This is a genomic window from Jeotgalibacillus proteolyticus, from assembly GCF_050107735.1.
GTDB classification, from domain to species: Bacteria; Bacillota; Bacilli; order Bacillales; family Jeotgalibacillaceae; genus Jeotgalibacillus; species Jeotgalibacillus proteolyticus_A.
The window spans coordinates 1-57,671 of sequence record NZ_JBNILO010000008.1 but is presented as its reverse complement, the minus strand read 5'-3'; the positions used below and the strand labels follow the sequence as shown (position 1 = coordinate 57,671).

Below are 57,671 nucleotides of genomic sequence, written 5' to 3'. Positions count from 1 at the left end.
TCCTGAAGTCATCAGCGATGGAGTGAACGGATTTATTTGTGAAGTAGGCGATATAGAGAATATTGTAGCAAAAGCAGAAGAATTACTCGGGGATAAGGAAAAATATCGAAAATTCTCGATTTCCTGTATGGATACAGTAAATGAGCGATTTCACTCTACGAAAATTGTGAAGGAGTACGAAGAAGTATATGCAAAAGTTCTAAAGGAAAAGGTGACACTATGAGTCATCCAGATCCTTTCAAAGAAGCTATTCCGGTATTGGAGAAAATCCAAAGAGGAGGGTATGAAGCTTATTTTGTAGGGGGATGTGTCAGGGACTATTTGCTGAAAAGGCCGGTTGCGGATGTTGATATCGCTACCTCTGCCACACCGCAAGAAATAAAATCTCTTTTCAGGAATACGGTAGACGTCGGCATTGAACATGGCACCGTCATGATCATTGACCGCGGTAAAGGATACGAGGTTACGACGTACCGCTCAGAAACCGCGTATTCGGATTTCAGGAGACCGGATGGGGTGCAGTTTGTCCGCTCTTTAAGAGAAGACTTGCAGAGAAGGGATTTTACAATAAACGCCATGGCCATGACGGCAGATTTTAAAGTAACGGATTTATACGGCGGTGTGCAAGATCTTGAAAATGGAATAATAAGGACCGTAGGAGCATCTGAAGAGCGTTTTAGCGAAGACGCTTTAAGGATGCTTAGAGGAGCGCGTTTTGCAGCTCAATTATCATTTGATATTGAAGAAAAGACACTGTATTCAATGACTGAACTTTCTTCACTGCTGCAGCATATAGCAGTCGAACGAAAGAGAATGGAAATGGATAAGCTTCTCATGGGGAGGAACTGGACAAAAGGACTCGAATATGCGGAGAAGGCTCAATTTCTTCCTTATTTGCCGCTTTTTCCAGTAACGGAAGACCGTATAAAAGACTTTGAACAAATGAGTGTACAGCATTTGTCTAAAGATCAGAGATGGGCATTAATTATGATGAAGCTCGATCAAAGCGAACGAGAAACAGCATTGAAAAACTGGCGGCTTTCAAAAAAAAGGATGAACGATATAAAAGACATGATTGAGCTCTATTACCAGAGAACGGATCATTTTTGGTCTTTCATGGAGGTTTATGCCTGGGGAAAAGAACGTGTCATTCAGGCTGATGAACTTTACGCAGCTGTAAATCAATTGCAAAGTGATGAAAAGAAGATTCACGAGCTTTGGAAAGCCTTGCCCATTCACAGCCAAAAGGATCTGGCAGTTAACGGTAAAGAGCTGATTGCCTGGTCAGACCATCCTGCAGGACCATGGATTGGCAAGCTGTTTTCAGACCTGGAAAAAGCAGTTTTGAGAGGCCGTCTGGAAAACAGCAAGTCTGAAATTAAAAAGTGGGTGAAATCATGGCATCAAAAATAAGAGAAGCGCTGCTTGCTTCTTTGTCAGCTCATCAGGACGTATATCTTTCGGGAGAAAGGCTAGCTAAAGAAGCCGGATGCTCGAGAACAGCCATATGGAAGCATATAGAAGAATTAAGAAAAGAAGGGATCACCATTGATTCTAAAAGAAAAAAGGGCTATAAATTGATTGAGTCAAATCAACAGGATACTGTCACTGAAACCGATATTCTGCTCGGTCTCCAAACGAAGAGACTAGGGAGAAGCATCCATTATTACGAATCGGTTGACTCTACTCAAAAAATAGCCCATAAACTTGCACAGGAACAGGCGCCAGAAGGTACACTTGTGATTGCTGAAGAGCAGACCTCGGGTAGAGGAAGAATGTCACGCTCCTGGCACTCCCCAAAAGGAACCGGGATTTGGATGAGTCTGTTAGTAAGGCCTTTGCTGCCTCCTCAGAAAGCTCCACAATTCACGCTGCTGACCGCTGTAGCCGTTGTACAGGCAATTGAAGATGTGTGTGATGTCAGTGTCGAAATTAAATGGCCTAATGATCTTTTAGTCAATGACCGCAAGATTACAGGAATATTGACAGAACTGCAGGCAGACAGTGAGCAGATTCATTCTTTGATTATCGGAATCGGAATGAATATCAATCAGCAGCAGGAAGACTTTCCGAAAGAATTACATGAATTGGCTACCTCCCTGGCTATTGAAACAGGCAGCAAGGTTTCAAGGTCAGCAATTGTTCAGCGGATTATGTACCATTTTGAAAAATATTATCTGTTATATATGGATAAAGGATTTGCTCCGATTAAACTTTTATGGGAAAGCTATGCTATATCAATCGGAAGACATATTACAGCGAGAACACTTAACGGCGAACTGTCCGGAATTGCCTGCGGAATTACAGAAGAGGGCATTCTTTTGCTTGAGGATGATCAGGGAGTTACACATTCTATTTATTCCGCTGACATTGAGATAAACGCTAAAAATCGCTAAAATGAGTGAAAATCTGCTATACTGAAGATGGGCAGTATCTGATGAACTGCACCTTTACTTGCAATTTAAAATCCAATAATAATTCTGCCTTGATCCATTAGCGACAGGGACAGAGGATCGAAACCATGAATTGTGCTTACATCCTTCTGTCTATTCAGAAGGATTTTTTTAGTACGTTATTCATGTTTCTGTACCTCTGAATAAGAGGAGGAACGAAAATGAAAACCACGACTGATTTTATGAAAATGAAAGAAAAGAACGAAAAGGTGACGATGGTCACAGCCTATGATTTTCCTGCAGCTAAAGCAGCTGAACAGGCAGGAATTGACATGATTCTGGTTGGCGACTCCCTGGGAATGGTTGTTTTGGGATATGATTCTACAGTTCCGGTGACGCTTGAGGACATGATTCATCACACAAAAGCAGTTAAAAGAGGAGCGCCCAACACCTTTATTGTAGTGGACATGCCTTTTATGACCTACCATTTATCTACCCAGGAGACATTAAAGAATGCGGCCCGCCTGCTTCAGGAAACCGGAGCTGATGCTGTGAAAGTAGAAGGCGCAAATAATGTGATTCCAATGATTCGCTCATTAACTGAAGCGGGAGTGCCGGTAATGGCGCATCTCGGCTTAACGCCTCAAAGCGCCGGGGTACTGGGAGGATTTAAAGTTCAAGCCAAAACGGCAGAACAGGGACTAAAATTAACCCAGGATGCAATTGAGTGCGAGCAGGCAGGTGCTTTTGCTGTTGTACTTGAATGCATCCCTCAGCAAATAACAGAGCAGGCTGCTTCCCGGCTTTCCATCCCGACGATCGGCATTGGAGCAGGAGTGCAGGCGGATGGACAGGTACTTGTATACCATGATTTAATTGGGTATGGAGATTATAAATTAGCCAAGTTTGTAAAACAATATACGAATGTGTACGCTTCAATAGGAGAAGCGTTGAGCCAATATATTAACGAAGTGAAAAGCGGAGAATTTCCTGCGCAGAACCATTCATTTAATATGAAAGAAGAAGAACGTACAGCGCTTTATGGAGGCAGGAATCAGTGATTATCTTAACATCCCCAAAACAAATGATTGAATTTGCTCGAAATGAATGTAAACTGGATAAAACCATAGGATTTGTTCCAACAATGGGATTTTTACACGAAGGTCATTTTTCTTTAGTTAAAAAATCGCTTGCTGAATGCGACACAACGGTTATGAGTATTTTTGTCAACCCGCTGCAGTTTGGCCCAAATGAGGATTTTGATAAATATCCACGGAATCTTGAGAGGGATACAGCATTAGCCCGTCAAAATGGGGTGGATGTATTATTTATTCCGGCAGCAGACGAAATATATCCTTCTTCATTATCCCTTTCCATGAAGGCAGAGCAAAGGGCAGACGTTATGTGTGGGGCATCAAGGCCGGGGCATTTTGATGGCGTAATTACCGTGCTTACGATTCTTTTTCACCTGGTGCAGCCTGACCGGGCATATTTCGGCCAGAAGGATGCTCAGCAGGCAGCGGTTGTTCAAGGGCTGGCAGACTCATTGATGTTCCCATTAGAAATCGTTCCTGTTGAAACAGTCAGAGAAGAAGATGGACTGGCAAAAAGCTCACGAAATGTTTATTTGACTGAAGATGAACGAAATGAGGCTTCCATCCTCTACAAGGCATTAATGAAAGGAAAAAAACAGCTGCCTGTACTTGGTGTTGAAGGAACAGCTAAAGAAATGGCAGAGATGATCCTATCTTCATCAAGCGGGCAAATTGATTATATTGAAATTCTTCAATATCCTGACTTAACGCCGGTGAAGAAACTAAAAGGAAAAATCATTATTGCACTTGCCGTTCAATTTGATAAAGCAAGGCTGATAGATAACGTTATTTTTATATTGGAGGAGGAGTAACCATGTTTCGTACAATGATGAGCGGAAAAATTCATCGTGCTCGCGTGACAGAAGCGAATTTAAACTATGTAGGCAGCATCACGATTGATGAAGACATCATGGATGCTGTAGGCATATTGGCAAATGAGAAAGTGCAGATTGTAAATAACAATAATGGAGCCCGCTTTGAAACCTATACCATTAAAGGAAAAAGAGGAAGCGGAGTTATGTGCGTGAACGGTGCTGCAGCCAGACTCGTTCAGGAAGGCGATGTGATAATCGTGATCTCATACAAACTTGTACCCGATGATCAAGCAGTAAATCACAAGCCAAAAGTGGCAATTATGAATGAGCATAATGATATTGTGGACATGATTGCTCATGAACCGGAAGCGACAATCATGTCTTAAATCTGATTTTTTAATTTGCAAAGGTTGTGACGGCAATGTGGAAAAACAAAATGGCTGTTGTGGATATAGAAACAACAGGAAATGCTCCCAAAAAAGGAGATCGCATTATGCAAATTGCGATCGTATTGATTGAGGATAATAAGATTGTTGATGAGTATTCATCCTATGTTAATCCTCAGCAGCCGATTCCGCCGTTTATTGTTGAGTTGACAGGGATTACGGATAAGCATGTAAAAGGTGCGCCGCTGTTTGCTCATATAGCTACTGAAATTCTGAAAAGGCTGGAAGGCGCTGTTTTTGTGGCGCACAACGTTCAATTTGACCTTCCTTTTCTGCAGGCTGAACTTGAATCTGCAGGCTACAGCGGAAGCTGGCATGGTTCAGTATTAGATACAGTAGAACTGGCAAGAATTCTTCTTCCAACAACGGACAGCTTTAAACTATCCGATTTAACCGGCCAGTTTCAGCTAACTCATGACAGGCCGCATCAGGCGGACAGCGACGCTTTGGCTACAGCACATATCTTGTTGTATTTTATCCAAAAACTGCATTCGCTTCCGCTCGTAACACTTGAAAGACTCGAACACTTAAGCGTGTATGTAAAAAGCCATATCGCAGAACTTTTTAAAAGTGTAACAGAAGATAAAAGAAAAAATATTCAGGCCCTTCCTGCTAATATAGAAGTTTTCAGGGGAATTGCCATCAGAAAAAAAACAGAAGATCAAACAGATGAGCTCCATCCTGTTTCTCTTGAAGACCCCGAAAAAGTCTTGCAGAATTATGTACACTTTTATGAAAAACGTGAGTCGCAGCTATCCATGATCGAAAAGGTTAATGAAGCCATGGAAAACCGTTCAAAAATAGCGATTGAAGCAGGGACAGGGGTAGGCAAGACAATGGGATATCTGCTTCCCGCAGCAAACTATGCTTTAAAAGGCATGAAAACGGTAATCAGCACTCAAACTGTACAGCTGCAGGAGCAAATATTATTAAAAGATGCAGACATATTTAAAAAAATCACTGGCTGCCGTTTACAATTCGCGCTATTAAAAGGGAGAAGCCACTATCTCCATTTGTTAAAATTTGAGCAGGCTTTAGCAGAAGAAGAGTCTCAATATGATGTAGTTCTGACCAAAATGCAGATACTGACCTGGCTTACAGAAACAGTCAATGGGGATGTGGATGAGCTGAATTTAACGAGTGGAGGCAGGCTTTTCTGGAATCGGATCCGTCATGCAGGATGGTTTTTAGGGGAAGACAAGGATCCGTGGAAAGAAAAGGATTTCTACTTAAATGCTCTGCAAAAAGCATATGACGCTCATATTATTATCACAAACCATTCAATGCTCGTTCAGGATACCCAGCGTATCAGGCCATTAATTCCTGCTTATCAGAATCTCATCATTGATGAGGCTCACCATTTTGAAGATGCCTGCAGAAGGCAATGGGGCAAGCAGCTGGACTATATACAATTAAAATACACGATCGGTCAGCTTGGCCACGATACTCAAGATCTTTTGGCCGGCAGACTGGCAGCTATTCTAAAAAGCAGGGTCAGCGCAGACCAAAAAAGCAGCCCGCTGACCGAAGACATGGCAGCTGAATTAAGCACAGAGGCTGACGCGGCTTTTTATCAGCTGGGTGCTTTGCTTAAATCTTCCATACAGCATAAAAAAGGTCAGCAAAAATATTTGCTATCGCTGGAAGACGGGATTCGGGAAAATGAGGGATGGAGACAGGTTCAATACGCCTTCGAACGGCTTCTGTCACACATGAAAAAAATCGATCGTATAATCCAGCATAATTTGGAAATTGTGAAAAAAAGCAAAGATAGTATATCTGATTCGAAAAAAGCAGTTATTGAAGAAATTCATTCTTTTTTATTGGAATGGAATGAATGGATCCAATCCATTCGGCTCTTTTTTATCACGAATGACTCTACGTCAATAAGCTGGCTGGAGGGGGATTTACGCTCTCTTCCTGGAAGCCTTTCACTTTTGTCCAGAAAAGTGCAGGTGCAAAAAGAAATCAACGAGCATTTTTTTACAGGCGATCAAGCCATCATTTTTACAAGTGCTACACTGACGATCGATGGAAGATTCGACTATTTTTTAAAGGGTCTCGGAGGAGATCAGTTAAAAGTAGAATGCAATATTTATCCATCTCCATTTGACTACAACAAAGCAGTAAGGTTAATGGTGCCAAAAGATCTTCCGGATATTAAATCGGTTACCCATGATGAATATGTGGAGATGGTAACAGACCATTTAATTGCCATGGGTCAGGCAACAAAAGGAAGAATGCTGGTTCTTTTTACTTCACATGAAATGCTGCGGCATACATACGAACTTATAAAAGACAGTGGGTTAATGGAAGACTTTATCTTAATGGCGCAAGGGATTACGAGCGGCAGCAGAACGAAACTGACAAGAAATTTCCAGCGATTCGACAAGGCGATTTTATTTGGCACCAGCAGCTTTTGGGAAGGGATTGATATTCCAGGAGAAGATTTGTCCTGCTTGGTTATGGTAAGACTGCCGTTTTCTCCTCCAGATGAGCCGCTGACCAAAGCGTTATGGAACGATGCAAAAGAAAAAGGGGAGAATCCATTTAAAGAAGTTTCTTTGCCAAAAGCAATCATTCGCTTCCGGCAGGGATTTGGCAGATTGATTCGCCACGAGCATGACCGTGGACTTATCGTTGTTTTTGACCGCCGGCTGATTACAACTTCATACGGAAAATATTTTTTATCCTCCATCCCTTCCCTGCCCGTAGAAGAAAGAGGGCTGGATTCAATTGTGAAAGAAATTGAAGATTGGCTGTAAATGATAAAAAATTCGTCGAAAACTGTTATACTAAATATTGAAATCCAACCATTGAAAGCGAGCGATTTAAATGGAAAGTAAAATTGAAGTGCTGTCTACTGTTACCATTCAAAAATCCCCTGATTTATACAAGATCGTAGATTCATTAAATCGTACGTTGAAGGACAGAGATTTAATGTTTGGATTAGCACTGGACAAAGAAAATGAAGAAAAAGCTGTTTTTACAATTTACCGTACATAAAAGAGGGATGAGATGAAGAAATGGATGGTTTTGGTTCCCGCAGGGCTGATCCTAATCATTCTTGCGTTTTCTATAACGGTCTACAGTGTTGCCAGAGGACCGCTAAGAGATTCAATCGATCAAGCAGAGACAAAAGCGGGAGACGAGCTGCAGCTCAGTTCAATTGAAGAATCCTATCAATACAACAGCACAAAGGCTTATACTGTTTTTGTGGGCACGGACGAAAACCAGGATGATGTGATCGTATTCGTACCTGAAGACAATGAAGAAGAAATTGTAAAAAGAAAGATGGACGAAGGAATTTCTGAGGATGAAGCAATTGCAATGCTTAATCAAGAAGATGCACCTTCAAAAATTATGTCATCGAAACTCGGACTTGAATCAGAAGGGCCAGTATGGGAAATTATTTATCTCGATGAAGAAGAAACGTTAAATTACTACTATGTACTGTTTGACAGCGGTGAATGGTGGAGGACGATACGGAACCTTTAAGGAGTGAAACGGATATGAAAAATATACTGGCAGACAGAGTAAAGGCATTAACGCCTTCCACAACCCTTGCGATAACAGCAAAAGCGAAAGAATTAAAAGCTGAAGGCAAAGATGTAATTGGTTTAGGAGCAGGGGAGCCGGATTACAATACTCCTGATCATATTATTGAAGCAGCTTATGAATCGATGAAAGCCGGTGAGACGAAATATACACCCGCAGCAGGAACGGCAGAATTAAAAAAAGCCATTATTGATAAATTTTCGCGTGATCAACTCATTACTTACTCTCCGGCGGAAATTTTTGTGGGCAGCGGAGCTAAACATGTACTTTACTGCCTTTTTCAGGCCATCTTAAACACAGATGATGAAGTTATCATTCCTACACCTTACTGGGTAAGCTATCCTGAACAAGTTAAACTTGCAGGCGGCAGACCTGTGTATATCGAAGGAAAAGAAGAGAATCAATACAAGATCACACCAGATCAGCTTGCTTCAGCAATTTCTGAAAAAACTAAAGCGATTATTATTAATTCTCCAAGCAACCCAACCGGTATGATTTATTCTAAATCAGAGCTTGAAGCGATTGCTGTGGTTTGCGCAGACCATAATATTTTAATCATCTCAGATGAAATTTATGAAAAATTAACGTATGAGGGACAGGAACCCGTTTCGGTCGCTTCGATCTCAGAAACATACAAAAAACAGTCCATCATTGTAAATGGCGTCTCAAAATCCCATTCTATGACAGGGTGGAGAATAGGGTATGCTGCCGGTGAAGAATCCATCATAAAAGCAATGACCAATTTAGCTAGTCATTCCACTTCAAATCCAACTACTACGGCCCAGTTTGGAGCGCTTGCTGCATATCAGGGTACGCAGGAACCTGTTGAAGAAATGAGAAAAGCATTTGAAAACCGGTTAAATAAAGTTTTTTCTTCACTGGAGGATATTCCAGGTTTCAGATGCATTAAACCGCAGGGGGCTTTCTATCTTTTCCCTAATGTAAAAGAGGCGGCTCTTGCATGCGGATTTGAAACAGTGGATGAATTTGCGGCTGATTTACTTGAGAAAGCGAATGTAGCCGTAATTCCTGGTTCAGGCTTTGGAGCAGACGATAATATAAGGTTGTCTTATGCCACTGATCTTTCTTCTCTGGAAGAAGCAATCAGACGGATTCATGTTTATGTGGACGGGCAAACTCAGTCGGGGAATTGAATCTCAACAAAATCAACGGTATAATTATGTGCGTATCAATGTAAAGTAACGAAAAATGAATGCAGCGGTTTTTTGGAGGGAAAATAGTGAAAACAACCATCAGTCAGGTAGGTCAGCACGTTGGACAGAAAGTGACCATCGGAGCATGGCTTGGAAATAAACGTTCAAGTGGCAAAATTGCTTTCCTGCAATTGCGGGACGGATCAGGATTTATTCAAGGTGTTGTCGTAAAGAGTGAAGTTGGCGAGGAAATTTTTCAAAAAGCAAAAGGGCTGACTCAGGAATCATCCGTTTATGTAACAGGCACAGTAAAGGAAGATGACCGTTCGCCGTTCGGTTTTGAACTTGAAGTACAGGACCTTACAGTGATCAGTGAATCGGTTGATTATCCGATCACTCCAAAAGAACACGGCACGGAATTTTTAATGGATCACCGCCATTTGTGGCTTCGATCAAACCGGCAGCATGCCGTTATGAAAATCAGAAACGAGATTATAAGAGCCACCTATGAGTTTTTTAATACGAATGGCTTTGTAAAGGTGGATCCGCCTATTTTGACCGGAAGCGCTCCGGAAGGAACTTCTGAACTGTTTCATACAAAATATTTTGATGAAGATGCCTATCTTTCTCAAAGTGGACAGCTGTACATGGAAGCAGCTGCTATGGCCCTCGGTAAAGTATTTTCATTCGGCCCGACATTTAGAGCTGAAAAGTCAAAAACACGTCGTCATTTAATTGAATTCTGGATGATTGAGCCTGAAATGGCCTTTTACGAATTTGATGATAATCTAGTTGTTCAGGAAGAATACGTTTCTTTTATCATTCAATCTGTATTGAAAAACTGCAAATTGGAACTGACACGGCTGGGAAGAGATACAAGCAAGCTAGAAGCCATTCAGGTACCTTTTCCTAGAGTGCACTATGATGATGCAATTAAGTTTCTTCATGACAAAGGCTTTACTGATATTGCATGGGGCGACGATCTTGGAGCACCGCACGAAACTGCAATAGCAGAAAGCTACGAAAAACCTGTTTTTATTACACATTATCCGACTGCCATTAAGCCATTTTATATGCAGCCGGATCCACAGCGAGAAGATGTAGTCCTGTGCGCTGATTTGATTGCTCCAGAAGGATATGGAGAAATTATCGGGGGTTCTGAACGTATACATGATCTTGAACTTCTTAAAACACGTCTTGATGAGCACAAGCTCGATCCTGAAGCTTATAAATGGTACACAGAGCTAAGACAATATGGTTCAGTACCTCATTCAGGATTTGGATTAGGACTGGAACGGACAGTTGCATGGATCAGCGGAGTGGAGCATGTAAGAGAGTCCATTCCATTCCCTAGACTGCTAAACCGTCTTTATCCATAAAAGCAAGGAAGACCGAACGCGCTTTTACAGAGCAGTTCGGTCATTTTTTACCAGAAAGGAGGGCCTGATGTGAGCCATTTAAGTTCTTGGCAGCAATGGATGGAGGATGGGTATATTTCAGTTCCTGCCATCCTTTTAAAGCATTACAGTGCACTTGGAATTAATGAAGAAGAATGCATGCTTTTGCTCCACATTCATTCTTTTGTGGAAAAGGGGCAATCCTTTCCCACTCCTGACGAACTCGCAGAACGAATGACCCTTTCTTCGCCGGAATGTTTTTTTACAATCCAGGGCCTGCTTAAAAAGGGACTTCTTGAAATCAGTGAATCGTCTGTGCAAGATGTGAGAGAAGAAAGTTATTCCTTGATGCCATTATGGAATACATTAATGAATAAGCTTGAAAAGGAAAATCAGAGAGAAAAAATAGAAACAACAATGAAATCACAAACAGATCTCTATACTTTGTTTGAACAGGAGTTTGGGAGACCGTTGTCGCCGCTCGAATGTGAAACCCTGGCTATGTGGATTGACAAAGATCATCAAACTGCAAGTCTGATCAAAGCGGCTCTTCGGGAAGCGGTTATTTCAAATAAGTTGAATTTCCGTTATATTGACCGGATTTTATTTGAATGGAAAAAACAAGGGATTGAAACGGTTGATCAAGCCAGAAAGCAAAGTGAGAAATTCCGCCAGCCCAAAAAACATGAGCCCGTTCACGAAGGAGAACCAACAAAAAAAGTACCGTTTTACAATTGGCTCGAAAAGTAGTGATGGAGGTAGGATATGCTCACGAAAGCCAGTATACGATTTTGTCTGGATGAAATGGAGAAGTTGTTTCCTGATGCTCATTGTGAACTTAGACATGAAAATGCGTTTGAATTAACCATTGCCGTATTATTGTCTGCTCAATGCACTGATGCTTTGGTAAACAAAGTAACGCTAAATTTATTTAAGAAATATAAAACGCCTGAAGATTATCTGGCTGTTCCGCTGGAAGAACTGGAGCAGGATATTCGCTCAATTGGACTTTACAGGAATAAGGCGAAACATATCCGAAATTTATGTCAGCGGCTGCTTGAATATTATAATGGACAAATTCCATCTGATCATGCTGAACTGGTCACCCTTCCCGGAGTAGGGAGAAAAACAGCAAATGTGGTAGTTTCAGTTGCCTTCGGCAAACCGGCTATTGCGGTGGATACCCATGTAGAAAGAGTGTCTAAAAGGCTCGGAATTTGCAGATGGAAAGACTCTGTGACGGAAGTTGAAAACACATTGATGAGAAAAATTCCTGAAAATGAGTGGTCTGCCACGCACCACCGTCTGATATTTTTTGGAAGATATCACTGTAAAGCGCAGTCTCCCAAATGCGATCAATGTCCGCTTTTATCTCTATGCAGAGAAGGGAAGAAGCGTATGAAGGGGAAAATTACAAGTGAACAATAGATTCGAACTGCCGGTCAGGTATAAAAATGAATTATTTTTTCAGGGAGAGGAGATAGAGCTGTCTGCTTCAATGGAAAAGGGAGATCTGTTTACTCCTTATTTTCAGCCGGAATTCCGGTCGCAGCAGCATAATCTGCTGCCTCCCTGGGAAGAAATAGATCACTGGCTTCCGGTGTTGAAGAATGAGTGGGATATACTAAACGAAAGTTTGATAGCTGGCTATGACACGAAATCCTCTGCTGTCCTTGACGATATGATCAAAGGATTTTCCCTCTTCTTTATGATGCTTTACTGGTCTAATGGGAAGCCGGTAGATGTGAACAGCTGGAAGACATCCAGTCAGCAGCTTGACATAACGTGTTTAAATCTGATTGAACGCTTAAATTTCGTGATTCAGAATGCGGACTCTTACTTTGCCAGAATTCAGTTAAATGAGTTGATTTTAGAAATTTATAAGAAAAGCATAAAAAATTCAGCGATAAACGCTCTTAAGAAAAAAAAATCCCGAGAATAATAAGTATCAAATAAAAGCACGCAGCCAAGAACCAGGCTGCGTGCTTTTTACTTTATTCAGGTGTATTTTCAGTGTTATTTTGATTTGATTGATCTTCTTCGTTTTGTGCTGAATCATCAGGTGCTTCCTCATCTGGTGGAGTATCTTCATCCGTTTCTCCAGGCTCTTCTTCAGTTACACCATCTTCATCATTTTCCTGACCATCTTCCTGTTCATTTCCTTCATCCTGATTTTCTTCATTGTTTTCATCATCACCTGAGTCTTCAGGCTGTTCTTCTTCTGTTTCTTCAGGAGGAGTTTCCTCGTTCTCTGGTTCTTCTTCCGCTTCATCTTCAGGTTCTTCTTCAGGCTCTTCTTCACGCTGGCCAACATCGATGCTGACGGTGGCTTCACCGCTTCTTTGGGAGTCTGCAATTGCTGTAACAGTAAAGGTATAGCTGGAACCTGGTTCTGCTTGTTCCACTGTGAGAGCCGTGTCTCCAGTCGTTGTAAGCTCCTGAGGTTCTCCGCCATTAATACTGTAGTTTACTTCGAATTCCACTTCCCGGTCATCATCTTCATCTTGTGAGTGATCCCAGCTCAGCTGGATTGTTCCTGCTTCTTCATCATAGTCTGCCTGGAGGTTTGAAGGAGATTCCAGGTCAGGAACGACAAATTCTTCTGACACAGCAGTAGGTTCAGTACCGCGTATAAACAATTCTGTTGTCTTTTGGTTGTCAGGAGTGTATTCACTGGCAAGCTTAGGCGGATTTGTTCCTTTTTCAATTTCAACTTCTACAACAGTGTCAGGCTTTGGAAAATCAGGGGTGTCAACGCCTTCGTGAACCGACTGCATGACAGCCTTAAAAATTTCCTGTGAGGCCTGGCGCTCCTGAGGCAGCAGATAGTTTTTGTTGTTTGTAGGATAACCCAGCCATACAGCGGCAGTATATTGAGTTGAGTATCCAGCAAACCACGAATCCGGTGATCCCTCAGGCGGAATATTATTGGCAGTACGAGTCTCTTCAGGGTAATTGGTTGTACCTGACTTACCTGCAAGAGGAAGACCGGGTACTTTTGCCAAAGGACCTGTTCCATAAGGCTCTAAAACGTCTTTAAGCATATCTGTAATCATATAAGCTGTAGAATCCTTCATAACGACATCTGATTCAGGTTCAAGATCAATTGAGGACCCATCCCGAAATTCAATAGAAGTTACTAAATGAGGCTCATTATATACGCCATTGTTGCCAAAAGCAGCGTAGGCGCCAGCCATATTCAATGTATTGGTTCCAGTACCTGAGCCAATTGCGGCGCTCTCGCATAACGCGTCTCCACAATTCGGTTCAAAATTAAATCCCATATTGCTTAAAAAGCCGGTAGCAAATTCCGGGCCAGCCTCGTTATAAGCTTTAATTGCGGTGATGTTTCTTGAATCATATAAAGCTTCTCTCATCGTGATGGGTCCGGAAAATTGACCATCGTAATTGCCAGGCTCATATCCTTCACTAAAAGTAGTTGGTTCGTCTACAATAATCTGAGCTGTGGACCATTCCAGCTGCTCAATAGCAGGGGCATAGTCAAGAAGAGGTTTAATTGTCGATCCTACTTCCTGAACGTTGTCAACTGCAAAGTTGTAGCCCCGCTGGACTTCCTGACCGAAGTTTCTTCCTCCTCCAATGGCACGTACGGCCCCAGTTTTTGTATCGAGAACCGTCACACCAGCTTGAGAACGTTCACCATTCATATCATCCGGAAAATCGATGACGTCGCTGTTTAATACATTTTCCACCTGAGTTTGGGCCTCAGGGTCAAGAGTGGTGTAGATTTTCAGTCCATCCTCAAAGGGGTTAAAATCACCTTCGTCTTCCACTTCATCAATCACTGCGTCTATAAAAGCATCATTTCCCGATTCTGTGCCCGCTAATTTTTTTCTTTCATCTTCTGTGCGTTCAACGATTCCATCCATAATATCTGTGCTTACAGCCTGCTGCATTTCTTCTTCGGAAATCTTATCGTGGTTATGCATTTGCCGTAATACAGTATCGCGTCTTTCTTTTGCAAGTTCCGGGTTCGTATAGGGATTATAAGCATTTGGCCGCTGCGGGAGGCCTGCGAGCAGGGCTGCCTGGTGAAGCTCCAGTTCATCCAGCTCGGCGTTGTAATAATAATCAGAAGCGGTTCTTATACCGTAAACAAGATCAGAGTAATAGATTTTATTTACGTACATCTCAAAAATTTCTTCTTTACTATATTTTTGCTCCAGCTGAAAAGCGAGCCAGGCTTCCTGTGCTTTTCTTTCAAGGGACTTTTCAGGTGTGAGAACGGATTGTTTAATTACCTGCTGGGTAAGTGTGCTGGCTCCTTCTGCACCAAAGCCGTCCGTAATATTAGCAAGGACAGCTCCTGCAAGACGAATGGCATCCACACCCATATGATCATAAAATCGAACATCCTCTATGGAAAGGACTGCATTTTCCACGAGCGGCGGAATATCATCGTAAGCGACCAGCTCACGATTTTCAGCACCAATCCTGCCGATCACATTCTTGTCCATATCCAGTATCTCAGTTGTTACCGGATCAATAAAATCTTCTTCGTTCAGCTCAGGGGCAGTAGCAGCGTAGTAAGCGAATAAAGCTCCTCCGCCAATCAGGCCCGCCAGTCCTATTAGGAAGACCGTTAATATAATGCGTTTAAAGATCGACTTCTTGCCTTTTTTTGACTTTTTATTTTTATTTTTAGCAGAGGCTTTTTGAGCCTTTCTTTTTTCTTCTCTTGATGAGTAATCTGCCATTTTGCCGTTCCTCTCTTTCAACAATTCCTGTCATCTGTTTCAAAGCACAGATGATCAATAATTTTAAGGTAATCAATTCTTGGTTGCAAGCCTAATGCTATTTTATGCCCGTCCTCCATGATTTCATTTTTGGTCATGGATTTACGGCCCCCTTTTTTCATCCGGTCCCAATATTTTTGAAGGGGGGAGCAGGGAAGCAAAAAAATTTCTTCAGATGATGAAAATCGAATGATAACAAAAGCGATCCCATTATGCTGTTCAACCTGCTGCATATGAGTAAGCTGGTGCTCGTGAAAATTTTGTAATGGGAAAGAGTTTTTGTTTCGTGTTTCCTTTGCTTCAAAGTCGATGTAATGCCCTTTGTACACCCCGTTGTAATCGGTAGTGGATGCCTGCTTAAAATAAGCCTCTTTAATCACTGCAGCACTTCTTTTAGGATAGTCTACCTGAACAATTTGCACCGGAGTGGGCTTTTTATGAATGACAGCTTTACCTGCAGCAAGATAAAACTGATTTGTTTCATTTAAATCCTCCTCTAGAGTCATTCCCCTTTTTCCATAGGATATAGCCTGCTGATTCACTTTTTTTAAACCGGGCTTTGTTTTTTCCTTAGGAGAAGTAAATTTTTTGCCATTTGGATAATGATAAGCCATTTTAAACACCTCTCCTGACCATCATAACAGAAACAAATAAACCGGGCATGCCCCAATCCAAGCAGCCTGAAGGAAAACCAATAGAATCCGGCTTCTTCTTGAAACTCCATATAGTAGACGTATCCTGAAACAAAAGGTTTCATTTCGTCTTAAAAAATTGTCTGATACAATAAGAAATAGTCACTACTGCAGAGGAGGTCTTACTATGAAATACGAAGAATTACATCATAAAACTCTTGAACTGCTTGAAATTGTTGATTCAGCACAGAAGGAGTATGACAATAGAAGAAATACAGAGCTCAAAGGAGATTTTTATACTGAAGTAAAGCCTTTTGCAGACAGGGCTCATACATTGTCTAAAGAGTGGGGGAAGGAAGCGGATCAATTTTTGCGCAGTCATCCTCAAAAAAATCTTCATCCAAATCAAATTAAAGCGACTGTAGAAAACGTTGAACTGTTATCGGTGCAGTGTTTTTTTCCTGCCACAAGCTATAATCGATTTAAGAGTTATATTCAATCAAGCTTTTATGTCATTGAACAGGTGAACGATATATTAAAAGATTTTGAATCACCCAAATAGCAGGAGTGGAATAAGCTATGGAAAAGGGTGGTTAACCATGTATAGAACCTATTATCAGCGGTACCCTGTTCATCCTCCTATCCCAGGAAATTTCCCGGTGCCGTACGGAAGACCGATAGTCCCTTCATCGGGTCAGCTGTATCCGGGTCCGGCTAGCTGGGGATACAGCCAGCTGCCATTGCCGATACAAAGACCTGTCAGCATGCCATTGCAGCCTCAGCAGACCGCTATTCCTGTGCCTCAGCAGCCGTTGCAGCCTGAACCTTATATACAGGATCCATATAACCCTTATGCACAGCAGCAAAAACCGCAATCCTCCTGGTTTGAAATTTTTAAAACTGAAAAAGGACATGTTGACGTTAATAAAGTTATGTCAACTGCAGGTCAGATGATGAGTACAGCGCAGCAGTTTGGGTCGTTGGTAAAGGGAATCGGATCCATTTTTCCGAAAGTTTAAAAGCCCGCCAGTTGAATTTCAGCTGGCGGTTATCTGATTTTTAAATGGAAGGATGTCCATTTCCATTGCGATAAAGAATGTATGTTCGATATAATAGACAGACGAGGTGATGGAATGAGAAAAAAATCTTTAGCTGATCTGGTTGATCACTTTAAAACAGACCGGGATATTCAGCAGCAGATTGTTAAATGGCATACAATTGAACCCGTTGAGGCAGTGTATACAAACATCCCGCAGTCTGTGCATCCAAAATTAGTACAAGCTCTTCAGTCTAGAGGGATAGGGGAGTTGTACAGCCATCAGGAAGAGGCTTATAGAAATGTCATGGAAGGACATTCCGTGACAGCGATCACACCTACCGCATCCGGAAAAACCTTATGCTATAATCTTCCGGTCGTGCAGACCATTATTCAAAACCCTTCAGCGAGAGCCCTTTACTTATTTCCCACCAAAGCACTCGCTCAGGACCAGAAAACTGAATTAAATGAGTGGCTCGACTTAGCTGACGCTGCCATTAATTGCTATACGTATGATGGAGATACGCCGGCTTCTATCCGGCAGAAAGTCAGAAAAGCAGGTCAAATTGTGATAACGAATCCCGACATGCTTCACTCAGCCATTCTTCCTCATCATACAAAATGGGTTTCTCTGTTTGAGAACCTTCACTATATCGTACTCGATGAACTCCATATATATCGGGGAGTTTTTGGCAGTCATGTAGCAAATGTAATTCGCCGGCTGAAAAGAATTTGTGAATTTTACGGAAGTTCTCCTCAATTTATCTGTACTTCTGCAACCATTGCCAACCCAAAAGAATTAGCTGAGAGACTGACAGGACAACAGATGAAATTGATCAGCAAGAATGGCGCCCCTTCAGCCAGAAAGCATTTTGTTTTTTATAATCCCCCAATCGTGAACCATCAGCTGAATATAAGAAGAAGCGCTACATTGGAAGTGAGGAAGCTTGCAGGCATTCTACTGAAGCAGAAGATTCAAACGATTATTTTTGCCAAAAGCCGTGTCAGAGTGGAAATCATTCTTTCCTATCTGCAGGATCTGGTCATTAATGAACTGGGGCCCAAGTCGATTCAGGGATACCGCGGCGGGTATTTGCCAACGCAAAGAAGAGAAATTGAAAAAGGCTTAAGAAATGGTGACATTTACGGGGTTGTCAGCACCAACGCACTTGAGCTCGGGGTGGACATCGGACAGCTCCAGGCCTGCATTATGACCGGCTATCCCGGTACCATCGCGAGCGCGTGGCAGCAGTCCGGCCGAGCGGGAAGAAGGCAGGGGGAAGCGCTCATATTAATGGTTGCGAGTTCAAGTCCGCTTGATCAATATGTCATCAAACATCCAGAATACTTTTTGGAAACTTCTCCTGAAACAGCCCGGATTAATCCTGATAATCTGGTTATTCTGCTTGATCATTTAAAATGTGCGGCTTTTGAGCTGCCTTTTACAACAGAAGAATCATTCGGTGAGCATGACCTTGAGGAGCTGCTTGATTATCTTGTTGAAGAAAGAGTCCTGCATCGGTCTGGAAGTAAATGGTATTGGATGAACGATGCATTTCCAGCTCACAATATCAGCCTTCGTTCAGCTTCTCAGGAAAATGTGATTATAATCGATCAATCTGAAACGGCGCATTCAAAAGTCATTGGAGAGATGGACCGTTTCAGCGCTATGACCCTCCTGCATGATGAAGCGATTTATCTTCATCAGGGCATTCAGTTTCAGGTCGAATTCCTAGATTGGGATGAAAAAAAAGCTTATGTGCGCGAAGTTGATATTGATTATTTTACAGATGCTAATCTGGCTGTTACATTGTCTGTATTGGAAGAGGACAAGTCAAAGAATACAGAACAGGCCATTGTTTCCTACGGAGATGTTTCAGTGAGGGCAATGGCAACGATTTTTAAAAAAATCAAGTTCGACACTCATGAAAATATTGGATCGGGGCCGATTCATCTTCCTGAAGAAGAGCTCCATACGAGTTCAACGTGGTTCACGTTAAAAGCCGAATTGCATGAATTAACTGAAGACCGCATTGAACAGGGGCTGATTGGCGCAGCGCATGCTATGCAGGCAATCATACCGCTGCACGTTATGTGTGATCCACAGGATATTCAAATTGTTCCTCAGGTAAAGGCAACTCATAATCAACTGCCTACATTGTTTGTTTATGACCGGTATCCGGGCGGAATCGGGTTAAGTGAAAAAGTATTTGATATTGGATCATCCATATTAAAAGAAGCTTCCCAAATGATTCAGCATTGCCACTGCCCAGCCGGCTGTCCATCCTGCATCGGAACGGATCCACAGGGCATTGCAGCAAAAGAGGATACAATTAAGCTCATAAACTTGTTCTTTAAAGCTATAGAAGGTGAAATTCATGAGTCTCAAGAATAAGCTGAAAAGGATGAAAGTCCATCTTTCAGAAAAAGAAAAGGAACCGGAGAAAAGTTTTACAACTGTTTCGAGTGAACTGAAAAATGAAGCAGTTCCTTATGAGGAAATATGGGAAGAAAATGATGTAAGTCCATTTTGGGCAGATCAGGAATACTGTCTGATAAGGGAAGTTCGATATCCATTATCTTATAAGCAGGGAAGATATGAACTGGGTGAGTGCCTGAAAGCTGTAGATGCCTGGAACTGCACTGAAAATGAGCATCCTCTATCAGCAAAAGGTCATTCATTGAAAGACCTGTTTTTCTTTGATACGGAAACAACAGGTCTGCGTGGAGTAGGCAGCACGATTTTTATGCTGGGCTATGCACAATTCACAGATCATGAAGTAATTCTTAAACAGCATATATTAACTCATCCGGGCTATGAAGTTCCTCTTTATCTGAGCTTTTTGGAAAATGTGGATTATACAACACTTGTAACGTATAATGGAAAATCCTTTGACTGGCCACAGGTTAAAAGCCGGCATACACTCATACGTGATCATGTGCCTAATCTTCCTGAAACCGGGCATTTTGATTTATATCATGCTTCCCGCCGTTTATGGAAGCATAAAATGGAATCGGTCAAGCTTACTGACGTGGAAAAGCACATCTTAAAATTTGAGAGGAAGGATGATCTGCCCGGTTATTTAGCTCCTGCAATTTATTTTGATTTTGTGGAGCGAAAACATCCTGAAGGAATCATTAAGGTGCTCGATCACAACGAAAAAGACATATTATCCCTGATCTCCCTATACACACATATTACCTTTCAATTGCTGGGGCAGGATCAAGAACAGACAAGCTATGAAAAAGTCGAAGCAGGCAAATGGTACAAAGCTGCAGGTGATCATTCAGCATCCACATTACTGCTCGAACAGGCTTATTCCGAGGATTTGCAAAATTATACTGCAGCCCATTCGCTGGCTTTCTCCTTAAAGAAAAAAGGGGAGATTAAAGAGGCGGCAGCGCTTTGGAAAAAAGTATGTGAAAATGGAACTCCTAGAGAAAAAAGAGAAGCAGCCGTTGAACTTGCGAAATATTTTGAACATCATGAAAAGAACATTGATCTTGCAATCGACTATACACAAAAAGCCAGACTGTCTCTTATAGAAGACGAAAACGTCAGGTTAACTGTTAAGAAAAATGAAATGAATAAAATTCATCACAGACTGCAAAGATTAAACAGGAAATAAGAACAAATTGCTGCGGAAATAATGAATATTCTCTTTTCATCATTTCCCGGGCAAGCGCATAATTCTCATGTTTTCGCTAAAATCTTCATCCCTGGGTACGACAAAATAAGCATATTTTTCTTCCTGCTCGACAAATTTATCCTCTGGTTTCAGGAAAAGTTCACAAAACGTTCAATTTAATTTAGATCATATCCGGTTGAGTCAGCGTCTAAACAATTGTAATATAAATGTATAGAACTTAATGGGGTTGAAATTATGAGAAGATTCATTTTAGTTTTGTTTTTCTTGCTTATTGGAGTCACGGCTTTTGTTTTTTCAACAATTGGTGATCAACTGACAACTTTACAATAAATGAGCGTTTCGCATAGGTCAAACCCTCCTTTCCTTCATATTCTATAGAAACGAAGGTTATTTAACGATAACCAGGGAAGGGGGAGCAAACGTGCATTGTAGAAGAAGAATTTGTCCGCCGATCGTGCATCCAACTATGTGTTGTACGAATCATTCGACGGAAATCATTGAAGTTCCACATATCCACCCGATTCAAATTACAAATGTAAATCATCAGATCTATCAGCATAAGCACTATTTCCCGCAGACTATGAACGCAGAACAAACTGTAGCAAATCAGCAATTTATGTGCAACAGACCTTTCTAAAGGTATATAAGATTTTTGAACCATTGGCGGCTGGCTTATAAACCAGTCGCTTTTACCGTTCATCATATTATGCTAAGGGTGTTGACAGTTATGAAAATCTTAACGGTGTCGGGATATAAATCGCATGAGATTGGAATTTATAAACAATCGGATCCTGCAGTAAAAATAATAAAAAAAGCCATAAAACAGCATATTGAAGCAAAAGTGGGAGAAGGGCTCGAATGGGTATTAGTGTCGGGACAGCTTGGTGTCGAAATGTGGGCTGCAGAAGTTGTGATTGAGCTTAAAGACCGTTTCCCAGAGTTAAAGCTCGCCATTCTTACTGCTTTTGAAAAACATGAGGAGAAATGGAACGAAAATAATCAAGAGATGTATCAGCAGGTTGTGCTTGAAGCTGACTTTGTTGACGCAATATCTAAAAAGCCCTATCAAAATCCCCAGCAGCTAAAAAACAAAAATCTATTTCATCTGACCAAATCAGATGGCCTGTTGATGATTTATGATGAAGAAAAAGAAGGCTCCCCTAAATTTTTATGGGAAATGGCTCGTGATTGGAGTAAAATCAACGAGTATAGTGTGACGCAAATAAATTTTCAGGACCTGCAATGGCTGGTGGAGGAAGATCAATTGGATAAAGATTCATCGATTGTCGATTGACATTTCCCGTTCTTTTTGAAAAAATGAATAAAGTGCAATAGATAGCAGAGGTGAGAGATAAATGAAAGAAAACATTGCTCAGCTTACAGCAAAGGAAATACTTGAGCGTGAATTTAAAACGGCTATGAGAGGCTATAAACCTGAAGAAGTGGATGCTTTTCTGGATCAGATCATAAAAGATTACGAAGCTTTTCATGAAAGAATTGAGGCGCTGGAAAACGAAAATAATCGTTTGAAGCAGCAAACCTCAGAATCGCCAAAACGGTCAGCTGTCCAGCATCAGGCACCGAACACCGGAACCACAAATTTTGATATATTAAAAAGGCTTTCGAACCTGGAAAAAGAAGTATTCGGCAGAAAGCTGTACGAAGATCAATAGGATACATAAATAACGGATGCACGTGTATTTATTAAAACAGCTTGCAGTCCGTTTTTTTTTCGTGTATAATTAAATCTTGGCGAATCGATCATGATGTTCGGGCAATTGCTGTAGCGCAAGCTATAGAGGAAAGTCCATGCTCACACGGTGCTGAGATGCCTGTAGTGTTCGTGCCTCGCGAAAAAATAAGCGGGGGCATTCCGGTCAGACCGGTTTGACGGCAGAGAGGATACCTAAGTTCTATTGAATATGGTATGCATCTCTTGAAAGTGCCACAGTGACGTAGTTTCATCAGAAATGATGAAAGTGGAACGAGGTAAACCCCACGAGTGAGAAACTCAAACTATGGTAGGGGCACTTTCCCTGAGGAAATGAACAAAGGGAAGGATCAGCTGATTTGCTGATAGATAGATGATTGCCACCTGTGTACGAGCGCTTTTGCGTGCTTGAAGTACAAGGCAACAAAACATGGCTTACAGATCATCATGATTGGTTGCACCAATTCTTGCAGTAACCTAAGAACGTTCAAGGGCATGACCATTCATTTAAAAATGCGGGTCTGCCCTTTTTTTATTGATACGGCAATACTCGGACCATAAAAATTAGGCGCGTAATGGAAGTATATAAATAGAGGGTGACGAAATGACCACATATAAATTAATCGCTACAGCAGCTATGGGTCTTGAAGCAGTGGTAGCTAAAGAAGTACAGAACCTGGGCTACAAAACTACAGTAGAAAACGGAAAGATTATGTATGAAGGGGACGAAGAAGCAATCGTCCGTTCAAATTTGTGGCTGCGGACAGCAGACAGAGTGAAGATTGTGATGGGAGAATTTAAAGTTTATTCATTTGATCAGCTGTTTGAACAAACAAAAGCTCTTCCGTGGGATCAGCTCCTGCCTGTTGATGCTGCATTCCCTGTATCTGGAAAATCTATTAAATCACAATTATACAGTGTGCCGGATTGCCAGGCCATTGTTAAAAAAGCGATTGTTGAAAAATTAAAATCTTCTTATAAGCGCATGAGCTTTTTGGATGAATCCGGACCTTCCTATAAAATAGAAATTGCGATTCGCAATGACGTAGCAACATTAACCATTGATACAAGTGGAGCAGGTCTTCATAAACGGGGGTACCGGGTTGGACAGGGAGAAGCGCCGCTAAAGGAAACGATGGCTGCAGCCCTAGTTCAGCTGACCAACTGGAGGCCTGACCGTCCATTTCATGATCCTTTTTGCGGATCAGGCACCATTGCAATAGAAGCTGCATTAATTGGGCAGAATATTGCACCTGGATTTAACAGGGACTTTATCTCTGAAGAATGGCCGATTATTCCGAAAGATTTGTGGGATAAGGTTCGTCTGGAAGCTGAATCACAAGCCAATTATGATCAGCCGCTGGAAATTTACGCGACAGACATTGATCACAGCATGGTGGAGATTGCAAAAGAAAATGCAATAGAAGCAGGCCTTGGTGACCTTATTCAATTTAAGCAAATGCAGGTAAAAGATTTTACTGCTTCCCGGGATTACGGTGTAATTGTCGGAAATCCGCCATATGGCGAACGGATCGGTGAGGAAGAAGCGGTTGAAACGATGTACAGAGAAATGGGAGAAGCATTTGAAAAGTACCCAACATGGTCCAAGTACATCATTACTTCACATCCTTCTTTTGAAAACCTGTACGGAAAGCCTGCAACGAAAAAACGAAAACTCTTCAATGGTTTTATCCGGACAGATTACTATCAATACTGGGGCACAAGACCACCTAGAAAAGAGTCTTAATCAATAGAATTTCCGGGACTGACATGCTGAAGAACTGCATGTCTTTCTTGCTGTTTTAATGATGTGAATGGAACAGAAAGGGGAACGCGAAGTTGAAGACAAAATCATTGCCTTTTCCACTGACGAGTGATCAATCTTTTTACGAGGCCTTAGGAGACTGGATCGGGGACGTATTTTACGATATTTTACCCGAAAAAGGTCTTGAGTTAAGGGATGAACAAATCTTTATGGCTTTTCAGCTAGAGCAGGCATTTAAAAAGAAGTCGATCATGTTTGCAGAAGCGGGTGTTGGCACTGGCAAAACATTAGCGTACCTGCTATATGCCATCCCTTATGCTAGATATACCGGCAAGCCAGCGATCATAGCGTGCTCTGATGAAACATTAATTGAGCAGCTGGTGAAAAAAACAGGGGATATCCATAAGCTGGAGGAGCTTCTTGGTCTCACAGTAGACGTCAGACTTGCCAAGTCAAGAGAACAGTATTTATGCTTGAAAAAATTAGATAAAACTACTTCGAAAAGTGACGATGAAGAACTTGATGAAGTGTATGAGCAGATACCTGACTTCGTTTACGGCAAAGGTTCCATGAGTTCTTTTTACCCTTACGGTGACCGCAAAGAATTTCCATATCTGGATGATGATCAGTGGAAGCAGATCAACTGGGATTCCCTCCAGGATTGTTTATCATGTGATGTACGCCACCGGTGCGGGCAGACCTTAAATCGTGAGCATTACCGTTCAGCAGGTGATTTAATTATTTGTTCCCATGACTTTTATATGGAACATATCTGGACGAAGGATGCCAGAAAAAGAGAAGGACAATTGCCTCTTCTTCCTGAAGCAAGCGCTGTGGTGTTTGATGAAGGCCATCTGCTGGAATTTGCCGCTCAAAAAGCGCTGACATACCGGACGTCACTTTCCAATTTATCTATCATTCTGGATAAACTGACAAGCAATGATATCCGGGAAAAAACGCTGTATTTAATCGATCGCATCGTGGAGCAGCATGACGAGTGGTTTGCTTCCATCAGCAAGCACGCAGATCATGAAAGTGTTTCGGAACGCCGGGCTATTCACAGACATGAAGAAGTATTAACCAACTCCAGAAAGCTTAAGGGAAGTATAGATCAGCTTCTTGAAGAGCTCGTTTTTGAATCCGAACTGTATGTGATTGATGAGTATGATTTGAAAATTGTAGAAGAATATCTAGAGCTGGTATTATTTTCACTCAAATTATTACTGGATGATGATGGCGCCATCATATGGCTTGAAGAAGCGGCAGATGATGAAACGCTCGTCATTATGCCGAGACTGGTCGAGGATATCTTGCGTGAAGAAGTATTTTCCAAAAAAATTCCTACCATCTTTTCATCTGCAACTCTTTCAGTCAAAGAGGATTTTTCATATCTTGCTAAAAGTCTGGGAATTGATCAATTTGACTCTTTCAGTGTATCGTCGCCCTTTGATTACTCAAATACAATGAACGTAAAGATTCATCTTGTTGATGAATTTGAAAAAGGCGAAAAGCAGACAAAGCTGCTTGAAAGTCATCCGCACGGAAGTTTGATATTATTTAACACAAAAGAGGATCAGGAGCTTTACCGCTATGGCTACGCGCACGAATTAGGAGAGGAAACTTCCCTTTATTATGAAGGTGATGAAGAGATCAGCACCCTGGTAGAAAAATTTCAACATGACCACTCAAGTATTCTGTCTTCTTATCATCTTTGGGAAGGGCTTGATATTCCCGGTGACAGCCTTAGTCAAGTCATTATAGATTCGCTTCCTTTTCCTCCTCAGGATCCAGTATTCGAAGCGAAGAGAAATCATACCTCAGACCCTGTTAACGAAGTGGACCTTCCTTATATGCTGCTCAGACTGCAGCAAGGAATCGGCCGATTAATCAGAACGTCATCTGATGCAGGAGAGGTTCACCTGTTTTTAAGTGATGAAGATCAGAAATGGCTGCATGAAATTGAACATATACTTCCGGTCAAGCCGCTAATCATTAAAGGTTAAGGGAGCAGGGCAAGTTTAAAGTTAAATAAGACGATCATCACTTGAGGCTTTAACAAAACTCAAAAAAGTTTAAAAATGACGATATATTTAAAAATAGTAGTAGGTGAACTGAGCAGAAGGTGGCGACTCTCTGCAGGATATGACGGTTGCTTGAGACCCCGCAAGGCAAAGCCTGAGGGCTCAGTGCCGTCCCTGCGGAAAGCGTCCCCCTGAAGCGAAGTGAACCAGTCGTAGAGCTTGAGACACTTTTGTCCCAGGCTCTTTTTTGTGTTGACTTGCAGATGGTCTTTGAACGCCATTCGGACTTGAGCAAATGTTTCCCTTCAATTCTGAAAAATATGATAAAATGGTTCGGTACGAAAGAAAAGGGGGAAGATGATGGAAACGAAAAAGATGGAAAAAGAGTTTCTTACATATGTAAACAAAATGCAGGCTTATGAAGAAGCCTTGGGGTTAATTTTCTGGGATTTGAGGACGGGTGCTCCTAAAAAAGCTGTAGATCAGCGATCGCAGGTTATCGGCACCTTATCCGGAGAATTATTTGATTTATCCACTTCAGATGAAATGGCTTCTTTTGTAGCAGGCCTCTCTTCACATAAGGATCAGCTAAGTGATATTACAGTGAAAACCTTAGAGGAATGCCAGGAGGAATATGAGCGAAATAAAAAAATTCCGGGTGACGAATTTAGAGAATATGTGATTCTTCAATCAAAAGCAGAAAGTGTGTGGGAAGAAGCCAGAGAGAAATCTGATTTTTCATTATTCAAGCCCTATTTAGAAAAACTGGTCAAAGCCAACAGAAGGTTTGTACAGTACTGGGGTTATGAAGGAAATCCATATAATACCCTTTTGGACCGGTTTGAACCGGGAGTAACAGTCGATATTCTCGATCGTGTTTTTGCGCAGGTCAGAGAGGCAGTGGTGCCTCTTGTAAAGAAAATACAGGATTCACCAAATAAGCCGGACACCTCTTTTATTTTTAATCATTTTCCAAAGCACGCACAAAAACAATTCAGCTTAAAGATGCTTGAAGAACTTGGCTATGATTTTGAGGCAGGCAGGCTAGATGAAGCGGTACATCCTTTCGCCACAGGGTTAAACCCCGGGGATGTCAGAGTGACAACCAGATACGATGAAGGTGATTTCAGGAGCGCCATTTTTGGAACGATTCACGAATGCGGTCATGCATTGTATGAGCAAAACATTAGCGAAGATTTAATTGGCACTCCTTTATGCAGCGGAACATCAATGGGTATTCATGAATCTCAATCATTGTTTTTTGAAAATTTCATAGGGAGACAAGAGGCATTTTGGAGCCGTTATTATGATTTATTAAAAGAATATTCCGATGGACAGTTTGAACAGATTCCCCTCCAAGAATTTGTCCGCTCCATTAATGAATCTAAGCCGTCTCTCATTCGTGTAGATGCAGATGAATTAACCTATACATTACATATAATGATCAGATATGAGATTGAAAAAGGACTGATCAATGGTGACATAGAAGTGGAAAATCTTCCGGAAATATGGAATGCAAAGTATAAAGAATATCTGGGCATTGTACCCCAAAATGATGCGCAAGGAGTTCTTCAGGATGTGCACTGGTCAGGCGGAGCGTTCGGATACTTTCCATCCTATGCACTGGGATATATGTATGCTGCACAGTTTAAGCATGCGATGAAAAAAGATCTCCCGGAATTTGACGAACTGCTATCTCAAGGGAATATTAAACCGATTAAAGAGTGGATGAGCACGAATGTTCATCGCTACGGCAAGATGAAAAAACCTTTGGAAATTATAAAAGAAACAACCGGTGAAGGACTTAACGCGCAATATTTAATTGATTATCTGACTGAAAAATACTCCAGGATCTATTCTTTGTAAATGAAAGGAGATTCACGATGGAATTACCTTCTTTTGCTTTGACCGGTAAAACTGCAATAGTGACAGGAGCAGGAAGAGGCATCGGCAAAGCCCTGGCAGCAGGACTGGCTGAAGCTGGTGCAGAAGTGATTCTGCTTTCACGTACTGAAAAAGAATTAAAAGAAACAGCCCGCCAAATCAAGGATAGGGGCGGCAAAGCGTACTATCTCACTGTTGACGTGACGGACCGCGAACACATTCATCAGGCAATTGGGCAAATTAGAAAAAAAAGCGGCAGAATCGATATTCTCATTAACAATGCAGGCATGAATATACGTTCAAAAGCGGAGGATGTTACAGATTCTGAGTGGAATACTATAATGGACACCAATCTTAAATCTGCTTTTATGATGTCTCAGGAGGTAGGAAAAGTGATGAAAGAACAGTGGACCGGTGGAAGTATTTTATCGGTTTCTTCTGTTGCGGGACAAACAGCCTTGCGAACGGGAGTAGCTTATGGTGCATCTAAAGCCGCTTTGATTCAAATGACGAAAATTTTAGCATTTGAGTGGGGAAAAGATGGAATACGTGTAAATTCCATTGGGCCTTGGTATTTCGATACCCCTTTAACAGAAAAGCTGTTGTCTGATGAAAAGTATTTGAAAGATATTCTTGCTGTAACACCTTTAAACAGGGTAGGACAGCTAAAAGAATTGATTGGTCCCGCCCTCTTTTTTGTGTCCGAAGCGGGAAGTTATGTAACCGGTCAAACTTTGTTTGTTGATGGCGGAATGACCATACACGGCTTTTAAGTAACAGTTATTCAATAATGCTTTCACTTTAACTGAACATGAGCAAAAGCCAACAACATCGATTGGCTTTTGCTCATGTAGATTTTTATTTATCTTGTATAGCTACCAATATTGAAAATTCACCCACTGTATCAATGGAAAAAGGGAGAAGAATTGCTTTAGTAAAGCCGTATAATTTTGTTTTTCCACTCATGACTGTAGGAGGGGTAATGTCGAGTTCAGCTCCAGTGCTCGAAATCGATGTGGCAAGAGTGCCCGCAATCATATTACCGAACTCACCGATGAAAGAAAGCAGCATATCACCTTCAAGCATCATTCCAAACATTCGGCTTCCTAATGCACTAAAATCATCTTCTTCACCATCGATCAGTATCCGCCCCCTTACTTCACCGGTCATGCCGATCATCACTCCGACTTTTTGCTGCTCATATGGGTGATCAATCAAAATAGGCTTTTTAATGACCACGGGAAGAGGAATGACAGATTTTAAAGAATGAATCGTTCCATTCAATGTATTTGTGACTGTTTTGGTCGCGATCATGTAGCACCTCCGAATGTTTTCTAGTTATATTATACCATGACAATTGATCTAAATGTCTATAAAAACTTTCACTTTATTTCTTCATGTAAAGTTGAAAAAGACTCAGCCATTCAGTTTACTTATAATGTGGGCATACATAAATTTACTGCTTACATAGGATTTGCAGCAAAAATCTAGTACACTAAAAGCGATTAGGAAAAAGATAAGAATGGAAGCGGTATATATGGATGAGAAGAAAGATATCTTAAATCAGTTAGCTCAATTTTGGTCGATTTGCACCGATCACCAGGATGAATTTACTGCTCAAAAGACGAAGCGTCTGGCTCACAAACTTTATAATGATGAATTGGTTGTTGGGTTTTGCGGACATTTTTCTGCAGGCAAATCGGCGATGATCAATTCACTTATGGGGGAAAACCTTCTTCCCTCAAGCCCTATCCCTACAAGTGCAAATCTGGTGGCGATTCATACAGGAGAATCGAAAAATGTAATCCTGACTATGCTCGATCAAAAAAAGATTCAGCTTATGCCCCCTTTAGATGAGTCAACTATTTTGAAGCTTGGTAAGAACGGACGGGATATTAAAAGAATTGATTTATACAGAGAGCATTCATCCGTTCCTCAAGGGGTGACAGTTTTAGATACACCGGGAATAGATTCAGTGGATGATCTTCATAAGCAAGCGACTGATTCTGCCATACATATTGCTGATCTGATTTTTTACGTCATGGATTACAACCATGTTCAGTCGCAGCTGAATTTTGACTGGATCCGGAATATGTCTGCTTATAGACCGGTTCATGCCATCGTCAATCAAATTGATAAACATAATGAGGAAGAGCTTACGTTTGAAACCTTTAAAAAACTGAATGAGGAGGCGTTCAGAAAAGGAGAGGCTAATCCTCATGCATTTTATTACACCTCTTTAAAAGAGCACAGCCACCCCTTTAATCAGTTAAGTGATATACGAGCAGAAATAAATAATATAATCGAAAACAAAGATAAAATGATGATCCTTACTGCATCTTCCTCACTCAAATTGCTAAAAAGAGAGCATGAGTCATTTTTAACTGATCAGCTTGATCAGATGATGGATACATATGAGGACTTTTTGTCGTTAAAAAAAACGGGAAGCCGGGAAGAAATACTGGAAGCTGAAAAAGAATTTAAAAATAAGGATCAGGTTTTTACGATTGATGACTGGGAACATAAATTTAATAAAAAGAGAGACCAGGTTATCCAATCAGCTTATTTAATGCCTTCTGATGTCAGAGAAAAAGCAGGACGGTATTTAGAAGCCAACGAACAGTCGTTTAAAATGGGATTTTTCTTTTCATCGAAGAAAACAGCAGAGGAAAAAATGAAGCGTGAAGAAGATTTTGTCAATCTTTTAAACAAGACGGTCATGCAGCAGCTTGACTGGCATTTAAAAAACATCTGCCATTCATTCTTAAAAAATGCAGGCATAAAAGACCGGGAAATTGAGGAAAATATCGAACTGCTCAGTTTCAAAATAGATGCTCCGTTTGTAAAAAGCCGAATAAAACCCGGTGCAGAAATAAACGGTGAAGCACTTCTGAATTATTGCAGCGATTTATCTGACCACATTCAAAAACAGGCGAAACAGCGTATTGAAGAAATTAAAGAAAAGATTCTTCAAAGACATTCTGATGAGATAGAGGATTATCTAGGTGGATCCGAAACAAAATCCGACATTATTCTTCAAAAGGCAAATGCTCTTAGAACGATTATGAAAATAGAAGATCAGCTTAAACGTCTTACTACTCTTCAACCGTCAAACGAGAGCGCGTTAATTACATCATGGGTAAATGACTGGGAAATGGAACTGAAGAACATGACTCAGGTTTCCGACCTAAATACGTTTCAGGAGACTTCAGAAGAAAAACCGATGATCAATCCATCACCTGAAGAAAAACGCATCGGTGAGGCGTTAGACGAAGATATTGTTCTCCATAATCTGGAGGTTGCCGCAAAAGAACTTGCAGGTCTTAAAGGGTTTACCAGACAGCATGAGCATCTTTTAACCAGTATGGATAAGATTAAAAACAAGGATTTTACAGTTGCTCTTTTTGGGGCGTTTAGTGCTGGTAAATCATCATTTGCTAACGCTTTGCTTGGAAGAAAAGTGCTTCCTGTCTCTCCTAATCCAACGACGGCTTCCATTAATCGAATTAAGCCGGCATCGGCGTCTTTTCCAAATGGAACGGTAAAAGTTTATTTTAAAAAGGAAAAGGATCTGCTTGAAGATTTGCAGCTCATCTTCCGCGAACTTGAAATGAATCCGCAAAGCCTTGAGCAGGCATACAAAGAAGTACCGGAGGCTTGTGAGAAAAAAGAATCCAATATGGATGCAAAAATTAATTTTCTTAAAGCTTTTCATTCAGGCTGGCCGCAATTAAAGAATCATCTTAATTCAGCACGCATTGTTGATCAATCAGAATTTGAAGATTATGTGGCGAAGGAAGAACAATCCTGCTTTGTAGAGGCGATCGATTATTATCTGGATTCCACAATTTCTGATAAAGGAGTCACTATTGTTGATACACCAGGGGCTGATTCCATAAACGCCAGGCATACTGATGTATCTTTTGAGTATATCCGCCGTGCAGACGCAGTTCTGTTTGTCACCTATTACAATCATGCTTTTGCCAGAGCAGACAGGGAATTTTTGATTCAGCTTGGAAGAGTAAAGGATAGCTTTGAACTCGATAAGATGTTTTTTATCGTCAATGCGGTTGATCTTGCGGAATCAGAGGAAGAAAAAAACCAGGTAATAACGTATATGAAAAACCAGCTGATCAATTTCGGCATAAGACATCCCAGGATTTTTGGTGTTTCCAGTCAGCAGGCAGTCAGCAGCAGACCATCTGTATCTGAAAAGTCGGGAATTGATTCTTTTAATCAATCATTTCACTCGTTTTTACAAAACGATTTAGTAGGGATGGCCGTAAAAACTGCTCACGTAAACACAGAGAAAACGGTTCATCAACTTAAAAAAATAATAGAAAATGCCGAGCAGGACTCGCTTCAAAAAGAACTGAAAATAAATCAGCTTGCACAAGCAAAAGAAAAAATTGCAGAACAATTTAGCCAGCCTGATTTGAATGGCGTTCATTCCCGTATTAACCAGGAGCTGGATGAATTATTTATCTACATGGAGCAGCGTGTGTTTTTTCGATTTACTGATTTTTTCAAGGAATCTTTTCATCCGACTTTATTTGCAGATCATGCTGCTGCAAAAGCGCTGAACAAAGCAACAAGCTCACTTTTAAATAGCCTGGGTTATGATTTCTCTCAGGAATTAAAGGTCGTGAATCACAGGATCGCCCAATATATTAAGAGACAATTAAAAGAACAGCTGGAACTGGAGTGGAGTAAAGTTGAGGCTTTGTTGCCAGATGAGTTAAAGCCTTCAATGAAGATAAAGGAAATGGAGCTTCTGTCATTTTCTCCGCTGTTTACTGAATTTGCACCAGCAGACTTTAAAAAAGAATTAGCAGCATTTAAAAATACGAGATTGTTCTTTGAAAAAAATCAAAAGCAAATCATTAGAGAGCTTTTAGAGGAACGATTAAAAAGAGAAGGTAAAAAGCTCCTTTCTGATCAAAAAACAAGAATAGAGAATTGGATAGACCTTCATCTTTCCGCCGCCGGAAAAGAACTGTATACTAGATGGAGAGAAGATCTTTTCGAGCAAATAGAAGGTCAGCTGAGCGGGTATCAATCTCAGGAAGTAATGGAGGAGTGGAAAAAGTCATTAGAAGCTATCCATAAAAGGAGTTTTGATATATGAGCAGGGATTTTCATGCTTGTGCCACCTGTGTGCATTTTGAAGCATTAAAATCAAAAGGTGGAATGATCTACCGCTGCAGGCGGCTCGGTTTTGAAACGAGGCCCGAATATAAATTTAATTGCTGGGAACCAAAATCCCATATTAAAAAGTTAATAGAAAAACAAGGGGGGTAACTAACATGGGTTATACTGTGACAGCAGCGTGGCTGATGGAAAACTTAGAGGGAAATACAGTGATAGCAGATTGCAGATTTTCTTTGTCAGAGCCAGATTCCGGATGGGAACAATACCTCGAAGGGCATCTTCCTGGTGCGGTTTACTTTCATCTGAACAATGATTTGTCAGGCCCACCGCAAAAACATGGTGGACGCCATCCGCTCCCCTCAAAGGAAGTATTTCAAAAAACGGCGGAGCGGGCTGGTATTTCCAATCACTCCACTGTTGTCATCTACGATGGAGGAGAAGGCGCCTTTGCAGCCCGGCTATGGTGGCTTTTGCGCTATTACGGTCTGGAGAATGTCTTTATTTTAAACGGAGGCTTTAAAGAATGGACGGCGCAGGGACTACCACTGGCCACCGAGGTGCCGTCTCCTGCAGCCGGAACGTTTTCCTTAAATATAAAAGATGAATGGCAGACAGATATAGAGGAAATTAAACAAATCGTAAGAGGTCAGTCCACTTCCATCTTAATCGATTCGCGTTCCTATGACCGCTACATTGGTCAAAATGAACCCATTGACAGAGTAGCAGGCCATATTCCTGGAGCGATACACCGGGATTGGATGGATAGTCTTAACGAAGGTTTTTTTCTGAAGGATGCTGAACAGGCGAACCGATTTTCAGATTGGGAAAAAGACCGTCCGATTGTCGTTTATTGTGGAAGCGGAGTGACAGCTATCCCCAATTTCATTGCCCTCAAGCAGGCTGGCTTTGAAAACGTAAAACTATATCCGGGGAGTTATAGTGACTGGGTTTCCTACGACGACAACGAAATTGAATTGGGAGATTCAACTCATTTTAAAAAGTAAGTGTGAAAGGAGCAAGGCATGCATCAAAAACATATTCTTTTAATTGATGGAATGGCATTACTATTTCGTTCTTTTTTTGCCACGGCAATATCCAATCAATTTATGATTAACCGTCACGGCAATCCGACAAATGCAATACAAGGTTTTTTAAGACATTCGCTTACAGCGATCGAACAGGTTCAGCCCACTCATGTGACAGTTTGCTGGGATATGGGTCAGCAAACTTTCCGAAATGAGGTTTATGAGCAATATAAAGCTAATCGGCAGGCTGCTCCGATTGAATTGATCCCACAATTTGATCTCGTTAAAGAAATTGCAGCTCACTTTTCATTTGCGAACATCGGCGTGTCCGGTTATGAAGCAGATGACTGCATTGGAACCATTGCCCAGCAGGCAGATGAAGAAACTAAAATCAGCATAGTCAGCGGGGATAAAGACCTTCTGCAGCTATTGAATGATCACGTTGAAGTTTGGCTGGTCAAAAAAGGATATGGAGAATACAGCCGTTTTACCCATTCACGATTCACAGATGAATACGGCATCACACCCTCTCAATTTATAGATGTTAAAGGGCTAATGGGTGATACGAGTGACGGATATCCTGGTGTGAAAGGGATTGGGGAGAAAACGGCGTTTAAATTAATTCGTGATCATCAATCTATTGATGGCATCATAGAAAATCTTCATTTACTCACCCCATCTCAGCAGAAAAAAATCGAGATGGATATGGATATGCTCCATCTTTCCAGAAAACTCGCAGCGATACACTGTGAGGTACCTCTTCCAGAAATCATGTACAATAAATGGTCCGGCGTTCCAGGTGCTGTTCATGAAGTAATTGATTTACATGAGCTGAAAACCGTCCGGCGCTTTTTAGACAGCTACAGCTCTTTTGCAGGAAGTCAGGCATGACTTCTCTGGAAAACTTTCTGGCTGACTTGCATACAAAAGGATTTAAACTGGATGATGAAGCAATCAAATTTATTTATTTCGGAAAAAAATATACAGATGCCGCTGATTCAAAAGTACAGGCCGCTATTGAAGTAACATTGAAACTGCAGCACCGTTTTGATTCGGGGTTTTATATGTCGGTGCTGGAGGAGATTACGCAATCGAATCTTACATCCCGCAATAAAATAGAGGATCATTTCAGAAAAAAAGGAATTTCAATTTAAGTAAAATCCCTCCGCAGCGAAAAAGAGCGGAGGGATTTTACGCGTTAAGATAGATGGCTTTTCTGGCAAGTTCATCTGCTACTTTATTTTCTTTACTTGGAATCCATTTAATAAAAAATAAAGGGTATTGATCTGTCAGATCCGTGATTTTTTTCAGATAATGAGCATATTGTTTGTTGCGGATAAACCTCTTTTCAACTGCACCGATTACAGCCTGTGAATCTGACTTGCACGAAATAATATGATCTTTCAGGGGAAGGCATAATGTCAGACCATGAATCAACGCCTCAAATTCCGCTTCGTGATTGGTTAATTCACCAAGAGGAATAGAGTGTTTATGCGAGTTTTGGCCGTTTTTTATAAAAACACCTGCACCGCTTTTCCCCGGGTTTCCAGCACTTGCCCCGTCTATAAATAACTCAATCAATGGGAACACTCCTTTATTTACTTATTATAGCCTTACTTGCATAGGGGAACAATATCAGAGTAGAATGAAGGAATAGCGAGTGTCAGGAAAGGAGACGATTATGGAGATCAAGCTTCATTTTGACTACAAGCACCCGACCCTTCCTTCCGTTGCTTTTTCATCTGACTGGATTCATGAAGATGTTTCACTTAAAATGATTCAGGATTTAGAAAAAACAGGAAGAATGAAAGAGCTGAAAATAGAAGATGACATGGGTCAGACGTGGACCCTGAAAGAGTATAAAAAACTTCTGGTTAAAGAGGAAGACCAAATTAAAGATGTTCAATTGTATTTTGATGGCAGCTTTAATCCTGTCACTCATATGGCTGGTGCCGGAATCGTTCTTACTTACACAGAAGGCAAGAAGAAATTCAGAGTACGGGAGAATCTGCTCCTGACTCATTTGCATTCCAATAATGAAGCAGAATATGCTGCTTTATACAGAGGGATTCAGCTGTGCGGAGAGCTGGGAGTTACGCATCAGAAAATTAAGCTTCTGGGTGATTCCCTGGTTGTTGTCAATCAGCTTAAGGGCGAATGGCCGTGCTATGAAAACGAATTAAACAACTGGATGGATAAAATAGAGGCTTTAATGACAAAAATGGCCGTTCAGGCGGATTTACTTGCGATCAGAAGAAATGACAATAAGGAAGCAGACAAACTGGCATCACAGGCTCTCGAGGGATCCGAGATCAAAAGCAAAAGCGAGATATAATCTTTTGAAAGGAGCTGATTTGATTGGAAAGAAAAAAGGTAATTGATGAAGTGGATGAGTTGTTTGTAACATACTGCAAGGACTGTTTGGTTAAAAAACAGCTCCGAATAGAAAGAGGAAAAACAAGGGCGCACCGCTTTTGTATCCAGGAGTGCACCATAGGAGAAAAAATAATGCGTTATGGCAAGCACCTTTCCTGAATGTGCTGGTAAAAGGTGTACTGCTGGAAGCTCACTATTCGTTTATTACTAAAAATTAAATTACGCCTGAAAAAAAGCTGACGAACTATTCGTCAGCTTTTTAAAATATAGGATGGAATTATAGCTTAACCACATTAGCTGCTTGAGGACCCCGGTTGCCTTCTACTATGTCGAATGATACTTCCTGACCTTCTTCGAGTGACTTATAGCCATCTCCCTGGACAGCTGTAAAGTGCACAAAAACATCTTCCCCGCCTTCAATTTCAAGAAAACCGTATCCCTTTTCGTTATTGAACCACTTTACTTTGCCATTCTGCATGTAACATCCTCCTAATACTAAGAAGCACAGCACCGTGCCCAAGCCCTTTTTTTATCATGTTTCTGCTGAGCCTTAATCACCCAACTGTACACGATACGTATACTATACATCAAAAGGAAAAGTAGCGTCAAGAAACGATTGAATTTTCAATTAATTAATTCGTTTGACAAAGAGCGGTGAATAAATTAAAGTTGCCTTAAGGAAACTTTTATAACTTAGGTGAATACTTTGGTGTATGAACAATATAATAAACTTAATTTTACTGTCAGGAGGGAATTTAAAATGAAAAAACTAAGTGCTGCGATGGGTTTGATGATTGTTGGGGGATTAATGACAGCCTGTGGGGAGGAAAACGAGCAAGCAGGTGAAAGCCCAGTTAAAGTTGTGGCAACCACCTCTCAAATTGGCGACTCTATTTCAAAAATAGGGGGAGATCTGGTAGAAGTAACTTCACTTATGGGGCCAGGTGTTGATCCGCATACCTATCAGGCCACTCAAAACGATATCAATGCCCTGCAGGACGCAGATATCGTTTTTTATAACGGGCTTCATTTAGAGGGGAAAATGGATGAAATCTTTGAGCAGATATCAGGTTCAAAGCCCGTTCTTGCACTTGGTGAATCTTTAGACGAAGAAAACCTGCTGATTGATGCGGATAATCCCGAAGTAGTGGATCCACATATTTGGTTTGATGTTCCTTTATGGAAAGAAGCATTAGAAAGTGCTACATCAGAGCTTGTTGACCTGCTGCCTGAGGATGAAGAAGTGCTGGAGGATCAAAAAAATGCCTACTTTGAGGAGTTGGACAGTCTGATTGAAGAGTCAGAAAACTTAATGGGAAGCATTGACGAAGAAAAACGAGTACTGGTAACAGCTCATGATGCTTTCGGGTATTTTGGAAGGATGCATGACCTGGAAGTCATCGGTTTGCAAGGCTTAAGCACCGAGGATGAAGTAGGGATAAATGAAATTCAGCAAACCGTTAATCTTCTTACAGAACGAGAAATCCCATCTGTTTTTGTAGAAAGCAGCATAAGTGACCGCTCCATACAAGCTGTTATTCAGGGAGCGGAGCAGTCAGGACATACAGTAAGTCTTGGCGGAGAATTGTATTCCGATGCGATGGGTGAAGAAGGAACAGAAGAAGGAACCTATATTGGAATGTATCTTCATAATGTAAAAACAATCTCAAAAGCTTTGCAAGAGGATGGTGAATAAAGTGACTGCACTTTCTGTTAAAAATCTATCATCTGCTTATCAAAAAAAAGTTGTACTGGACTCACTCACCTTTTCGATAGAAGAAGGAACACTTACTGGAGTTGTGGGGCCCAATGGTGCAGGCAAGTCTACCATGATAAAAGCGATTCTTGGGCTGCAGCCCCGAATGACCGGCTCTATAGAATTTTTTAATGGCAAAGAAAAAAAATTAACAAATCGTCTTGGCTACGTTCCTCAGCGCGGAGCGGTAGACTGGGATTTTCCAACAAATGTTCTCGATGTGGTTACGATGGGGCTGTACGGGCAGATAGGATGGTTTCAGTATCCAGGAAAAAAACATCGAAAGCTTGCAATTGAAGCCCTTGAAAAAGTGAACATGGCTGAGTATGCCAACAGGCAGATCAGTCAGCTGTCAGGCGGTCAGCAGCAAAGAGTTTTTTTAGCAAGAGCGCTTGTTCAGGATGCAGATCTGTATTTCATGGATGAACCTTTTGCGGGGGTCGATGCAAAAACAGAAAAAACCATCATTTCAGTTTTAAAGGAACTCAAAAGCAAAGGCAAAACGGTGCTGGTTGTCCATCATGACCTCCAGACTGTGCCTGCCTATTTTGATCATGTTCTCCTGTTAAATAAACAGTTGATTGCCTATGGTCCAACGGAAGAAACGTTTACAAGAACATCTTTGAAAAAAACGTATGGAGGAGAAATCCATTGGATGGGAAGTGATCAGATTGCTGAGTCTTTTTGAAAGCAGTAATTTTCAATGGGTGTTTTTCTCCACCATTCTGCTGGGGATGGCGGCGGGTATGGTCGGGGTCATGTCCAACTTGCGGCAGCAGGGTTTGATGAGTGATGCGATTTCTCATGCAGCTCTTCCTGGTGTAATACTGGCTTTTTTGCTTACGGGTGAAAAACAGCTTCCTGTGCTGATTATTGGGGCAGGAATAAGCGGATTGGTCGCTGCTTTTTTTATATATGGCATTGAACAAAGCACACGAATTAAACGAGATGCTGCAATGGGGATTATCCTGTCCGTATTTTTTGGTGGAGGCATTATGCTTCTCTCCATTGCCAACCGGACGGGCGGGGGGCAAAGCGGACTTGACAGCTTTATTTTCGGGCAGGCTGCTTCAATGGTAAGATTGGATACCTATGTGATGGGCGGTCTTGCGCTCCTGGTCATGCTTTTAATCTTTATATTTTTTAAACAGTGGAAAGTCGTCCTGTTTGATCCACAGCATGCCAATATGATGGGAATTAATGCTCATCTATTTTCAAGCTTATATACATTTTTACTTGTTCTTGTTATTGTAATCGGCATTCAGGCAGTGGGAGTTATTCTTATGGCTGCCCTTTTAATCATCCCCGCTTTGAGTGCAAGGTACTGGACGCATTCACTGCTTATCCTGTTTTTACTTGCAGGCTTTTTCGGTGGATTTGCAGGAGCGGCGGGAACGCTTATCAGCTCAGCTGAAAGCAATCTTCCTACAGGACCTTTTATTGTGGTAACATCTTCAGCAATTTTTATTCTCTCCCTGTTTTTTGGAGCAGAAAAAGGGTTATTCCATTTAAAACGGTATCTAAGGAAAACTTCAATGCAGTCTGACGGGACGAGTGGAGGTGGCAAAAAATGAGTTATACAGCTTGGGTCCTCCTTACAGGTTCTCTTGTGGGAATCAGCTGCGGTCTTGTCGGGGTATTACTGATTTTAAGAAAAATGGCCATGATGGCAGATGCGATCAGCCATACGGTTCTACTAGGGATTGTCTCCGCTTATTTAATTTCTTCTTCACTCGATGGGGGAAGCATGCTGATTGGGGCAATGCTTGCAGGATTATTGACAGCGTGGCTGGTTCAATGGTTTGAGTCAACCGGCATACACAGTGATGCAGCGATTGGAGTTGTCTTTACAACCCTCTTTGCAATTGGTGTAATTTTAATTTCAACCTCAGTAGGAAATGTTCACTTGGATGTTAATCATGCCTTAATGGGTGAAATCTCTTTTATCCCATGGAATACGGTTAATCTTCCTGTAATCGGTCAAATACCCCAGGCGACTCTATTGTTAATGATCATTACAATTATAGTCATTGCAGTGATTGCATTATTGTATAAAGAGTGGAAAGTGACAACCTTTGATCCTGCTCTTGCAGCCAGTTTGGGGATTCCCGTACTGCTGATGCACTACGTATTTATGACACTTGTTTCAGTCACAACCGTTGCGGCTTTTGATGCAGTGGGGGCAATAATGGTTGTTGCCATGCTTATTACACCTGCAGCTGCGGCAAATTTATGGACGGATAAGCTGCTGACGATGTTGATCATCAGTGCTGTTATTGGAGCAGCATCAAGCTGTGCGGGATATGGAATTGCCATTTGGCTGAATACATCGATTTCAGGTTCAATGGCTTTTGCTACTGGAATCCTGTTTGTTTTTAGTTATTTATTTAGTCCGCGTCACGGTCAATTAGCAAAACGGTTCCATAAACCTGGCGAAATTTAATGGAACGAGTTGTGTCCACACCTCCCTTATAGTAAACTTTTTAATGATCACGTCTTTTTTTGCTGGAGATGAATGAGGAGGAACCCCACATGCCAACGCCAAGCATGGAGGATTATATTGAACAAATTTATTTATTAATTGATAACAAGGGATATGCCCGCGTTTCAGATATAGCTGATGCATTATCTGTCCATCCTTCCTCGGTTACCAAAATGGTACAAAAACTGGATAAAGACGAATATTTAGTTTATGAAAAATACAGAGGCTTGGTCTTGACTAAAAAAGGAACAAAAATTGGCAAGCGCCTTGTTTACAGACACGAGCTTCTTGAACAATTCTTGCAGATCATCGGAGTGAAGGATGAAAATATCTACATTGACGTAGAAGGAATTGAACATCACCTGAGCTGGAATTCAATAGACAGAATCGGTGATTTAGTGCAGATGTTTGAAAACCGCCCTGAACTGATTGAAGAATTAAGAAGTCTTCAGGAAAAAGAAGACCTTTAACTGAGCCTCCCAGACCCGGGAGGTTTTTTAACATTTTTTTAAAAGGAGTGATAGAGATGTCTAAACGCTGGAAAGAGCATTCGCGGGTTCAATGGGATGAAAAAGCGGAGGAGTGGCACAAAAAATCCTTCACGATGTGGACTCAGGGCAGCAGAAAAACTGTTCTTCCTGCAGTTAAAGCGTTTCTGTCTCAAGGATCATCAATTCTGGATATCGGGTGTGGTGATGGCGTTGGTTCCCGGCTAATGGGCGAAAGTGGATATGAGGTGACCGGCATTGATCTTTCAAGAGAAATGATTCAATACGCAAAACGTCAAAATTCACTGGCAAAAGTTCGATATTTGGAAGGCGGGGTTGAAGATATTGATTTTGAAAAAGGTTCTTTTGACAGCGCCATGTGTATAAATTCATTGGAATGGATGGAAAACCCGTATGAAGCGTTAAAAACAATCCATTCACTTCTTTCTGAAAACGGCAAAATTTTTGTCGCCATTTTAGGACCGACAGCAGGACCTCGTGCAAACAGTTTTAATCGGCTGATTGATGGCCATTCTATTTGTAACACGATGATGCCCTGGGAATTTCAAGGACTTGCTGCTCAACTGAACTGGACCTATCTGGATGAAGTTTACGTTTACAAAAATGAAGCCATTCATTTAAATAAAGACGGTTTGTCCAAGCAATTAAAACAGAGTTTAACGTTTTTTACTCTTTTTATTTATGAAAAACAAAAATAGAATTGAAAGCTGCCGTTGCGTACGGTCTTAAAAAAGCATAGCTTAAAAAGACAGAAAAAATTAAGTGTATAGCAGCTAGTTGAAACAGTGCCATTTCTATTCGTGATATGATGATAAAAGTACATAGATGATGGAGGGTTACCATGACAATAAATAAAACAGTCCCGTCTGATATTGAAATTGCCCAGCGTTCTAAGATGCAGCAGATTGTTCACGTTGCAAATCAAATTGGCTTAAGCGATGAAGATCTTGAGTTATATGGAAAATTCAAAGCTAAAATCGGCTTTAATGCAATACAGCGTGTTCAAACAGCAAAAGATGGAAAGTTAATTCTCGTAACTTCCATTAATCCGACCCCTGCCGGAGAAGGAAAGTCTACTGTAACAGTCGGTCTTGGAGATGCGTTAAAAAAACTTGGCAAAAACACAATGATTGCGATGCGGGAGCCTTCGTTGGGCCCGGTCATGGGAGTTAAAGGAGGGGCTACTGGCGGAGGCTATGCCCAGGTTCTGCCGATGGAAGATATTAATCTTCATTTTACTGGCGACATTCATGCCATTACCTCTGCCAATAATGCTCTTGCTGCTTTTATAGACAATCATATTCACCAGGGAAATGAGTTGAACATAGATCCAAGAAGAGTGATCTGGAAACGTGTTATGGATATTAATGACCGGGCACTTAGAAATATCATAGTGGGTCTTGGAGGCGCCGTACAGGGTGTGCCAAGAGAAGATGGCTTTGATATAACGGTTGCTTCAGAAATTATGGCCATCCTCTGTTTAGCGGCTGATCTGGAGGATCTTAAAAAAAGACTTTCCTTAATCGTCGTGGGCTACACCTATGACAAAGAGCCTGTAACAGTAGGGAAACTCCGTGTGGAAGGTGCATTGACACTTCTGTTAAAGGATGCGTTAAAGCCGAATCTTGTCCAAACAATAGAGCAGACACCTGCACTTGTTCATGGCGGGCCGTTTGCAAATATCGCTCATGGCTGCAACTCCGTGATGGCAACAAAAACGGCACTTAAGCTAGCTGATTATGTGGTGACAGAAGCAGGTTTTGGAGCGGATTTGGGAGCGGAAAAATTTCTTAACATAAAAACCAGAGCAATTGATAAAAACCCGGATGCGGTCGTCATTGTCGCAACAATTCGTGCATTAAAAATGCATGGTGGAATGGAAAAAAAGAATCTGACAGCTGAAAATACTCAAGCTCTTGAAGATGGGCTGGCGAACTTAAAAAAGCATATTGAAACCATTCAATCATTTAATTTGCCTTTTGTAGTTGCCATCAACCGCTTCCACACAGACACAGCAGATGAAATTGAACTTCTTTCTAACTGGTGTAATATGCATCAAGTTCCGTACGGATTAACTGAAGTGTGGGCAAAAGGAAGCGAAGGAGGGAAGGAGCTTGCTGGAGAAGTTTTAAAAGCGATGGAATCCAGCCAGTCCTTTACCCCCCTTTATTCTTTAAGTGATTCCCTTAAAGAAAAAATGAATAAAATTGCCGTTAATGTTTACGGAGCAAAAGGAGTTGTTTTTTCTTCAAAAGCAGAAAAGCAAATCCAGCAATTCGAGAAATTTGGCTGGGGGTCGCTGCCGGTATGTATGGCTAAGACGCAGTATTCTCTTTCAGACGATGCAGCTAAACTCGGAAGACCTGACGATTTCACCATTGCGATCCGGGATCTGATTCCCAAAATCGGTGCAGGTTTTATTGTTGCTCTTACAGGCAATGTTATGACGATGCCTGGCCTTCCGAAAGAACCTGCCGCACTAAACATGGATGTTGACAAAGATGGCAGGGCAGAAGGACTCTTTTAAACACATAAAAAAGTGCGGGTGAACATTCATATGGTAAGATGGAACAAATCAATTAAAAGAAGGTGTTCCGGTTGTTTGATCCGACCGCATTTGATAATTTAAAAACCGTATTGGAAGGCACGATTTATGACCGTGATCTTGATGGAACGATTACGATCACGAATCGTGCTGACTTAATTGATATAGCTTCACTTAACAGGTCGTATACGATAACATTTCATTCCATTGAAAATTCAATAGAGGCTGAAATGAGCTTAAAAGCTGATTTAAAGAAATTAGCAGTTGAGCTGCTGCCTGGTGATCATGGAGATCATGAAAGATTTGCAGGGGCGGTGATTTCCATTACTTATCGTAAAAAGGGAGCATCATGGAGTCAGCAGGAACTGGAAATATTTAAGGGGCAATGGGGGCAGGAAAGATGCTGTGAGCTTAGGACGATTTCTTCTAATCGAAGGGACCCGGTATGTGAAATGACAATAGAGTTCGACAGGACGATTACAGAGGACATGCTGAGAGATGTCGAGGAAATGGTGTATTATACCATAGAAACGACTGACTTGCTCAGCACAGGGAAAAAGCGATGAAACTATTGCCTGAACATATAGCTGCTGCGGAAAACTGTATCCGGTCCTTTTTTGAGCGCGATCACTCCGGACATGACTGGGATCATATCCAGCGTGTCAGGAGGACGGCTCTTTTTCTATGTAAAGAAGAAGGGTGCTCTGATGAACTGGCAGTGGACTTAATTGCTCTTTTACATGACGCAGGAGATGACAAGCTATACTCTTCTGAAGAAGAGGCTCACCGCGCGCTTCAGACTGTTTTGCAGGAAATACAATTGGATGATGAATATCAAACATTTATCCTTGAGGCTATTCATTGCATTTCCTATAGTGGAGGGTGTACGCAGAAACAGATTCCAATAGAAGCCGCCATTGTACGCGATGCTGACCGTCTTGACGCGATGGGAGCAATCGGAATTGCAAGGGCATTTACGTATGGCGGTGCGATCGGTTCAAAATTTTATGATGAGAGCATCCAGGTTAGACATGAATTAACGAAAGAAGCGTACCGAACAGAAGAATCGACGGTCATCAATCATTTTTACGAGAAATTACTGAAATTAAAAGATCTGATGCTGACTGATTCTGGAAAAAAAGCAGCCAATCATCGACATAAATATATGGAAGAGTTTGTTAAACAATTTTTAAAAGAATGGGGGGATCCGCATGAAACAGCTGACAGCGGAAAACATTGAAAAAACATATGGAGAGAAAACGTTATTTCGCGATCTGTCATTTGTAGTGTCAGAAAATGAAAAGATCGGTCTAATAGGCATTAATGGTACAGGTAAATCCAGTTTAATGCACCTAATCGCCGGCATTGACGGTGCAGACAGCGGATCATTTAAGCACCCCAATGATTACCGCATCCAGTATTTACCGCAGGAACCGGATTTAGCAGAAGAGCTTACTGTTTTGAATGCTGTTTTCGAAAGCAATGCGCCTGTCATTCAGCAAATGAGAGAATACGAAGAAATAATGGACGAGTATGAAAAGAATCCTCAATCAGATGAACTGCAGCAGCGTGTATTAAAGGCACAGGAGGGCATGGATAAAGCAGATGCCTGGGATGCAAATTCACAGGCTAAAATCATTCTTTCAAAATTAGGTGTTCAGGATATAGGTGCAGTTGTAGGTACTTTATCGGGCGGCCAGAAAAAGAGAGTGGCGCTTGCTAAAGTACTAATTGAAACACCTGATCTGCTGCTCCTGGATGAACCGACGAACCATCTTGATTATGAGGCGATTATCTGGCTGGAGGAATTTTTACGAAAATACTCCGGTTCAGTCATTATCGTTTCACATGACCGGTATTTTCTGGATCAGGTCTCCACAAGAATGATTGAAATAGATCAGGGAAGAGCTTTTTCATATAAAGGAAATTATCAATCCTTTATCGAAGCAAAGGCGCTGAGAGAGGAAGAAGAACAGCAGTCTATGCAGAAAATGAAGAGCTTATACCGCAATGAACTGGCTTGGATGAGAAAAGGGGCTAAAGCAAGGACCACGAAGCAAAAAGCCAGAATACAGCGATTTGAAAACATTGAGCAGGAAGTTGGAAGCAACACAAATAAGGACCAATTATCCCTGGGAATGACTTCAAGCAGATTAGGGAAAAGTGTCATAGAATTGCAGAACATTTCAAAGGGATTTAAAGAAAAAACCTTATTTCAGGAAGTAAATTTACTTGTACAAAGAACCTCAAGAATCGGAATTATCGGTAAGAACGGAACAGGAAAGTCTACATTACTGAATATTATTGCTAAAAGGCTTGAGCCTGACGAGGGGACAGTGGAGATTGGTCAAACAGTCAAGCTGGCTTATTTCTCTCAGGAAATCATAGGTATGGATGGCAGTCAAAGAATGATCGAGTATATACGGGAAGGCGCAGAAGTAATTCAAACAGAAGAAGGCAGTGCGTCAGCTGCTCAAATGCTGGAGCGCTTTTTGTTTCCTCTTTCTACTCATGGAACTCCGATCTATAAACTGTCAGGCGGCGAAAAAAGGAGATTGTATCTTCTTCGGCTGTTAATGGACCGGCCTAATGTGCTGCTGCTCGATGAACCAACCAACGATCTGGATACAGAGACCCTGACTGTTTTAGAGCAATTTATTGAAGAGTTCCAGGGGGCAGTCATCACTGTATCCCATGACCGGTATTTTCTGGACAAAGTAGCTGAACATTTACTCGTGCTTAAAGCAGACAGTAAAGTGGAGATTGTTCAGATGGATTATTCTTCTTATCTACAACGGGAAATGGAAAACATAAAATTAAAAGCGGAACCTCTAAAAACAGAAGTAAAAGAGCCTCAAAAAAAGAAAAAGCTCTCTTACCTTGAAAAAAAAGAATGGGAAGAGATAGAAAATAAAATTGCTCAGGCAGAAGAAAAGATAGCACTGCTTGATCAGGAGATGCAGACCATCGGCAGTGATTTTGATAAAGCAGAACGCATTATGTCAGAACAGCAGAAAGCAAATGAGGAGCTTGAACAGCTGATCGAACGCTGGGACTACTTGTCTGAGTTTGCAGAATGAGGCGATGTTTTCGAAAGAAAGAATTGAGTATGTTACACTAACAAAAAAGATCCATGAAAGGAGAGGTTGTATGAAAATCGTTTCAATAGAGCCTACTCCAAGCCCAAACACAATGAAAGTTATTGTAGATGAAGCGCTGGCTGGAGGAAAAAGCAATAATTACAAAAAAGACGAAGCAGAAAGTGCTCCTGAAAAAATTAAAAATTTGCTGCTCATTGATGGTGTGAAGGGAATTTATCATGTAGCAGATTTTCTTGCTGTAGAGCGTCATCCGAAAATGGACTGGCAGGAAATTTTGCCAAAAGTGCGTGAAGTTTTCGGTGAAGTGCGTGAGGAGCAAGAAAATGAAGCAAAAGTCAATGAGCATTTTGGTGAAGTGCAGGTTCAAGTATTGCAATTTAAGGGAATCCCCATTCAAATTAAGCTGCTGGATGGCAGTGAAGAAAAACGGTATGCAATGCCTGAATATTTTACGACTGCTATGGCAGACGCCCAGCTTGAAGGGGAAAATGTGGTCCTTCTTCGGAAATGGAAGGAATATGGTGTCCGGTATGGAGACTTTGATCAGATTGCAAAGGAAGTAATGGATGAATTGTTAGCCTCGTATCCTTCAAGCAGGGTACAGGGAATCGTTGCTGCTGCAAAAGAAGCTGATGTCAGGGAAGAGAAAGTTAGAAGAGAGTTAAAGCCTGTAACTGTTGATATGTACCGTTCTGCAAACAGCTGGCAGGAAAGGTATCAGCTTCTTGAGCAGATGCCTGAGCCTACTCTTGAAGATCTGCCATTGCTTAACACGGCGCTCGAAGATGAGAAACCTTCCGTAAGAAGGCTTGCCGTTGTTTATTTAGGAATGATTGAAGACGAACGTGTGCTTCCTTCACTCTACAAAGCATTATCAGACCGGACTGTTACGGTAAGACGAACTGCAGGGGACTGTTTATCAGATCTTGGCTTTCCTGAAGCTGAAGAAGCGATGATGGAAGCGCTAAGGGATAAAAACAAACTTGTACGCTGGAGGGCCGCTATGTTCTTATATGAAGCAGGAACAATGAATTCACTCCCTGCACTTAAAGAAGCGAAGGATGATCCTGAATTTGAAGTAAAACTTCAGGTGCTCATGGCGATCGAACGGATTGAAGGCGGAGAAGAAGCAAAAGGGTCTGTCTGGAAGCAAATGACAGCTGCAAGACAACAAGGATTATAGGAGGAATCGTACATGTCTATGGCATACGAAGAATATATGAAACAGCTGGTAAAGCCTATGCGCCAGGAATTGACTCAGGCGGGCTTTAAAGAGCTTACAAATGAAGAAGAGGTCCAATCTTTCATGCAGGACGTCTCGGGAACATCTCTTGTCGTAATTAACTCTGTATGCGGCTGTGCAGCGGGCCTTGCGAGACCTGCTGTTACTCAGGCGCTCATTACCCATGAAAAAGAGCCGGATCATCTGGTCACGGTTTTTGCCGGCCAGGATAAAGAAGCGACTCAAAAGATGCGAAGCTACATGACTGATTTCGAAGCTTCTTCACCATCCATTGCACTGCTGAAAGATCAAAAAGTAGTGCATTTTATTCCAAGAGAAGAAATTGAAGATCATGCGGTTGAAGATATTGTAGCGAACTTAAAAGGGGCAATGGATCTTCATTGCTAAGCTCTCATTAATTAAGGCTGATGATGTTATATAGTGAATGAAAATAGAAGTAAAAAAGGTGCCTTATGGGTGCCTTTTTTAAGCAGATAAAAGAAGGTGCACAATATGATTGTCACTGCTGCAGGAAATGCGGGTCACAGCCAAACGATGATGGCTGAAGAAGCAGCAAAAAAGTTAGGTGCAGAGTACAAAGAACGAAATAAGAAATCAATATCCTGGTTAATCGAGACCTATGGCAAGCCTGTACTTGTTATTGGCAGCGGACGATTTGAGTATTACGAAGAGGGGAATGAACCATTTTTCTTTCATCCAAATTCAAGCGCTTTTCGTTTGAAGCGGTTAATGAATGGTGAAAACGATCCGTTAATCAATGCTGCAGGACTGCAAAAAGGAAATTCATTTTTAGACTGTACACTTGGTCTTGGAGCGGACTCTATAGTGGCATCCTACATTGTCGGAGAGGAAGGCAGTGTTACCGGAGTCGAAAAAAATCCAGTGATAGGATATCTAGTTCAGCAAGGTCTTACACATTGGCGTACAACGAATCCTCAGCTAGAAAGATCAATGAAGAGAATTAAAGTTCACATAGCCGATCATGTAAGTTATTTAAAAACGCTTGAAGACCGGTCAGTTGATGTGATTTATTTTGATCCTATGTTTTCTTCTTCCATTTCAGAGTCATCCGGTATAGAACCATTAAGGCGCTACGCAGAGTATGATGAGGAGTCGTTACACGAGTCTGTTGAAGAAGCGAAAAGAGCGGCGAAAAAAAGAGTCGTGTTTAAGGACCATTATTCATCACCTCGATTTGAGACGTTCGGCTTCAAGGTTCAAGTAAGACCCTCTTCTAAACAGCAGTACGGAGTTATTAATCTAGAATGAAAGAAATATTGAGGCAGTTAAAAGACCATTTGTGCATGCGTAATGCTCAAATGGTCTTAAACATGCTATAATGTCGAATTGATTGGGTTTATTAAACGTTACTCAGCAAATTGCAAATAAACAAAATATGCAAGCATTAACAAGAACCCAGTGCCAATCAATATACTTTCCATGGTGTTCCCTCCCTACCATTTAGCAATAAGTCAATTTCATAACGAAAATTAAGAATTAATGAAACCTTTAGCGGATCTCTTCGTAATCAAGTATAATGTATTTATGAGTAAAGAGACAAGAAGGGATTTGCTAATAATGCCGAACTGGTTAAAAAAATCGCTCGTTGTACTTATTTCAATTCTTACTTTTGGCATGGTTACGCCACAGGATCTGCTTGCTGACCAGCCTAAAAATGACAGTCAATCCCCAAAAACATTTTCTTCTATGGAATCTGATACGGTTGTTACAGAAACAGTCATTACCGTTGCCTCCAAGGAAGAACTCATTGAAAATTTAATGGATGATGCTCAAAAAATAACAAGTGAAAAATTGGGTCAGCGCGTTATGCCCAGGATTGAGAGAGAATTTCAAAGCCAGGTGCTTCCTGAAATGGAAAAAGTAATTTCTTCTCTAGTACAAGAATATCCACCATCCGAATATCACCATTTAATCATTTCCCCCGCTATAGGAAAAGGGGACGGTGAGCGGATTTTTCATATCATGGATGAACAAACAAAGGAAGACGTTTTATGCTTTCATGTCAGAAGAGATCAGCCTCCTCTAGAAGGGTTTACGTTTAATTTCCATTATCATACCCAGAAAGATCATTTTGAATCTCATAACATGATTTCATCTATTTATTGGGGAAAAGATACTCCGCCCAAATTTGGATCAAAACGATTGCACTAAAACTTGCTGGACAGGCTGCCCGGACGTAAATCAATTGATTTCGTTTGGGCTTTTTCTATTTATAAAAGGACAGTTGCAATTTCTGCTTTGATATCTGTTTATTTTTTCTTTATACTTACGTTGATAAGAATGTCAGGAGGTCTTCACATGCGTCAATATTTAGATTTATTACATAATGTTTTAGAAAACGGGACAGTAAAGAATGATCGAACGGGCACAGGCACGATCAGTTCCTTTGGTCATCAGATGAAGTTTGACCTGTCTGAAGGCTTCCCGATGGTCACCACAAAAAAGGTCCCATTCGGTTTAATTAAAAGTGAGCTTCTTTGGTTTTTAAAAGGGGACACAAATATTCGATACCTGCTAAAGCATAAAAATCATATTTGGGATGAATGGGCATTTAAAAAATGGGTGGAGAGCAGTGAATACAGTGGACCTGATATGACGAATTTTGGCCTGCGGATTCATCAGGATGAGTCGTTTAAAGTCCAATATGAAGAACAAATGAATTTCTTTACAAACGCCATAATGGGGGATGTTGAGTTCGCTGAGAAACACGGGGACCTTGGAAGTGTTTATGGCAAGCAGTGGCGGGAGTGGAAAAAGTCGACAGGTGAAACAATTGATCAAATAAAAGAGGTCATTCACTCAATTAAACATAATCCGGATTCAAGAAGGCATATCGTGACTGCCTGGAATCCTGAAGATATTCCTATGATGGCGCTTCCGCCGTGCCACACTCTTTTTCAGTTTTATGTAGCAGATGGGAAGCTGTCATGCCAGCTTTATCAGCGAAGCGGTGATTTATTTTTAGGGGTCCCCTTTAATATTGCAAGCTATTCTTTATTGACCTGTCTTATTGCAAATGAATGCGGTTTAGAGCCTGGTACATTTGTTCACACGATTGGGGATGCTCATATTTATTCCAATCACATCGAACAGGTAAAAGAACAGTTAAGCAGAAGTCCTAAAGATCTTCCACAGCTTGAGTTTAATATGGATAAAAATCTATTTTCACTGGAGCCGGATGACATTAAATTAAACGGGTACGAGCCGCACCCCGCCATTAAAGCTCCAGTGGCAGTATAAAGGAGAGACATCCAATGATTTCTATTATCGCCGCACATGCAAACAACCGGATCATCGGCCATGAAATGGATATGCCCTGGCATCTTCCAAATGACCTGGCTTACTTTAAACAACAGACGACAGGCAAGACGCTGTTAATGGGCAGAAAAACATTTGAATCCATGAATGGTCCTTTAAAAAACAGAACGAATATTGTTGTAACGGAAAATAAAGAGTGGTCCCATGAAGGAGCTATTACTGTTCATTCCATCGAGGAAGGACTGGAACTGCTCCGGAAAGAAGAGGGAGAAACTTTTATCATCGGAGGGGGCTTTGTTTATAAAAGTACAATCGATTTTGCAGACAGATTATACATTACAGTTATTGATCTTGAAACTGAAGGGGATACAACGTTTCCAGATTATTCTTCAAACGAGTGGGAAGAAGTTTCCTCGGTACCTGGAGTAAAGGATGAAAAAAATCCCTATGATTATACGTTTAAAATTTATGACCGTGTTCATAAAAAAAGAGCTTGAGACAAAAGTGTCTCAAGCTCTTTGACCGGTTTGCGGCGCTTTAGGCAGACGCTTTCGGCAGGGACGGTTGCTTGAACCTCTCCAGGCTCTTGTCCTGTATAGTCTCAGTCTCCACCTTCCGCTCTGTTATCCCCTTACTATTCATAAAATCTTCTTCATTTCTAAATTCTTTATAGTTTTGTCTCAGCCTAGTTTATACGTATAAAATCACACAAAAATACATAAATGCACTTCCTGCAATAACAAACAAATGCCAAATCGCGTGGTTATAAGGAAGCTTTCTCCATATATAAAAGATGGCTCCGATTGAATAAAACAGTCCGCCCGCAAATAACAGGGCAAAGCCTGAAAATGTCAGCTGATGGTACAATGGAACGATGGCAATCATAATCAGCCACCCCATTAGAATATAAAATAATGTGGCAATGATCTGATATCTGTCTACAAAATAACATTTGAAAACAATACCCGCTGCCGCCAGCCCCCACACGATTCCAAAGATCGTCCAGCCGAGGGGGTCTCTTAACGACACAAGCATAAAGGGTGTATAGGTGCCCGCAATCAGGAGATACACTGCAGAATGATCCAAAATAGCAAAAAGTTTTTTTAGTTTCCCCTCTTTTACACTATGCAGCAATGTAGAAAACAGGAAAAGGATAATCATTGAAGCGCCAAATATGGAAAAGCTCACAATATGCCATGCCGTTCCTTTTTCTATAGCAAAAAGAATTAAAAAAACGAGAGCCGGAATACTCAGCAGCAATCCAATTCCATGCGTGATCGCATTCGCCAGCTCTTCTTTCGAGTCTTTATAGTCAAACGTATCCATATATTCATCTCCCTGGTATCATTTCGCGAACTCATGTTTCAAGTTACTCTTAATTTTATCGGGTCAACTAGCTTTATGCAATTCAATCAGCACGTGCCATGTTGATAGAGCGCTTTCATAGGAGCGGTGAAACTTCTTTAGCCGCTGGGGCTGTTCGGCTTCATGACACTTATATGACACTTGTCATAACTTTTTTACTCATAACTGTTCTTCCTGTAAATTGTCCTTTAAGTTATTGTATAATGAGGAACAGGAAATGGATGAATAGGATGTGTGTAGAATGAACAAAGTGAAAATTGTTACAGATTCAACCGTAGATCTTAAAGAAGAAATAGTGAAAAAGTATAATATTACAATTGTTCCTTTAACACTGTCGATTGATGGCAGGTCTTATGTGGATCGGGTAGAAATAACCCCTCAGGAATTTTTAAGCAAGATGAGAGTATCGAAGGAACTCCCTAAAAGTTCCCAGCCGTCTGCTGGTGCTTTTAAAGAAATGTATGATGAATTAGGTTCGGATGGAAGCAGTATTATCTCCATTCACATGACAGGAAACATGAGCGGAACGGTAAGATCAGCGCTTACAGCAAAAGATTTAACAGAAGCGGACGTCTCCGTGGTAGATTCAAGGTTTATCTCAAAAGCACTTTCATTTCAGGTTGTAGAAGCCGCAAAAATGGCCCAGGAAGGCGCTTCAAAAAGTGAAATAATGGACAGAGTGTCTCAAATTAGAGATTCCACCCACTTATTTGTGGTGGTTGATACGCTTGAGAATCTGGTTAAAGGCGGCAGAATAGGAAAAGGACGGGCAATGATTGGTTCATTGCTGAATATAAAGCCGATTGCATCCTTAGCCAATGGAGAATACACGCCGGTGTCCAAGGCCAGAAGCCATTCGCAGGTTGTCAAATACCTGGCCAATGAATTTAAGAAAGATGTTGAAGGCAAAACAATTAAAGCGGTGGGCATCGTTCACGCCAACGGATTAATGCTTGCTCAATCATTAAAAGAAAAAATAGCAGCGGAGTGCGGATTTGAAGATGTCTCGATTGAAGAAACGACACCGATCATTTCCACTCATACAGGCGAGGGCGCAATTGGATTTATGTATCAGGCTGAATAAATGATTCGCCTTCCGTTTCCCAGCGGAGGGCTTCTCTTTATTTTAGTCTCTGAAGTCGCTGTTTTAATACTGAAGCAGACTGGCTTCGCTTTCATGTTTATCATGGACTGCAAGTGATATAATAAGGGTATAGGAAGTGAAAGAAGGTGGGAAAATTGATGAAAAAATCAGTCAGGTTTGGCGCCGTTGCTGTGTCTTCTATTTTCCTGGCCTCCTGTGTCGGCAGCAGTTCAACTGAACAGGCGGATCGAAGTTTCTCCATGGAAAATAAACCATTGCCTGATTCGTCATTTATTCCTAAAGAGGTGAGTGTAGTATCCGTAGGCGACTCCCTCACAGAAGGAGTTGGGGACAGTACAGGTTTAGGCGGGTACGTTCCCATATTGGAAAAAAACATGGAAATGCAAGATGAATTCAGCGATGTTGAAATTTTAAATTTTGGCAAAAAAGGGAATCGGTCAGACCAATTGTTAAAGCGGTTGAAAGAAGAAGAGGCTATTCGAACTTCTATTATGGAAGCAGACTCAGTGATCGTGACAATTGGCGGCAACGATGTAATGAAAGTTTTCAGATCAAATTTTCCTTCTTTGTCTTACGATGACTTTTCTTCGGCTCTCATCCAATATGAGGATAGATTAACAAATATATTCAGTGAGGTAAGATCTGTAAATCCTGACGCATCTATTGTTCTAATGGGAATATATAACCCCTTTTTCGTTCTTTCTGCAGATATACAAGAGATGGAACTGATAGTAGAGGAATGGAACAACTCAGCTGAAGCGATCGCCGGTCAATGGGATAATACTTCCTTTGTGGAAGTTTCGGATCTGTTTGCCTCTTCACAGGAGAATTTACTGCATACCGATTATTTTCATCCCAATGATATCGGTTACTCACTGATTGCCGAACGCATTGAAGAGGAATTGACTGGAATCTTATTACAAGCAGAAGAGTAGAAAGTGGGATGGTATGAAAAATAAATGGAAAGTGTCTTTTTTACTTTTAGCAGCGGTTGTTTTACTTGTTTTAATTTATATTTTTTACCTGCTTTTTCAGCCGGTGGAGCAAAAACCGCCGGCTGATGCGGCTCCTGCTCTCCCGCCTGAATCTCAGGCTGAGTTTAATGTAACAACCACCAAAGAGGATTTGACGATTGTTGCTAATCGTTTTCTTGAAGAAGAATTAAACGGGCAGATTGACTTCTCCGTTGCTCTCGATGATTTAGTGGCTTTACAGGGCTCGCTGCCGGTGTTTAATTCCCAAATCGACTTTTTAATGACATTTGATGCACAAGCGATGGAAAATGGCAATCTGCTATTGACTCAGGAAAGTCTATCTCTTGGTGCAATTGATTTGCCTGTTGCAAATGTGCTGAAATTTATAGAAGACTCCTATGAATTTCCTGAATGGGTCGATGTTCAGCCGAACGATCAGGAGATTATTATTCAGGTAACTGAAATTGATGTAGCGGCAGGTCTTAATGTAAAAACAAATCAATTTAATTTAAGAGAGAATGATATTTCATTTTCAATCTATGTTCCGCGTTAAGGGGGAGAAAGAAATTGGATAATCAACAGTATAAAAAAGCAACATTCGCAGGCGGATGCTTCTGGTGTATGGTTAAGCCTTTTGATGAACAGCCCGGAATCATTCGTATTACATCAGGCTACACAGGAGGAACGAAAGAAAATCCGACCTATCAGGAAGTCTGCAGTGAAACAACCGGTCACCGGGAAGCTGTTCAAATCATCTACGATCCTGCGCTTTTTCCATATGAAAAACTGGTAGAACTATTTTGGACGCAAATCGATCCGACGGACGCAGGCGGTCAATTCTTTGACAGAGGTGAATCATATAAAACCGCGATTTACTACCATGATGAAGAGCAGAAAAAGACCGCTCTGGATTCAAGACAGGAGCTTGAGGACAGCGGCCGTTACAATGCACCTATTGTAACAGATATTTTTGAAGCGAAGCCTTTTTATGAAGCGGAGAAAGAGCATCAGGATTATTACAAAAAACATCCAATCCGTTACAATGCTTATCATCAGGGATCGGGCAGAGCAGGCTTTATAAAAAAATACAATCAAAGGAGTCTTGAAAATGACTAAGGACTTTGACACATCTAAATTGACGAAAATGCAATATGACGTGACACAAAATAATGGCACAGAGCCGCCATTTAAAAATGATTACTGGGATGAATTCCAAGACGGCATTTATGTTGATATCGTGTCGGGCAAACCGCTTTTCAGCTCCACTGATAAATACGATGCAGGGTGCGGCTGGCCAAGCTTTACGAAGCCTATAACAGATGCGGAAATTCTTGAAAAAAAAGATACAAGTCATTTTATGATCCGGACCGAGGTGCGAGGCAGTTCTTCGGATTCTCACCTTGGGCATGTATTCAATGATGGTCCTGGACCTGATGGATTAAGATACTGCATAAATTCAGCTGCTTTGCGTTTTATTCCGAAGGAAAATTTAGAAAAAGAGGGCTATGCCGTTTATACAAAATTGTTTGACTAAAATCATTTATTTAGGTAAGTTAACAGTTCTGATGTTTTGTATCACACTAAATTGTCTATATCATGAGTAGGAGAGTGATTAGTATGTTAAAAAAATTATTTGGCAAAAAAGAAGAAGCACCATCTGAAATTTCTGTATATGCACCGATTAACGGGAAATTGTTAACACTTGATGAAGTTCCCGATCCTGTTTTTTCTCAAAAAATGATGGGCGACGGCATTGCGATCGAGCCCGCTGATGGCAAAGTAGTATCCCCAATTGATGGAGAAGTCGTTCAGGTTTTTCCAACGAAGCATGCAATAGGTTTAAAAGCAAAAAATGGAGCGGAAATCTTAATTCACATCGGACTTGAGACGGTTTCGATGGAAGGAAAAGGATTTGAAACGCATGTTGCTGAAGGATCTAAAGTAAATGTTGGGGACCCCCTTGTTACCTTTGATCTTGAATTGGTTGCTGAAAAAGCGAAAAGCACCATAACACCGATTATTCTCACAAATGGAGACGATCTTGGTTCAATTTCTAAGAAAACTCTTCAGACTACAACAGCAGGAAAAGACGTTGTAATGGACATACCTACTAAATCATAGTATTTGTGTAAAGAGGCTGGGACATAACTAGCTAAAATTCACAACTCAAAAGGCACCGCACATCATTTTTGATGTGCGATGCCTTTTTCTTCTGTTATTTTGTTTTGCTGCTAGGTCATTTTGCGCTTATGGCGGCGAATTTTCTTAAATTCACCGCCATAAGCGCAAACCCCAACTCGTTTTTCACCCGATTTTTTCCACGGACAGATAATCGGGTGAAACCTAAATTAGCCTTCAGAAATCCAAAAACTGGTTCTACGTCAATCTTCCGTCTTCCGTAGATTTTCCCTGTTTTTTCTTCTGAAAGCAATGTTCTGATTCGTTCT

The 57,671-nt window shown here is 41.2% G+C and carries 60 protein-coding genes and 1 other RNA gene (1 of these 61 running past the window's edge); 54 read left to right on the top strand and 7 right to left on the bottom strand.

What is annotated here, in order from left to right; all coding sequences use genetic code 11:
- The 14 genes from bshA to ACQCT8_RS12870 all read left to right on the top strand — a co-directional run.
- A protein-coding gene (bshA, locus tag ACQCT8_RS12935) for an N-acetyl-alpha-D-glucosaminyl L-malate synthase BshA (protein ID WP_426871748.1) crosses the window boundary here: on the top strand, positions 1-223 show its final stretch. 917 nt of this gene lie to the left of the window's left edge; the window shows 223 of its 1,140 coding nt (coding positions 918-1,140); the start codon falls outside the window, past its left edge; the stop codon is at positions 221-223.
- Positions 220-1,413, top strand: a complete 1,194-nt coding sequence (locus ACQCT8_RS12930) for a CCA tRNA nucleotidyltransferase (protein ID WP_426871746.1) — start codon at positions 220-222, stop codon at positions 1,411-1,413. Before bshA ends, ACQCT8_RS12930 begins: the two co-directional genes overlap by 4 nt.
- Entirely contained in the window at positions 1,398-2,396 is a 999-nt protein-coding gene (locus tag ACQCT8_RS12925) for a biotin--[acetyl-CoA-carboxylase] ligase (protein ID WP_426871744.1), read from the top strand. The genes ACQCT8_RS12930 and ACQCT8_RS12925 overlap by 16 nt, the downstream gene beginning before the upstream one ends.
- Positions 2,397-2,614: 218 nt before the next feature.
- Positions 2,615-3,454 carry a 3-methyl-2-oxobutanoate hydroxymethyltransferase gene (panB, locus tag ACQCT8_RS12920; RefSeq protein WP_426871742.1) on the top strand — a complete coding sequence of 280 codons (840 nt, stop codon included), beginning with the start codon at positions 2,615-2,617 and terminating at the stop codon, positions 3,452-3,454.
- A gap of 23 nt (positions 3,455-3,477) precedes the next feature.
- The gene (gene panC / locus ACQCT8_RS12915; RefSeq protein ID WP_426871964.1) at positions 3,478-4,299 is read left to right on the top strand and encodes a pantoate--beta-alanine ligase; all 822 of its coding nucleotides are present in this window, start codon (positions 3,478-3,480) and stop codon (positions 4,297-4,299) included.
- A 2-nt stretch (positions 4,300-4,301) separates the two neighbouring features.
- On the top strand, positions 4,302-4,688 hold the full coding sequence (gene panD, locus ACQCT8_RS12910; protein WP_426871740.1) for an aspartate 1-decarboxylase: 387 nt from the start codon (positions 4,302-4,304) through the stop codon (positions 4,686-4,688).
- A 35-nt stretch (positions 4,689-4,723) separates the two neighbouring features.
- Positions 4,724-7,513, top strand: coding sequence for an ATP-dependent DNA helicase DinG (gene dinG / locus ACQCT8_RS12905; protein WP_426871738.1), 2,790 nt, complete (start codon positions 4,724-4,726; stop codon positions 7,511-7,513).
- A 70-nt stretch (positions 7,514-7,583) separates the two neighbouring features.
- Positions 7,584-7,754: a YpmA family protein gene (locus ACQCT8_RS12900; RefSeq protein ID WP_426871736.1), complete on the top strand. Its 171-nt coding sequence runs from the start codon at positions 7,584-7,586 to the stop codon at positions 7,752-7,754.
- A 12-nt stretch (positions 7,755-7,766) separates the two neighbouring features.
- Positions 7,767-8,246 (top strand): DUF5590 domain-containing protein, encoded by a 480-nt coding sequence (locus ACQCT8_RS12895; RefSeq protein ID WP_426871734.1) that lies wholly within the window; start codon positions 7,767-7,769, stop codon positions 8,244-8,246.
- Positions 8,247-8,260: 14 nt separating this feature from the next.
- Complete coding sequence (locus tag ACQCT8_RS12890) at positions 8,261-9,460, top strand: pyridoxal phosphate-dependent aminotransferase (protein WP_426871732.1); 1,200 nt, start codon at positions 8,261-8,263, stop codon at positions 9,458-9,460.
- A gap of 83 nt (positions 9,461-9,543) precedes the next feature.
- On the top strand, positions 9,544-10,839 hold the full coding sequence (gene asnS / locus ACQCT8_RS12885) for an asparagine--tRNA ligase (protein WP_426871963.1): 1,296 nt from the start codon (positions 9,544-9,546) through the stop codon (positions 10,837-10,839).
- Positions 10,840-10,938: 99 nt separating this feature from the next.
- Positions 10,939-11,607: a DnaD domain-containing protein gene (locus ACQCT8_RS12880; RefSeq protein ID WP_426871962.1), complete on the top strand. Its 669-nt coding sequence runs from the start codon at positions 10,939-10,941 to the stop codon at positions 11,605-11,607.
- Positions 11,608-11,622: 15 nt separating this feature from the next.
- Complete coding sequence (gene nth, locus ACQCT8_RS12875; RefSeq protein WP_426871730.1) at positions 11,623-12,285, top strand: endonuclease III; 663 nt, start codon at positions 11,623-11,625, stop codon at positions 12,283-12,285.
- On the top strand, positions 12,275-12,799 hold the full coding sequence (locus ACQCT8_RS12870) for a YpoC family protein (RefSeq protein WP_426871727.1): 525 nt from the start codon (positions 12,275-12,277) through the stop codon (positions 12,797-12,799). The genes nth and ACQCT8_RS12870 overlap by 11 nt, the downstream gene beginning before the upstream one ends.
- A 52-nt stretch (positions 12,800-12,851) precedes the next feature.
- Here the strand turns inward: ACQCT8_RS12870 and ACQCT8_RS12865 are convergent, their stop codons facing one another.
- Positions 12,852-15,575, bottom strand: coding sequence for a PBP1A family penicillin-binding protein (locus ACQCT8_RS12865; protein ID WP_426871725.1), 2,724 nt, complete (start codon positions 15,573-15,575; stop codon positions 12,852-12,854).
- 17 nt (positions 15,576-15,592) lie between these two features.
- Entirely contained in the window at positions 15,593-16,228 is a 636-nt protein-coding gene (gene recU / locus ACQCT8_RS12860) for a Holliday junction resolvase RecU (RefSeq protein ID WP_426871723.1), read from the bottom strand.
- 205 nt (positions 16,229-16,433) lie between these two features.
- Between recU and ACQCT8_RS12855 the strand changes: the two genes are divergently transcribed.
- The 12 genes from ACQCT8_RS12855 to ACQCT8_RS12800 all read left to right on the top strand — a co-directional run bounded on the left by ACQCT8_RS12855 (position 16,434) and on the right by ACQCT8_RS12800 (position 29,086).
- A complete protein-coding gene (locus tag ACQCT8_RS12855; protein WP_426871721.1) occupies positions 16,434-16,808 on the top strand; it encodes a DUF1798 family protein in 375 nt (124 codons plus the stop codon).
- A gap of 37 nt (positions 16,809-16,845) precedes the next feature.
- Entirely contained in the window at positions 16,846-17,265 is a 420-nt protein-coding gene (locus ACQCT8_RS12850) for a YppG family protein (RefSeq protein WP_426871719.1), read from the top strand.
- A gap of 114 nt (positions 17,266-17,379) precedes the next feature.
- On the top strand, positions 17,380-19,677 hold the full coding sequence (locus tag ACQCT8_RS12845) for a DEAD/DEAH box helicase (RefSeq protein ID WP_426871717.1): 2,298 nt from the start codon (positions 17,380-17,382) through the stop codon (positions 19,675-19,677).
- Entirely contained in the window at positions 19,661-20,911 is a 1,251-nt protein-coding gene (locus ACQCT8_RS12840) for a ribonuclease H-like domain-containing protein (RefSeq protein ID WP_426871715.1), read from the top strand. Before ACQCT8_RS12845 ends, ACQCT8_RS12840 begins: the two co-directional genes overlap by 17 nt.
- Positions 20,912-21,353: 442 nt before the next feature.
- The gene (locus ACQCT8_RS12835; protein WP_278239307.1) at positions 21,354-21,569 is read left to right on the top strand and encodes a CotD family spore coat protein; all 216 of its coding nucleotides are present in this window, start codon (positions 21,354-21,356) and stop codon (positions 21,567-21,569) included.
- Positions 21,570-21,659: 90 nt separating this feature from the next.
- Positions 21,660-22,226: a DUF1273 domain-containing protein gene (locus tag ACQCT8_RS12830; protein ID WP_426871713.1), complete on the top strand. Its 567-nt coding sequence runs from the start codon at positions 21,660-21,662 to the stop codon at positions 22,224-22,226.
- A 61-nt stretch (positions 22,227-22,287) separates the two neighbouring features.
- Positions 22,288-22,605, top strand: a complete 318-nt coding sequence (gene gpsB / locus ACQCT8_RS12825; RefSeq protein ID WP_426871711.1) for a cell division regulator GpsB — start codon at positions 22,288-22,290, stop codon at positions 22,603-22,605.
- A gap of 93 nt (positions 22,606-22,698) precedes the next feature.
- An RNA gene (gene rnpB / locus ACQCT8_RS12820) (RNase P RNA component class B) lies at positions 22,699-23,086 on the top strand.
- A 161-nt stretch (positions 23,087-23,247) separates the two neighbouring features.
- A complete protein-coding gene (locus ACQCT8_RS12815; RefSeq protein WP_426871709.1) occupies positions 23,248-24,390 on the top strand; it encodes a THUMP domain-containing class I SAM-dependent RNA methyltransferase in 1,143 nt (380 codons plus the stop codon).
- Positions 24,391-24,482: 92 nt separating this feature from the next.
- Positions 24,483-26,411, top strand: a complete 1,929-nt coding sequence (locus tag ACQCT8_RS12810) for an ATP-dependent DNA helicase (protein ID WP_426871707.1) — start codon at positions 24,483-24,485, stop codon at positions 26,409-26,411.
- 375 nt (positions 26,412-26,786) lie between these two features.
- On the top strand, positions 26,787-28,295 hold the full coding sequence (locus tag ACQCT8_RS12805) for a carboxypeptidase M32 (RefSeq protein ID WP_426871705.1): 1,509 nt from the start codon (positions 26,787-26,789) through the stop codon (positions 28,293-28,295).
- A 17-nt stretch (positions 28,296-28,312) separates the two neighbouring features.
- Positions 28,313-29,086: an SDR family NAD(P)-dependent oxidoreductase gene (locus ACQCT8_RS12800; RefSeq protein WP_426871703.1), complete on the top strand. Its 774-nt coding sequence runs from the start codon at positions 28,313-28,315 to the stop codon at positions 29,084-29,086.
- Positions 29,087-29,171: 85 nt separating this feature from the next.
- Here the strand turns inward: ACQCT8_RS12800 and ACQCT8_RS12795 are convergent, their stop codons facing one another.
- Positions 29,172-29,627: a chemotaxis protein CheX gene (locus ACQCT8_RS12795; protein WP_426871701.1), complete on the bottom strand. Its 456-nt coding sequence runs from the start codon at positions 29,625-29,627 to the stop codon at positions 29,172-29,174.
- Between the two features lie 223 nt (positions 29,628-29,850).
- Between ACQCT8_RS12795 and ACQCT8_RS12790 the strand changes: the two genes are divergently transcribed.
- From ACQCT8_RS12790 to ACQCT8_RS12775, 4 genes are all read left to right on the top strand, one after another.
- Complete coding sequence (locus ACQCT8_RS12790; protein WP_426871699.1) at positions 29,851-33,441, top strand: dynamin family protein; 3,591 nt, start codon at positions 29,851-29,853, stop codon at positions 33,439-33,441.
- A 178-nt stretch (positions 33,442-33,619) separates the two neighbouring features.
- Entirely contained in the window at positions 33,620-34,468 is an 849-nt protein-coding gene (locus tag ACQCT8_RS12785) for a sulfurtransferase (protein ID WP_426871697.1), read from the top strand.
- Between the two features lie 18 nt (positions 34,469-34,486).
- Positions 34,487-35,380, top strand: a complete 894-nt coding sequence (locus tag ACQCT8_RS12780) for a 5'-3' exonuclease (protein WP_426871695.1) — start codon at positions 34,487-34,489, stop codon at positions 35,378-35,380.
- Positions 35,377-35,643, top strand: a complete 267-nt coding sequence (locus ACQCT8_RS12775; RefSeq protein WP_426871693.1) for a DUF6123 family protein — start codon at positions 35,377-35,379, stop codon at positions 35,641-35,643. The genes ACQCT8_RS12780 and ACQCT8_RS12775 overlap by 4 nt, the downstream gene beginning before the upstream one ends.
- A gap of 37 nt (positions 35,644-35,680) precedes the next feature.
- On the opposite strand, the gene ACQCT8_RS12770 is transcribed toward ACQCT8_RS12775, so the two are convergent.
- Entirely contained in the window at positions 35,681-36,070 is a 390-nt protein-coding gene (locus ACQCT8_RS12770) for a reverse transcriptase-like protein (protein ID WP_426871691.1), read from the bottom strand.
- A 100-nt stretch (positions 36,071-36,170) separates the two neighbouring features.
- Between ACQCT8_RS12770 and ACQCT8_RS12765 the strand changes: the two genes are divergently transcribed.
- Both ACQCT8_RS12765 and ACQCT8_RS12760 read left to right on the top strand, forming a co-directional pair.
- Positions 36,171-36,824: a reverse transcriptase-like protein gene (locus ACQCT8_RS12765; RefSeq protein ID WP_426871690.1), complete on the top strand. Its 654-nt coding sequence runs from the start codon at positions 36,171-36,173 to the stop codon at positions 36,822-36,824.
- A 23-nt stretch (positions 36,825-36,847) separates the two neighbouring features.
- The gene (locus tag ACQCT8_RS12760) at positions 36,848-37,024 is read left to right on the top strand and encodes a zinc-finger domain-containing protein (RefSeq protein WP_278239293.1); all 177 of its coding nucleotides are present in this window, start codon (positions 36,848-36,850) and stop codon (positions 37,022-37,024) included.
- A gap of 118 nt (positions 37,025-37,142) precedes the next feature.
- Here the strand turns inward: ACQCT8_RS12760 and cspD are convergent, their stop codons facing one another.
- On the bottom strand, positions 37,143-37,343 hold the full coding sequence (gene cspD, locus ACQCT8_RS12755; RefSeq protein WP_278239292.1) for a cold-shock protein CspD: 201 nt from the start codon (positions 37,341-37,343) through the stop codon (positions 37,143-37,145).
- A gap of 282 nt (positions 37,344-37,625) precedes the next feature.
- Between cspD and ACQCT8_RS12750 the strand changes: the two genes are divergently transcribed.
- The 16 genes from ACQCT8_RS12750 to ACQCT8_RS12675 all read left to right on the top strand — a co-directional run bounded on the left by ACQCT8_RS12750 (position 37,626) and on the right by ACQCT8_RS12675 (position 52,277).
- Positions 37,626-38,561 carry a metal ABC transporter solute-binding protein, Zn/Mn family gene (locus tag ACQCT8_RS12750; RefSeq protein WP_426871687.1) on the top strand — a complete coding sequence of 312 codons (936 nt, stop codon included), beginning with the start codon at positions 37,626-37,628 and terminating at the stop codon, positions 38,559-38,561.
- A 1-nt stretch (position 38,562) separates the two neighbouring features.
- On the top strand, positions 38,563-39,309 hold the full coding sequence (locus tag ACQCT8_RS12745) for a metal ABC transporter ATP-binding protein (RefSeq protein ID WP_426871685.1): 747 nt from the start codon (positions 38,563-38,565) through the stop codon (positions 39,307-39,309).
- Positions 39,293-40,195 carry a metal ABC transporter permease gene (locus ACQCT8_RS12740; protein ID WP_426871683.1) on the top strand — a complete coding sequence of 301 codons (903 nt, stop codon included), beginning with the start codon at positions 39,293-39,295 and terminating at the stop codon, positions 40,193-40,195. The genes ACQCT8_RS12745 and ACQCT8_RS12740 overlap by 17 nt, the downstream gene beginning before the upstream one ends.
- Complete coding sequence (locus ACQCT8_RS12735) at positions 40,192-41,064, top strand: metal ABC transporter permease (protein ID WP_426871681.1); 873 nt, start codon at positions 40,192-40,194, stop codon at positions 41,062-41,064. The genes ACQCT8_RS12740 and ACQCT8_RS12735 overlap by 4 nt, the downstream gene beginning before the upstream one ends.
- 89 nt (positions 41,065-41,153) lie before the next feature.
- Positions 41,154-41,573, top strand: coding sequence for a transcriptional regulator MntR (mntR, locus tag ACQCT8_RS12730; RefSeq protein WP_426871679.1), 420 nt, complete (start codon positions 41,154-41,156; stop codon positions 41,571-41,573).
- 56 nt (positions 41,574-41,629) lie between these two features.
- On the top strand, positions 41,630-42,310 hold the full coding sequence (locus ACQCT8_RS12725; RefSeq protein ID WP_426871677.1) for a class I SAM-dependent methyltransferase: 681 nt from the start codon (positions 41,630-41,632) through the stop codon (positions 42,308-42,310).
- A 143-nt stretch (positions 42,311-42,453) separates the two neighbouring features.
- Positions 42,454-44,139: a formate--tetrahydrofolate ligase gene (locus tag ACQCT8_RS12720; RefSeq protein WP_426871675.1), complete on the top strand. Its 1,686-nt coding sequence runs from the start codon at positions 42,454-42,456 to the stop codon at positions 44,137-44,139.
- 71 nt (positions 44,140-44,210) lie between these two features.
- Entirely contained in the window at positions 44,211-44,723 is a 513-nt protein-coding gene (locus ACQCT8_RS12715) for a hypothetical protein (protein WP_426871673.1), read from the top strand.
- The gene (locus ACQCT8_RS12710) at positions 44,720-45,397 is read left to right on the top strand and encodes an HD domain-containing protein (RefSeq protein WP_426871671.1); all 678 of its coding nucleotides are present in this window, start codon (positions 44,720-44,722) and stop codon (positions 45,395-45,397) included. Before ACQCT8_RS12715 ends, ACQCT8_RS12710 begins: the two co-directional genes overlap by 4 nt.
- A complete protein-coding gene (locus tag ACQCT8_RS12705) occupies positions 45,369-47,237 on the top strand; it encodes an ABC-F family ATP-binding cassette domain-containing protein (protein WP_426871669.1) in 1,869 nt (622 codons plus the stop codon). The genes ACQCT8_RS12710 and ACQCT8_RS12705 overlap by 29 nt, the downstream gene beginning before the upstream one ends.
- A 70-nt stretch (positions 47,238-47,307) precedes the next feature.
- Positions 47,308-48,441 (top strand): conserved virulence factor C family protein, encoded by a 1,134-nt coding sequence (locus ACQCT8_RS12700; protein WP_426871667.1) that lies wholly within the window; start codon positions 47,308-47,310, stop codon positions 48,439-48,441.
- A 12-nt stretch (positions 48,442-48,453) separates the two neighbouring features.
- On the top strand, positions 48,454-48,888 hold the full coding sequence (locus ACQCT8_RS12695) for a BrxA/BrxB family bacilliredoxin (RefSeq protein ID WP_426871665.1): 435 nt from the start codon (positions 48,454-48,456) through the stop codon (positions 48,886-48,888).
- Positions 48,889-48,993: 105 nt separating this feature from the next.
- Positions 48,994-49,770, top strand: a complete 777-nt coding sequence (locus tag ACQCT8_RS12690) for a class I SAM-dependent methyltransferase (protein ID WP_426871663.1) — start codon at positions 48,994-48,996, stop codon at positions 49,768-49,770.
- Positions 49,771-50,079: 309 nt separating this feature from the next.
- Positions 50,080-50,673 (top strand): YpjP family protein, encoded by a 594-nt coding sequence (locus ACQCT8_RS12685; RefSeq protein WP_426871661.1) that lies wholly within the window; start codon positions 50,080-50,082, stop codon positions 50,671-50,673.
- A gap of 147 nt (positions 50,674-50,820) precedes the next feature.
- On the top strand, positions 50,821-51,762 hold the full coding sequence (locus tag ACQCT8_RS12680; RefSeq protein ID WP_426871659.1) for a thymidylate synthase: 942 nt from the start codon (positions 50,821-50,823) through the stop codon (positions 51,760-51,762).
- A gap of 14 nt (positions 51,763-51,776) precedes the next feature.
- Positions 51,777-52,277 carry a dihydrofolate reductase gene (locus ACQCT8_RS12675; RefSeq protein WP_426871657.1) on the top strand — a complete coding sequence of 167 codons (501 nt, stop codon included), beginning with the start codon at positions 51,777-51,779 and terminating at the stop codon, positions 52,275-52,277.
- Positions 52,278-52,470: 193 nt separating this feature from the next.
- Here the strand turns inward: ACQCT8_RS12675 and trhA are convergent, their stop codons facing one another.
- Positions 52,471-53,106: a PAQR family membrane homeostasis protein TrhA gene (gene trhA, locus ACQCT8_RS12670; protein WP_426871655.1), complete on the bottom strand. Its 636-nt coding sequence runs from the start codon at positions 53,104-53,106 to the stop codon at positions 52,471-52,473.
- 280 nt (positions 53,107-53,386) lie between these two features.
- Between trhA and ACQCT8_RS12665 the strand changes: the two genes are divergently transcribed.
- From ACQCT8_RS12665 to ACQCT8_RS12640, 6 genes are all read left to right on the top strand, one after another.
- Positions 53,387-54,229, top strand: a complete 843-nt coding sequence (locus ACQCT8_RS12665) for a DegV family protein (RefSeq protein WP_426871653.1) — start codon at positions 53,387-53,389, stop codon at positions 54,227-54,229.
- Between the two features lie 158 nt (positions 54,230-54,387).
- The gene (locus tag ACQCT8_RS12660) at positions 54,388-55,185 is read left to right on the top strand and encodes an SGNH/GDSL hydrolase family protein (protein WP_426871651.1); all 798 of its coding nucleotides are present in this window, start codon (positions 54,388-54,390) and stop codon (positions 55,183-55,185) included.
- A 13-nt stretch (positions 55,186-55,198) separates the two neighbouring features.
- Complete coding sequence (locus tag ACQCT8_RS12655) at positions 55,199-55,777, top strand: YpmS family protein (RefSeq protein WP_426871649.1); 579 nt, start codon at positions 55,199-55,201, stop codon at positions 55,775-55,777.
- Positions 55,778-55,791: 14 nt separating this feature from the next.
- Positions 55,792-56,340, top strand: a complete 549-nt coding sequence (gene msrA / locus ACQCT8_RS12650) for a peptide-methionine (S)-S-oxide reductase MsrA (RefSeq protein ID WP_426871647.1) — start codon at positions 55,792-55,794, stop codon at positions 56,338-56,340.
- Positions 56,333-56,758 carry a peptide-methionine (R)-S-oxide reductase MsrB gene (gene msrB / locus ACQCT8_RS12645; RefSeq protein WP_426871645.1) on the top strand — a complete coding sequence of 142 codons (426 nt, stop codon included), beginning with the start codon at positions 56,333-56,335 and terminating at the stop codon, positions 56,756-56,758. Before msrA ends, msrB begins: the two co-directional genes overlap by 8 nt.
- Before the next feature lie 83 nt (positions 56,759-56,841).
- Entirely contained in the window at positions 56,842-57,345 is a 504-nt protein-coding gene (locus ACQCT8_RS12640) for a PTS sugar transporter subunit IIA (protein ID WP_278239269.1), read from the top strand.
- A 115-nt stretch (positions 57,346-57,460) separates the two neighbouring features.
- On the opposite strand, the gene ACQCT8_RS12635 is transcribed toward ACQCT8_RS12640, so the two are convergent.
- A partial coding sequence (locus ACQCT8_RS12635; RefSeq protein WP_426871643.1) for a transposase occupies positions 57,461-57,671 on the bottom strand: 211 nt, incomplete at its 5' end.

Bases quoted from the DNA above. Each gene is read 5' to 3' on its own strand.
- ACQCT8_RS12930 (WP_426871746.1), top strand. From the start codon at position 220: ATGAGTCATCCAGATCCTTTCAAAGAAGCTATTCCGGTATTGGAGAAA.
- ACQCT8_RS12925 (WP_426871744.1), top strand. From the start codon at position 1,398: ATGGCATCAAAAATAAGAGAAGCGCTGCTTGCTTCTTTGTCAGCTCAT.
- panB (WP_426871742.1), top strand. From the start codon at position 2,615: ATGAAAACCACGACTGATTTTATGAAAATGAAAGAAAAGAACGAAAAG.
- panC (WP_426871964.1), top strand. From the start codon at position 3,478: ATGATTGAATTTGCTCGAAATGAATGTAAACTGGATAAAACCATAGGA.
- panD (WP_426871740.1), top strand. From the start codon at position 4,302: ATGTTTCGTACAATGATGAGCGGAAAAATTCATCGTGCTCGCGTGACA.
- dinG (WP_426871738.1), top strand. From the start codon at position 4,724: ATGTGGAAAAACAAAATGGCTGTTGTGGATATAGAAACAACAGGAAAT.
- ACQCT8_RS12900 (WP_426871736.1), top strand. From the start codon at position 7,584: ATGGAAAGTAAAATTGAAGTGCTGTCTACTGTTACCATTCAAAAATCC.
- ACQCT8_RS12895 (WP_426871734.1), top strand. From the start codon at position 7,767: ATGAAGAAATGGATGGTTTTGGTTCCCGCAGGGCTGATCCTAATCATT.
- ACQCT8_RS12890 (WP_426871732.1), top strand. From the start codon at position 8,261: ATGAAAAATATACTGGCAGACAGAGTAAAGGCATTAACGCCTTCCACA.
- ACQCT8_RS12880 (WP_426871962.1), top strand. From the start codon at position 10,939: ATGGAGGATGGGTATATTTCAGTTCCTGCCATCCTTTTAAAGCATTAC.
- nth (WP_426871730.1), top strand. From the start codon at position 11,623: ATGCTCACGAAAGCCAGTATACGATTTTGTCTGGATGAAATGGAGAAG.
- ACQCT8_RS12865 (WP_426871725.1), bottom strand. From the start codon at position 15,575: ATGGCAGATTACTCATCAAGAGAAGAAAAAAGAAAGGCTCAAAAAGCC.
- recU (WP_426871723.1), bottom strand. From the start codon at position 16,228: ATGGCTTATCATTATCCAAATGGCAAAAAATTTACTTCTCCTAAGGAA.
- ACQCT8_RS12855 (WP_426871721.1), top strand. From the start codon at position 16,434: ATGAAATACGAAGAATTACATCATAAAACTCTTGAACTGCTTGAAATT.
- ACQCT8_RS12850 (WP_426871719.1), top strand. From the start codon at position 16,846: ATGTATAGAACCTATTATCAGCGGTACCCTGTTCATCCTCCTATCCCA.
- ACQCT8_RS12845 (WP_426871717.1), top strand. From the start codon at position 17,380: ATGAGAAAAAAATCTTTAGCTGATCTGGTTGATCACTTTAAAACAGAC.
- ACQCT8_RS12840 (WP_426871715.1), top strand. From the start codon at position 19,661: ATGAGTCTCAAGAATAAGCTGAAAAGGATGAAAGTCCATCTTTCAGAA.
- ACQCT8_RS12830 (WP_426871713.1), top strand. From the start codon at position 21,660: ATGAAAATCTTAACGGTGTCGGGATATAAATCGCATGAGATTGGAATT.
- gpsB (WP_426871711.1), top strand. From the start codon at position 22,288: ATGAAAGAAAACATTGCTCAGCTTACAGCAAAGGAAATACTTGAGCGT.
- ACQCT8_RS12815 (WP_426871709.1), top strand. From the start codon at position 23,248: ATGACCACATATAAATTAATCGCTACAGCAGCTATGGGTCTTGAAGCA.
- ACQCT8_RS12805 (WP_426871705.1), top strand. From the start codon at position 26,787: ATGATGGAAACGAAAAAGATGGAAAAAGAGTTTCTTACATATGTAAAC.
- ACQCT8_RS12800 (WP_426871703.1), top strand. From the start codon at position 28,313: ATGGAATTACCTTCTTTTGCTTTGACCGGTAAAACTGCAATAGTGACA.
- ACQCT8_RS12795 (WP_426871701.1), bottom strand. From the start codon at position 29,627: ATGATCGCGACCAAAACAGTCACAAATACATTGAATGGAACGATTCAT.
- ACQCT8_RS12790 (WP_426871699.1), top strand. From the start codon at position 29,851: ATGGATGAGAAGAAAGATATCTTAAATCAGTTAGCTCAATTTTGGTCG.
- ACQCT8_RS12785 (WP_426871697.1), top strand. From the start codon at position 33,620: ATGGGTTATACTGTGACAGCAGCGTGGCTGATGGAAAACTTAGAGGGA.
- ACQCT8_RS12780 (WP_426871695.1), top strand. From the start codon at position 34,487: ATGCATCAAAAACATATTCTTTTAATTGATGGAATGGCATTACTATTT.
- ACQCT8_RS12775 (WP_426871693.1), top strand. From the start codon at position 35,377: ATGACTTCTCTGGAAAACTTTCTGGCTGACTTGCATACAAAAGGATTT.
- ACQCT8_RS12765 (WP_426871690.1), top strand. From the start codon at position 36,171: ATGGAGATCAAGCTTCATTTTGACTACAAGCACCCGACCCTTCCTTCC.
- cspD (WP_278239292.1), bottom strand. From the start codon at position 37,343: ATGCAGAATGGCAAAGTAAAGTGGTTCAATAACGAAAAGGGATACGGT.
- ACQCT8_RS12750 (WP_426871687.1), top strand. From the start codon at position 37,626: ATGAAAAAACTAAGTGCTGCGATGGGTTTGATGATTGTTGGGGGATTA.
- ACQCT8_RS12735 (WP_426871681.1), top strand. From the start codon at position 40,192: ATGAGTTATACAGCTTGGGTCCTCCTTACAGGTTCTCTTGTGGGAATC.
- mntR (WP_426871679.1), top strand. From the start codon at position 41,154: ATGCCAACGCCAAGCATGGAGGATTATATTGAACAAATTTATTTATTA.
- ACQCT8_RS12725 (WP_426871677.1), top strand. From the start codon at position 41,630: ATGTCTAAACGCTGGAAAGAGCATTCGCGGGTTCAATGGGATGAAAAA.
- ACQCT8_RS12720 (WP_426871675.1), top strand. From the start codon at position 42,454: ATGACAATAAATAAAACAGTCCCGTCTGATATTGAAATTGCCCAGCGT.
- ACQCT8_RS12710 (WP_426871671.1), top strand. From the start codon at position 44,720: ATGAAACTATTGCCTGAACATATAGCTGCTGCGGAAAACTGTATCCGG.
- ACQCT8_RS12705 (WP_426871669.1), top strand. From the start codon at position 45,369: ATGAAACAGCTGACAGCGGAAAACATTGAAAAAACATATGGAGAGAAA.
- ACQCT8_RS12700 (WP_426871667.1), top strand. From the start codon at position 47,308: ATGAAAATCGTTTCAATAGAGCCTACTCCAAGCCCAAACACAATGAAA.
- ACQCT8_RS12695 (WP_426871665.1), top strand. From the start codon at position 48,454: ATGTCTATGGCATACGAAGAATATATGAAACAGCTGGTAAAGCCTATG.
- ACQCT8_RS12690 (WP_426871663.1), top strand. From the start codon at position 48,994: ATGATTGTCACTGCTGCAGGAAATGCGGGTCACAGCCAAACGATGATG.
- ACQCT8_RS12685 (WP_426871661.1), top strand. From the start codon at position 50,080: ATGCCGAACTGGTTAAAAAAATCGCTCGTTGTACTTATTTCAATTCTT.
- ACQCT8_RS12680 (WP_426871659.1), top strand. From the start codon at position 50,821: ATGCGTCAATATTTAGATTTATTACATAATGTTTTAGAAAACGGGACA.
- ACQCT8_RS12675 (WP_426871657.1), top strand. From the start codon at position 51,777: ATGATTTCTATTATCGCCGCACATGCAAACAACCGGATCATCGGCCAT.
- trhA (WP_426871655.1), bottom strand. From the start codon at position 53,106: ATGGATACGTTTGACTATAAAGACTCGAAAGAAGAGCTGGCGAATGCG.
- ACQCT8_RS12665 (WP_426871653.1), top strand. From the start codon at position 53,387: ATGAACAAAGTGAAAATTGTTACAGATTCAACCGTAGATCTTAAAGAA.
- ACQCT8_RS12660 (WP_426871651.1), top strand. From the start codon at position 54,388: ATGAAAAAATCAGTCAGGTTTGGCGCCGTTGCTGTGTCTTCTATTTTC.
- ACQCT8_RS12655 (WP_426871649.1), top strand. From the start codon at position 55,199: ATGAAAAATAAATGGAAAGTGTCTTTTTTACTTTTAGCAGCGGTTGTT.
- msrB (WP_426871645.1), top strand. From the start codon at position 56,333: ATGACTAAGGACTTTGACACATCTAAATTGACGAAAATGCAATATGAC.
- ACQCT8_RS12640 (WP_278239269.1), top strand. From the start codon at position 56,842: ATGTTAAAAAAATTATTTGGCAAAAAAGAAGAAGCACCATCTGAAATT.